The following is a 57,671-nucleotide window of genomic DNA, read 5'->3' as shown; positions in this document are numbered from 1 at the left end:
GCCGCCGATGATGACGCCGACCGCCATGTCCATCACGTTGCCGCGACTGACGAACTCCTTGAACTCCGTGAAGAACTTGCTCATGGGGCTACCTCCTGGGTCTTGACAGCTCGTCCGTGTCGAGCCATATGGTGATGGGGCCGTCGTTTACGAGCGACACCTGCATGTCCGCGCCAAAGACGCCGTGGCCCACGTGACGGACGTCTTTGGCGGCGAGCTCGAGGAAGCGGCGGTACAGGCGCTCCCCGAGCTCTGGGGGAGCGGCGTCCGTGAACGACGGCCGGTTGCCGCGCCTGCAGTCCGCATAGAGCGTGAACTGGCTCACCACGAGTACCTCGCCGTCCACCTGAGCCAGCGAGAGGTTCATCTTGCCGTCGCGGTCGTCGAACACCCTGAGGCGGAAGATCTTCTCCCACAGGCGCCGCGCGGTCTGCTCGTCGTCGCCTGGGCCGACGCCCAGAAGGACGAGAAACCCGCGGCCGCAGCTGCCCGTGACGCCTCCGTCCACGGAGACGCTGGCCGAGCTGACGCGCTGGACGCACGCCCTCACGCCTGGTCGCCTTCCTCGGGCTCCGGCATCCTGATGCCGTAGATGGCGCAGAACTTCTGGAGCAGGTAGTCGGTGTAGTAGGTGGCGTTGAACGGCTCGCCGCACGCGTTCTGGATGAGCTCGGCGGAGTCCTTGGAGCGGCCGTACTGCCAGATGCGCGTGCGCAGCCACTCGCGCACGGGGGCGAGGTTACCCTTGGAGAGCAGGCCCTCCCAGTCCATGCCCTCGGCGATCATCTGGTGGCGCAGCTGCGCGCCGATGGCGCCACCGAGCGCGTAGGTGGGGAAGTAGCCGAAGAGGCCGTCGGCCCAGTGGGAATCCTGCAGGCAGCCGTGGGTGTCGTCCGGAACGTCGACGCCGAGGTAGTCCTTGTACTTCTGGTTCCAGACCGCGGGCACGTCCTTGGCGGTGATCTGGCCCGAGAAGAGCATCTGCTCTATCTCGTAGCGCACGAGCACGTGCAGCGGGTAGGTGAGCTCGTCGGCCTCGGTGCGGACGAGGCTGCCCTCGGCCCTGTTGACCGCGAGGTAGAACTGGTTTGGCGTGACGCGGCCGAGCTGGCCGCGGAAGTGGCTCGCCATGGTCTTGAGCAGCGGCGCGGCGAACGCGCGGCTGCGGCCGACGTAGTTCTCGAAGAAGCGGGACTGCGCCTCGTGCATGCCGGCGGAGGTGCCACCCTTGAGCGATGTGTAGTTGAAGTCCGGGTTCACGCCGCATTCGTACAGCGTGTGGCCGCCCTCGTGCAGCATCGTGAACACGTTCGAGACGACGTCGTTCTCGTACACGTGCGCGGCGATGATGGCGTAGTTGGTGGTGAGGGCGTCGGAGTAGGGGTGCTCCGTCGTGGTGACGAACAGGGCGTCGCGGTCGAGCCCCTCGAGGTCGACGAGGTCGCTTGCGAGCGCCCACTGGCGACGCTCGTCGAAGCGGCCCTCGATCACGGAGCGGTCGGGCTGCCAGCCGCGGCGGCGGATCTCTGCGAACAGCGGCACGACGATGCCCTTGACCTGGCCGAAGAACTCGTCGTAGAACGCGCGGTCGCAGCCGTGCTCGAAGCTGTCGAGCCAGACGTCGTACGGGTCGGCGTCCGCGTTGCGGTAGCTGGCGATCTTGACCATGGCTTGGACGATCCTGTCGAGGTAGGGCTCGAACGACGCGAAGTCGTTCGCGGCCTTCGCCCTCTGCCAGACGCTGTCGGACTTGGCCAGGAGGCGCGTGAAGTCCATCTGGACGTCGTCTGGAACGTCGACCATCTGCGCGCGGTCGCGGCGCAGGATCTTGACCTGGGCCTTCTGGGTGTCGGTCAGGATGTCCGGCATGGAGTTGAGGCGCTCGAGCATGGCGCCGGTCTCCGGGTTGCAGACGAGCTCCTTGTCCTCCTGCTCGAGGATGGCCTGGGCCTCGCCGCGGTCGGTCACGGCCTTCGCGGGGTCGATGGACGGGCCGTAGCACGAGATGCCGATGCGCGCGTAGCGGTGTGCGTACAGGTGACGCTCGAGGTCGTTGAGGGAGGCGATGTCCTCCTTGGGGTTGCTGATGGCGGCGGGCGCCGGCTTGCGCGGCACGCCCATGGCCTCGCGTCCGTCAGCCGGCCTTGGCCGGCTGGGCGCGGCCGCGTGGGGCGCCTCCTCGCTGGCGGCAGGCTCCGGCGCCGCCTTCGCGACCTCCTGGCGGTACATCTGCTCCACGGCGTCCGCCGGCTCGACCGGCTCCGGGGCGGGTGCCGGGGCGTGCTCCGGAGCCTCTGCCGCGGGCGCGTGCCTTGCCTCGTCCAGGTTGGGGCCGCGCTCTATCGTGAGGTCGCCGTCGCCGACGGGCTCGCCCTCCACAACCGGTGCGGGATCCTCGAACCTGTCGGCCGCGTGGGCGAAGATGCTCAGGAACGAGGGCACTGCGCCGGTGGACGCGGCTTTTCTCGCCTCTGGCCTGCGCTTGGAATCATCTGAGGGCATGTTCTTCTCCTTGCCTGCCCTGCCATGGCCGGCGTGGTGGCCGGCGGTGGGCGGGGCTGCGGAATTCGTGCTACTGATGCACAAGTCTAGCGTGATTGGGAGGTTTGCGGGGGCGTGGCCACGCGCGATTTGGTGCGTTGATGCGTGCGGGGCGCCGTGCGGCGCGAGAGGTCTGCTCGCCCGTCGACCGTGTGCGCTCCCAGGCGGACACGTTGTGGGGTTCTGGGCTTTCGGGCGGCCGACTTGAACGATACTCTTAGGTATTTGGAACACGTTGTCCGTCCCGGCGCGTGCCGGGGAGAGGAGCCCTTATGAGTTGCGTGCTGGGTATCGACATTGGCGGAACGAGCATCAAGGCGGGTCTGTTTACGCCGGAGGGCAAGCTCGTGGAGGTGAAGAAGATCCCGACCGGTGCCATCGACGACGAGAAGGCGTTCGCGGAGGTGTGCGAGGGGCTGAGCTCGCTCGTGGTTGGCGCGGGGTTTCTTCCGGACGACGTGACGGCCGTGGGGCTGGACATCCCGGGACCCGTGGACGACAGCGGTCGCGTGGGCATGCTGCCGAACATCAGGCTCGACCCCGACGGGCTGAAGACCGCGATCAAGCACGAGTTTGGCAACGCCGCCCTCGCCTTCGTGAACGACGCGAACGCCGCGGCGCTGGGCGAGCTGTGGCAGGGGTCGGCGCGCGACCTTTCGAGCTTTGTGATGGTGACGCTGGGCACCGGTGTTGGCGGAGGCGTCGTGACCGGCGGAAAGCTGGTGTCTGGCGCGTTTGGCGCCGGCGGCGAGATCGGCCACATCACCGTGAACGCGGGGGAGACCCGCGTGTGCGGCTGCGGGCGCAGGGGCTGCCTGGAGCAGTACGCGTCCGCGACGGGCATCGTCTGGCTGTACCAGCAGGCATGCAAGGCAGACGGCGGCGAGCACCCGAAGCCGGAGCACGCGACGGACACGATCACGGTCTTCAACGCGTGCCGCGACGGCGACGCGTGCGCCGAGCGCGCCATCGACCAGATGTGTGACACGTTGGGCCTTGCGCTTGCGCAGATAAGCTGCGTGATCGATCCGGCGGCGTACCTGATTGGCGGCGGCGTGGCCGGCGGCTTCGACCTGTTTGCGGAGAGGCTCGCGGCCTCGTTCAGGTCGCACTGCCTTTCGACCAGCGCGAGCGCGCGTATCCTGCCGTGCAGCCTCGGCAACGAGGCCGGCATGTACGGCGTCGCGTACGCGGCGCTGCAGGAGGCCGCGAAGGGCGAGTAGCGCCAGGGCAAGGAGGCTGGGCGGGAAGCGCGGGGCCGCGTCCTTCTCGCCCGCGGCGGTGGCGGCGGACGGAAATGTCCACGAATACATGAGCAGCAAACTTTTGCTTCTTTTATGACGTTCGCCACCGTTTACGCGGATACAATTGGATTTAAGAGTGTTGGTAACCGGCTTTGCCAAAGGAGACTGTCATGGCAGATTACGTTAAGTCGTCCCACGTGTTTCTTGACAACCCTGCGAAGAACGTAGACGAGGCTCTTGAGTTCCTCTCGAAGAAGATGGTCGAGCTTGGCTACGCCGACGACGAGAAGGCAGTGCTGGACGCCTTCAAGGCTCGCGAGTCCGAGGGCACCACGGGCATGATGGACGGCTTTGCCATTCCGCATGCGACGAGCGATGCCATCAAGCAGACGGCCGTCCTGCTGGTGAAGTTTGCCGGCGACATCGAGTGGGAGTCGATGGACAAGAAGCCCATCAAGGTCGCCATTGCGATCTGCACCCCGCGTGAGGAGAAGGGCACGACGCACCTGCAGCTACTGAGCGAGGTCGCCATCATGCTGACGAAGGAGTCGTTCCGCAGCGACCTTCTGAACTGCGATGATTCTGAGAAGCTCGCCGCGATTGTCGAGGGCTGCTTTAAGTAGGGGCGTGCTGGGCGCCGGTGGCGTGCGCTGCGGGCGACCTGGGGTTGCGCGATTGTGATGCGGGGCTCGGCTTTGTTGGCCGGGCCCCGTTTGCGTGGCGGGCGCGGGCGGCGGTGGTGGCGCTGGTACGTGGCCCCGGTGCCGCAGGTGCCGTATCATATGCTGCGATGTTTGATGCCCCAACCACGCGAAAGAGGACGAAATGGCACGTCAGAACATGGCAAGTAAGAATATCAGGCTCATCCTTGCGGACATCGACCGAACGCTGCTCCCCTGGGGGCTCGACGCCGTGCCGCCCCGGACGCGCGCGGCGATGCACCATGCCATGGAGGCCGGCATCCGCGTGGGGCCGGCCACCGGACGCGGCTTCGACTGGCTGTCCCCGCTCTTCTCGGGCGACTCCGCGTGCTTTCGGACGTGCGTTGCGACGAACGGAAACCAGGTGTTCCTGGATGGCCGCAAGATTCGCGAGGCAAACTTCAGCGGCGATGCGCTCGCGAGAGTCGCGGAGGTGGCGGCCGGCTTTCCGCACGCGGGGGTCATCGCATTCGACGGTGCCACGCCCTCGCTCGTGAGCGGGCGCATCGAGGATCTCGGGGCGACGTTCCCATCGTATGCCGCGGCATGCCGCACGCGGGCGGACGGCTCGGCGCTGGGGCTCCCGGACTTTGCGGCGACAAAGGCGAACGTGTTCCTGGCCCGGGAGTCCGCGGACGGCACGCTTGCGCCCGCGGGCGAGAAGGACTCGCGTGCCATGGTCGATGCCCTGAACCAGCAGGTGGACGGCCTCGACTTCGACTATCCGCAGCCGGGCTTCACGAACGTCATGCGCGCGGGGTGGAACAAGGCCACGGGCATACTGGCGCTCGCGCGCGAGCTGGGAATCGGCGTGGACGAGGTCGTGGTTTTCGGCGACGCCGGGAACGACCTGTCAATGTTCGAGGCCATTCCCAACTCCGTGGCGGTGGCGAACGCCACGCCGGAGGCGGCCGCGGCGGCCCGCTGGCACATTGGCCCGAGCTCGAAGGAAGCCGTGGCGGACGCGATCGAGGCGCTGGCCGCGGGGGAGTGGCCGTTTTCCGAGTAGCGCCGATCGGCTTGCCGTCCCGCCACGCGCCGTCTCGCCACGCGCGCGGCCGCTGTGCCTCCACGCGCCGCGAGTTGTGAATGTCCGCGTTCTTCTCGCCCGTTGGCGCGTTGTGTGCTATCCTCAGCCACTAGGCAATGACGGAGAGGTTCGGCCGTCGCGTCGCTGGAGGACAGAGAGGGAGCTCACCGGCTGAGAGGCTCCCACGAAGGCTGACGGACGAAGTTCACTCCACCAGCCGCGACCTGAACGCCGCCGGGCAGCCGCCGGCAAGTAGGGAAGCCGTCCGCCCCACGGAACGGGGCTCAACGAGTGGGTGCTCGCGAGAGACAACGTGAACGCCAATCAAGGTGGTACCGCGGATAACTCCGTCCTTGAGCCATGTGCTCGGGACGGTTTTTGTTTAAAGGGGGATTTTCATGGCAATGTCGGACGACCTGAACGCGATTCAGGAGCGGGTGCAGGAGGCGCTTGCGGGCGCGCACAGCCTGGAGGACCTTGAGAAGATCCGCGTGGCGGCGCTGGGCAAGAAGGGCTCGCTCACCGCGATCATGCACATGATGGGCAAGGTGCCGCCCGAGGAGCGCCCCGCGATGGGCAAGCTCGCCAACACGGTGCGCGCCAACGTGGACAGCGCCATCAAGCAGGCGCGCCTTCAGATCGCGAAGCGCGCGCTGGACGAGAAGATCATGGCGGAGGCGGCCGACGTCACCCTGCCGGGACGCAGGCTGAGCCCGGGCACGGAGCACCTCATCAGCCAGATCCGCGAGGAGATCGAGGACATCTTCTGCGGCCTGGGCTACACGGTCGAGGACGGCCCGTACGTCGAGACCACCTACTACAACTTCACGGCCCTGAACGCCCCTGAGGACCACCCCAGCCGCTCGGCGAAGGACACGTTCTACGTGGTGGACAACGCGCCCGAGGGCAAGGAGAAGCACGTCCTGGGCGAGTCGGACGTCCTGCTCCGCACGCAGACCTCCGGCGTGCAGGTGCACACGATGGAGGAGAAGAAGCCGCCCATCTACATGATCTGCCCGGGCACGGTGTTCCGCCCCGACACGGCCGACGCAAACCACCTGCCGCAGTTCACGCAGGTCGAGGGTCTCGTCGTGGACGAAGGCATCACGTTTGGCGACCTGAAGGGCACGCTGGACTACTTCTGCCGCGAGATCTTCGGCAAGGACCGCGCCACGCGCTACCGCCCGCACTTCTTCCCGTTCACGGAGCCCAGCTGCGAGGTCGACGTCAGCTGCGGCGTGTGCCACGGCAAGGGCTGCCGCTTCTGCAAGAACACCGGCTGGCTCGAGATCCTGGGCTGCGGCATGGTGGACCCCAACGTGTTCCACTATTGCGGCATCGACCCCGAGAAGTACTCCGGCTTCGCCTTCGGCATCGGCGTGGAGCGCGTCGCGGCCCTGCGCTACGACCTGCCGGACCTGCGCATGCTCATGACGGGCGACATGCGCTTCCTCAGGCAGTTCTAGCTGCCGCGCACCCCGCGCACGCGGGGGCGCACCCCAGAAACAGGCGACGTGCGGGCGGCCGGGCAGGCTCCCGCAAAGAAAGGCAACAAGATGCGTGTCTCTTATGAGTGGCTCAAGACCATGGTGGACGTGCCCGAGGACCCCCAGGACCTCGTGAGGGAGTTCGTCCGCACCGGCACGGAGGTCGAGGCGGTCGAGCGCGTCGGCGCGGACATCACCCGCGTCGTCACGTCCCAGGTGCTCGAGAAGGTGCCCCACCCGGACTCCGACCACATGTACGTCTGCAAGATGGACGTGGGCAAGTACAACGTGGACGAGAAGGGCGAGCCCTGCCCGCTGCAGGTGGTGTGCGGCGCCCAGAACTTCGAGGTGGGCGACAAGACCGTCACCGCGCTCGTGGGCGCGACGCTGCCCGGCGACGTGAAGATCAAGAAGGGCAAGCTCCGTGGCGTCGACTCGTTCGGCATGAACTGCTCGAGCCGCGAGCTCGGGCTCGACGCGGACCACTCCGGCATCATGATCCTGCCGAAGGACGCGCCCGTGGGCGTCGACTTCGTGGAGTGGAAGGGCATGAGCGACACGGTGATCGACTGCGAGATCACGCCGAACCGCCCGGACTGCCTGTCCATGTGCGGCATGGCGACCGAGGTCTCGGCCATGCTCGACGAGGACACCCACATCGAGCTCCCCGCCATCAAGAACGAGTCCGCCGAGTTCGGCCGCACGGCCGACATGGTCGACGTCACGATCGACGACGCGGAGCTGTGCGGCCGCTACACCGCGCGCGTCGTGCGCAACGTGAAGATCGGCCCCAGCCCCGAGTGGCTCGCGAGGCGCGTCATCGCCGCGGGCGCGCGTCCCATCAACAACGTGGTCGACGTCACCAACTACGTCATGTTCCTCACCGGCCAGCCGCTGCACGCGTTCGACCTGGGCAAGGTCTCGACGCGTGATGGCAAGCGCCACATCGTCGTGCGTGCGGCGCATGAGGGCGAGAAGCTCGTGACCCTCGACGGCCAGGAGCGCACGCTCACGCCGGACATGGCCGTCATCACGGACGACGGCAACGCGCCCGTGGCGCTCGCCGGTGTCATGGGCGGCCTGAACTCCGACATCGACGAAGACACCGTGGACGTCCTCCTGGAGAGCGCCGTGTTCGACAAGGGCCACGTCAGCCGCACGAGCCGCAACCTCGACCTCATGAGCGAGGCGTCCATCCGCTACGAGCGCCAGGTCGACGGAGCGCGCTGCGCCCTGGTGAGCGACGTCGCGGCCGCGCTGTTCGAGCAGTGCTGCGGCGCGGACGTGTGCGAGGGCATGGTCGACGTGTACCCCGCGCCGGTCGACGCGCCCCAGATGGACCTGCGCCCCGACCGCGTGCGTGCGCTCACCGGAGCCCCCATAGAGGCCGAGTTCATGGCGAGCCGCCTGGAGCGCCTGGGCTGCACCGTCACGCGCGGCGCGGACGAGCATGCCCCCATGCACGTCGTCGCGCCCACGAACCGCCCGGACCTCACGCGCGAGATCGACCTCGTCGAGGAGGTGCTGCGCCTCTGGGGCGAGGGCGACGTCGAGCCCACGCTCCCCGCTGCCCGCAACCACGCCGGCGGGCTCACCGTCGAGCAGCAGCGCGTGCGCAAGATCGGCCAGGTCCTGCGCGCGAGCGGCCTGTGCGAGACGTCCACGTACAACTTCGCCGACCCCAGGGACCTCGAGCGCCTCGGCATGAGCGAGGAGGGTCGCGGCGTCCCCGTGAAGATCATGCGCCCGCTCGTGGCCGACCAGTCCCAGATGCGCCGCGACATCATCCCGGGCCTGCTGCGCTCCGTCGCGTACAACCTTGACCACGGCGTCCAGAACGTCCAGCTCTACGAGGTCGGGCGCGTGTTCTTCGGGCACGAGCACAAGAGCCAGCCGGACGAGCCCAGCTACGTCGCCGGCGTCATGTGCGGCGCGTGGAACGACGACCAGTGGAACAAGAAGTACGTCAAGCTCGACTTCTTCGACGCCAAGGGCGTCGTCGAGAACCTGCTGGACGCCCTGCGCATCACGAAGGTCCGCTTCAAGGCCGCGGACCCCGAGCGCTACGGCTGGCTCCAGCCCGGCCGCGCGGCCGAGGTCATCGCGCAGGGCGAGCTGCTCGGCTGGGTCGGCAACATCCACCCCTCGAGCCTCAAGAACTTCGACCTGGACGTTCCCGTCGTCGCGTTTGAGCTCTCCGTCAAGGCGCTGCTGCGTCTGGCCCAGCGCGAGCTTCCGTACAAGGAGGTCCCGACGCTGCCCGGCGTCTCCATCGACCTCGCGCTCGTCGTGGACGAGGACATGACGTGCGAGCAGGTCGTCCAGCGCATCCAGAGCGCGGGCGGCAAGCTCCTCGCGGACGTCCGCCTCTTCGACGTGTACCGTGACAAGATCCGCGTGGGCGAGGGCAAGAAGTCCATGGCCTTCTCGCTCACCTATCGCGCGGCCGACCACACCCTCACCTCCGAGGAGGTCGAGAAGGCCCACAACAAGCTCGTGACGAAGGTCATGAAGTCCACCGGCGGCGAGGTCCGCAGCTAGCGGCGCGCGTTGCGGGCGCCGTCCGCCGTCGCCGGGCGAGAAGGACGCGCCTCTATGGTCGCGCCCCGACCATGGGCCAAAGGTCTCCCGGGTGCCACCCGGGAGACCGGCCTGCCGGCGCTGGGTGCGAACTTGGTGTCTTTAGTGGCCGACGCGCCCCGTTTCGTGCACACCCGCGGCGTTTATGCCTAGAATGGACCCTATGCCAAGCTGGAACATACATATAGCCCACGTGCAGCGCCTGCTCCACGAGCAGGACGCGCGGGCGCTGGGCATTCGCGACGCGAACGCGTTCCTGTTCGGCAACCTCGTGCCGGACATCTACGTGGGCTACCTGGTGCAGCCCATCTCGCGCAAGGTGCCGTACAGGGTGACGCATTTCGCGGACCCGGCCTTCGTGCCGCAGCCGGCGTACTGGGACTTCTGGACTCGCTACGCGCGCGCCTCCGCGGATGAGCGGGGCCGCGTTTCCGACGTGGTGCTCGGCGCGTGGATGCACCTTCTGGCGGACAACGTGTACAACGCCGCGAACAACCGCTTCATAGCGGAGCACGGCATCGAGCCGGGCGAGGAGACCCGCAAGCGCAAGCAGGCGGACTTCGACCTCTTCGGCCGCACGCTCGAGCTTGACATCGCGCCGCAGGTTAGCAGGTCCGTCCTGAAGCAGGCCGCGGCGTTTCCGCAGTATCCCATAGGCGAGGAGGACGCGATCCGCGCCATAGCCGTCGCGGACGACGTGGTGGAGCAGAACAGCGAGCGCCATGTCGCGGGCACGCCGCGCTACTGCATGCTCGACGCGTCGTTCTTCTCGCGAACGTACGAATATGTATATCATCTAATGGTCAGGAATCTGAGGGCCTATGCCGAGCACGGCGCACTTGGGTGTGGCGAGCGCGGCAGCGACGGCAACGCGTAGGGGCTGTCGTTGGGCGTACGAGTCACAAAGCGGCGGGCCGCGGGCCGCCTGCGGAAGGGTTGATGCATGCCCAAGTTCGACAAGTCTGATGGCGAGCTGCTGTACGTCCAGGTATCGGACTACGTGCGCGAGAAGATCTACTCCAAGGACTGGGGGGTGGACGAGCCCATCCCGTCCGAGCACGAGCTGATGGACATGCTGCACCTGTCGCGCGGCACGGTGCAGAAGGGCATTCGCCAGCTTGTGGACGAGGGGCTGCTCGTTCAGCAGCGCGGCCGCGGCACGTTCGTGGTGCAGCCCGTCATGGCCAGGCCCAGCTCCAACCGCCTGCTGTCGTTTGGCGAGTCCATGAGCGCCCAGGGCGTGAAGTACATCACGAGGGTCGTGAAGTCCGAGGTGAGGCAGGCCGGCCCCCTCTGCGCGGAGAACCTGCAGATGGACGTGGGGGACGACTACCTGTACCTGTGCCGCGTGCGCTACGTGAGCCACCGCGCCGTCATGTTCATCGAGAGCCACCTGAACCTGAGCGTGTGCCCCGGGATCGAGGACGCGAACTTCGAGCACGAGGCGCTGTTCGCGGCCGTGGAGCGCACGAGCGGCCACGAGATCGGCCGCTCCGAGATGGTCTACACCGCCCGCACGGCCGGCAAGGTGAGGGGCGGCTACCTGGAGTGTGACGAGCACGCGCCGGTGCTGGAGCTGGACCAGCTGGTGAGGCTCGACAACGGCGTGCCGTTCGAGTGGGGCAGCGTCTGGCTGCCCGCAAACAGGTGCGTCATCAGCAACGAGACGCACCGCGCCTAGCACGGCGCACACCTTGGTCGCAAGCCCGGGCGAAACACATATCCCACGATGGGGGAGGCTGTATGAGCTGGTACGAGGAATCGGTTGTCTATCAGGTCTATCCGCTGGGACTCACGGGTGCGCCCTACCTGAACGACAGGACGAGCGAGCCCGTGCACAGGCTGCGCAAGCTCGTGGACGACGGCTGGGTGGAGCACATGCACAGGCTCGGCGCGACGTGCCTGCTTCTGAACCCCGTGTTCGAGAGCGAGTCCCACGGCTATGACACCATCGACTACACGAGGGTCGACCGTCGCCTTGGCACGAACGAAGACCTGCGCCACGTGGTGGACGCGTGTCACGAGGCGGGCATCAAGGTGCTCCTGGACGGCGTCTTCAACCACGTGGGCCGCGACTTCTGGGCGTTCGAGGACGTCCGCAGGAACCGCCAGGCAAGCCCGTACGCCGGCTGGTTCAACATCGACTGGGGCTCGAACGACGAGTTCGACGACGGCTTCAACTACGACTGCTGGGAGGGCGTCAGGCAGCTCGTGAAGCTCAACCACGGCAACTTCGAGCTGAACGACTACCTCGCGAAGGTCATCCGCGACTGGGAGTCCGAGTTCGACATCGACGGGCTGCGCCTGGACGTCGCGTACTGCCTGGACCGGGGCTTTCTCGGCTACCTGCGCCGCATCGCGAACGAGCTCACGCAGGAGCGCTCCTCTCGCCTGGGCGAGAAGGACGGGAAGTTCCTGCTGCTGGGCGAGACCATGTTCGGGGACTACAACCAGTGGATGGGCGACGACCTCTGCGACTCCGTCACGAACTACGAGGCGTACAAGGGGCTGTGGTCGTCCGCGAACTCCGCGAACATGCACGAGATCGCGTACTCGCTCGAGCGCCAGAGCGGCTCGCACCCGTGGGACCTCTACACCGGCCGTCACCTGCTGAACTTCCTCGACAACCACGACGTGCCGCGCATCGCGACGAAGCTGGACGACAGGCGGCAGCTCCGTCCGCTGTACGGGCTGCTCTTTGGCATGGCCGGCGTCCCGAACGTGTACTACGGAAGCGAATGGGGCATCGAGGGCGAGCAGCTCCCCGGTGACCACGAGCTGAGGCCCGCGCTCGACGCGCCGGAGTGGAACGAGCTGACGGACTGGGTCTCTGCCCTCGCACAGTGCCGCAAGCCCGGTCATCCCGGCGCCGAGGCGCTGGCGTGGGGCGACTACGCGCAGGTCGCCGTCCAGCCCAGGCAGCTGCTGTTCCAGCGCCAGAGCGAGCACGAGCGCCTGTTCGTGGCCATCAACATCGCGGACGAGCCGTACACGTTCCACTTCGACGCCGGCTGCGGCAGGGCGCAGGACGTGATTGACGGGTCGGACCACGACTTTGGCGGCGGCAGCGAGGTCGAGCCCTTCTCGGCGCACTTCTGGCTCTGCGAGCGGTAGCGCGCGTCCTTGGCACATGCCACGCGAACGCCGTCGGGGCGTCGGGTCTTAAGATGCCCGGCGCCCCGATCTTCGCGTTCGATGCGTGCCCGCTAGCCCAGGAGCCGCTGCTCCCACTCAGCCTCGCGAAAGCCTGCGAGCACGAAGTCCGCGCCCACAAGAAGAGGGCGCTTCACGAGCATCCCGTCCGTGGAAAGCAGCTGGTAGCACTCCTCGTCGGACCTGCCGGGCAGCTTGTCCTTCAGTCCCATCTGGCGGTACAGCATGCCGGACGTGTTGAACAGCCTCCTGATGGGGAGCCCGCTCCTTGCGTGCCAGGCGGCGAGCTCCTCGGGCGTGGGGTTCTGGCGCGCGATGTCGCGGTACTCGTAGGCTATGCCGTGCTCGTCCAGCCACTTGACGGCCCTTTTGCACGTCGAGCACTTGGGATAGCACAGTGCCGTAAGCCTCTCTGCGGGCATGTCTCCTCCTGTCTTCCTCATGCGGGCGCGCAGCCTTCGGGCGGCCGTGCCATGTGGCATCCATTCTACAATCCGCCGCACGAAAAGGGGCCGCCCCAGCGGGACGGCCCCAAGGTGCGTCTGCGAAGACGGGCTCCTACTGAATCTGGGAGACCATCGCCATGTTGGTGGACGTGATGTAGTCGCCCTGAGAGGGGGACGTCTGCGGGTCGCCGGCGGTGACGACCACCAGGTCGCCGGACTCTACGACGCCGTGCTCCTTGGCGACGGTCAGCGCGTTGTAGCACGTCGCGGACAGAGAACCCTGCTCGGTGGTCTTGTACGCGTCGACGCCCCACTGGAAGCACGTCTTGCGGATGGCGTGGTTGGACGGGGACATCGCGATGATGGGGATGCGGGGACGGAAGTTGGAGATCAGGCGAGAAGTGCGGCCACTGTGGGTCGGGCAGATGATGCACTTCGCGTTCACGCGCTCGGCGACCTCAGCAGCCGCGAGGCCGATGGAGGAGTTGACGTTGCGCATGCCGCCACGGTCGTGGTACTCGCGACGCTCGGGGAGGTACTTCTCGGTCTCCCTGCAGATGGAGGCCATCATCTTCACGGCCTCGACGGGGTACTTGCCCGCCGCGGTCTCGCCGGAGAGCATGACGCAGTCGGTGCCGTCGTAGATGGCGTTCGCGACGTCGTTGACCTCGGCGCGGGTCGGGCGCGGGTTGCGGATCATGGAGTCGAGCATCTGGGTGGCCGTGATGACGGGCTTGTAGCTCTGGGCGCACTTCTTGATGATGATCTTCTGGATGTGCGGGACCTCCTGCGCGGGAATCTCGACGCCCAGGTCGCCACGGGCGACCATGCAGCCGTCAGAGGCGGCAAGGATCTCGTCGAAGTTCTTCACGCCCAGGGCGCTCTCGATCTTGGGGAAGATGTACACGTTGCGAAGGCCGTTGTCCGCGCAGATCTTGCGGATGTCGTCGACCGCCTGGGCGTTGCGGATGAAGGAGGCGGCGATGGCGTCGATGCCGAGCTCGCAGCCGAACATGATGTCCGCGATGTCCTGCTCGGTGACGGAGGGCAGGCCGATCTCGACGTTCGGGACGTTCACGCCCTTCTTCTCGCCGATCTCGCCGCCGTTGGTGACGACGCAGTGCATGTCGTTGCCCTCGACGTGGTCGACCTCGAGGCCCACGAGGCCGTCGTCGATCAGGATGATGGAGCCCTTCTCGACCTCGTTCGGGAGGTTGAGGTAGTCAAGGGAGATGTGACTCGCGTTGCCGTGCCAGTCCTCGGTGGTGGGCTGAGCCGTGACGACGATCTTGTCGCCGGTATTGACGGTGACCTTCTGACCGCCCTCGAGCAGACCCGTGCGGACCTCGGGGCCCTTGGTGTCGAGCATAATGGCGACGGGAATGCCCAGCTCCTCGGAGATGCGGCGGACGCGATCGATGTTCTGACGGTGATATGCGTGGGATCCGTGGCTGAAGTTGAAGCGGGCCACGTTCATGCCGTTCTTGATGAGCTCGCGAAGAACCTCATCGCTTTCGGTCGCGGGTCCCATCGTGCAGACGATCTTGGTCCTCTTGGTAGACATGCTGTTCCTTTCTGACCATAAGAGAAAGGCGAGCCACAGTGCGCGGCTCGCCTGGAAACGCTTTCAAACCGCTTGGGCCTATTGTAAACCGCTGACGGCCACTGTTGATTCGTGACAACAAAGGAAATGGTAATGACCGTGATTCCTAGTCATCTAGCAGACGACGCTGCGGTCACTGAACTCCTCGCCCTTCGCGTAGCGCTCCGCGTTGTCCAGCGTGACCTGGGCAATCTGCTGCAGGGCCTCGTAGGTGAAGAACGCCTGGTGAGAGGTGAGGACGACGTTGGGGAAGGAGCAGAGGCGGGCGGTGATGGAGTGGCCGAGAATCTGGTCCTCGCGGTTCTGGTACACGTTGGCGTTCTCGCCCTCGTACACGTCGAGGCCGGCGGCGCCGATCTTGCCGGAGCGGATGCCGCGGATGAGCGCCTCGATGTCGACGAGGCCGCCGCGCGCGGTGTTGATGAGGATGACGCCGTCCTTCATCTTGGCGATGGTGTCGTCGTTCACGAGGTGATAGCTCTCCTCGTTCAGGAAGGCGTGGAGGCTGATGAGGTCGGACTGCTCGTAGATGGTTTCGTAGTCGACGTACTTGTCGATCACGCCGTCGTCGACGAGCTTCTGGTTGGGATAGAGGTCGGCTCCCAGGACGGTCATGCCGAAGCCCTTGCAGATGCGTGCGAGCGCGGCGCCGATGCGGCCGGTGCCGATGATGCCCGCGGTCTTGCCGTGCAGCGTGTGGCCGACGAGGCCGTCGAGCGAGAAGTCGTTCTCGCGGACGCGGATGTACGCCTTGTGGATGTGGCGGTCGGCGCAGAGGGCGAGCGCGATGGCGTGCTCGGCGATTGCCTCGGGGGAGTAGGCGGGGACGCGGGTGACCTTCATGCCGATGGACTTCGCGAAGTCGACGTTCACGGCGTCGAAGCCGGCGCAGCGCATGAGGACGAGGCCGACGCCGAGGCCACGGAGGATCTCTAGGGTCATAGCGGAGACATCGGCGTTGACGAAGGCGCAGACGGCGTCATAGCCCTTGGCGAGGGCTGCGGTCGTGGGCGTGAGGTTCACCTCGGTGAAATCGACCTGAACGTCGGGATAGTTGGGGAGCTCCGCCGAGAAAGACTTCTTATCGTAGCCACGCGTGCCAAAGAAAAGAACCTTCATGCCTGATCCTTTCGTCGTGGCGGCACACTGCCGCCTTGCCTAGGCTGTGCTTGCCAGCCGCCAGCCAATCGATACATCAAATTATAGCGACGGTACGGCCCGTTGGAGCTTGCCAGACCAAGTATGTGGTGGTCAGCGCCGATTTGTCTACGTTCGTGCGGTCAACCGTTGCCCGAGACGGGATGAAGGCGAGGGGTGGGCTCTGATGGGGGCGTGCCCTTGTTTCTGGGGAGTTTTTGTCCAAGACCCCGCATGTGAAGCACTTCTCGCCCGCGCGATGACCCTTGGGTAGAATGGGTTGTGTCATGTTGGGCGTCCGGCATGGCAACCTTGGTGAGCCCTTGCCCCTCCTGGGGAATTATGATCGGGCATCAATCTGCCGGACGAATCATCCAGGAGGGAAAATTGAAGGAATACCTGCAAGACTCCTCGGAAGTCCTCGAGGCCGTCGGCTCCGACGGCAAGTGCGGGCTGACCGCGGGGGAGGCGGCCGCGCGCCTCGAGCGCGACGGCCTGAACAAGCTCAAGGAGGCCGAGAAGGACCCGCTGTGGAAGCGGTTCCTCGCGCAGATGGCCGACCCCATGATCATCATGCTGATCGTGGCCGCGGTCATCTCGGCGCTCACGGGCATCGCACAGGGAGAGGCGGACTTCGCCGACGTCATCATCATCTGCTTCGTGGTCGTGGTGAACGCCGTTCTGGGCGTGGTGCAGGAGTCCAAGGCCGAGGAGGCCCTGGCGGCGCTGCAGGAGATGTCCGCCGCGCAGAGCAAGGCCGTCCGCGACGGCAAGGTCGTGGCGGTGCCGTCGTCCGAGCTCGTGGTGGGCGACGTCGTCGTGCTCGAGGCCGGCGACTCCGTGCCGGCAGACTGCCGCATCCTCGAGAGCGCCTCGATGAAGATCGAGGAGGCGGCGCTCACGGGCGAGTCCGTGCCCGCGAACAAGGTCGCCGACACCCTTGACGCTCCCGAGAGCGGGGACGTGCCCCTGGGCGACCGCAAGAACATGTGCTACATGGGGTCGACCGTGGTGTACGGCCGCGGTCGCGCCGTCGTTGTCGCAACCGGCATGGGCACGGAGATGGGCAAGATCGCCGACGCCCTGTCCCGCGCGACCGACGAGGAGACCCCGCTCCAGAAGAAGCTCGACGAGCTCTCCAAGGTGCTCTCGATCATCTGCATCGTCATCTGCGCCCTCGTGTTCGGCGTCACGTGGCTGAAGCACGGCATGGGCTTCTTCAACAACATGCCGCTCGTGCTCAACACCTTCATGGTCGCGGTGTCGCTTGCCGTCGCCGCCATCCCCGAGGGGCTCGCGGCGGTCGTGACCATCGTGCTGTCCATCGGCGTCACGAAGATGAGCCAGCACAACGCGATCATCCGCAAGCTCTCGGCCGTCGAGACCCTTGGCTGCACGCAGGTCATCTGCTCGGACAAGACGGGCACCCTCACGCAGAACAAGATGACGGTCGTCCGCCACTTCACTGAGGACCAGGACAGGCTCGTGCGCTGCATGGCGCTCTGCTCCGACGCGAAGTGGGACGAGCAGAAGGGGGAGGCCGTCGGCGAGCCGACCGAGGCCGCGCTCGTTGCCGACGCGGCGAAGCTCGGATTTTCGTCAGGCGACCTCGACGCCGCCAACCCCCGCGTCGGCGAGGCCCCGTTCGACTCCGGCCGCAAGATGATGTCCGTCGTGAACCTCGCGCCGGACGGCAACTACGTCCAGCACACCAAGGGCGGCCCGGACGTCGTGCTCGCGCGCTGCACCATGGTCCGCACCGCCGAGGGCGACGTGCCCCTCACCGACGAGCGTCGCGCGCGCATCATGGAGGCCAACAAGGCCATGGCGGACGACGCCCTGCGCGTGATGGCTGCGGCCAGGGTGAACTACGGCAAGGAGGCGCCGGAGTCCTTCTCGCCCGAGGCGCTTGAGCACGACATGACCTTCCTCGGGCTCTGCGGCATGATCGACCCGGTCAGGCCCGAGGTCGGACAGGCCGTCGCCGAGGCCCACGCCGCGGGCATGAACGTCGTGATGATCACCGGCGACCACATCGACACCGCCGTCGCGATCGCGAAGGAGCTCGGCATCGTCACCGACCGCTCGCAGGCCATCACCGGCGCCGAGCTCGACCGCATGTCCGACGAGGAGTTCTCGAGGAACATCGCCAACTACGGCGTGTACGCCCGCGTCCAGCCGGAGCACAAGACCCGCATCGTCGACACGTGGAAGAAGCTCGGCAAGGTCGTCGCCATGACCGGCGACGGCGTGAACGACGCCCCGTCCATCAAGCGCGCCGACATCGGCATCGGCATGGGCATCACCGGCACCGACGTCACCAAGAACGTGGCCGACATGGTGCTCGCGGACGACAACTTCGCGACGATCATCAACGCCTGCGAGGAGGGTCGCCGCATCTACGACAACATCAGGAAGTCCATCGCCTTCCTGCTCTCCTCCAACCTCGCCGAGGTCATCTCCGTCTTCGTGGCGTCGCTCGTCGGCTTCACTATCCTCGAGCCCACGCACCTGCTCTGGCTGAACCTCATCACGGACTGCTTCCCCGCGCTCGCGATGGCCATGGAGGAGGCCGAGCCCGACATCATGGAGCGCGAGCCCCGCAGCTCCACCGACGGCATCTTCGCCGGCGGCATGGGCCTCGACTGCCTCGTCCAGGGCGCGATGATCGGCGCGCTGACGCTCGTCTCGTACTTCGTCGGCCTCCGCTTCGAGGGCGTGCCCCTCGCCGACGTGCTCTCCGGTGCCAACAAGGGCCTCGACGGCATGACCATGGCGTTCCTGACCCTCTCGATGGTCGAGATGTTCCACTCGTTCAACATGCGCAGCCGCCGGAAGTCGGTCTTCTCGCTCCCCACGCAGAACAAGTGGCTCTGGGGTTCCTTCGCGCTCTCCCTCGTCCTGACGTTCGTGGTCATCGAGACCCCGCTCGCCCGCGCGTTCGACTTCGCCGAGATCAGCGCCGCGGAATACGGCATCGCGATGGCGCTCGCGTTCCTGATCATCCCGCTCGTGGAGGCCTACAAGGCCATCATGCGCGCCGTCGAGAAGAACAGGGCGTAGCGCCTCATGGCAAGGCGCGCTCACAAGTCCAGCAGGTCTGACAAGCGCAGAGCGGTCGCCGGCGGGGTCCACGATGCCCTGCCGGCGCTCTCTTCCCTGTCCGAGCTGCCGGCATACACGGAGCTTTCCGCAAGCGACCGCCAGAGGTCCGCCTTCGAGCGGGAGGCGGACCGGGCCGTCGCCGCGGGCGAGGCCAGGCGAGAAGAGCTCGACCTCGGCTGCGTCGCCCGCCTTGACCGCGGCTTTCCCGCGGTCATCACCCCGCGGGGCGTCTATCGCACCGAGTTCGCCGCGTCGCTCACCAAGGGGGACGACAACTCGCGCGCCGCGGTGGGCGACTGGGTCTGCGCCCGGAGGCCCGCTGGGCACGACATGGGCATCCTCTGCAAGATCCTTCCGCGCGAGAGCGACATCGCAAGGTGGAAGGGCGGCTCGCGCGGAGAGCGGCAGACGCTCGCGGCAAACGTCGACGTCGTGCTCGTGACCCAGGCGCTCGGGCCCGGCCCCATATCGACCGACAGGGTCGTTCGGTCCGCGGTCATCGCGCGCGATTGCGGCGCCGACATTGCCGTGGTCCTCACGAAGGCGGACCGCGCCGGCGCATCGATGCTCCAGACGGACGTCGCGCTCATCCAAGAGGTTCTTGGCCGGGACGTCCGCATCGTCGCGACCTCCGCGGGCGCCACGGGGCGCAGGGCCATGGCGGACCTCATGGATGCCGCCGGTCGCTGCGGGTCGGGATGGGGCGAGGACGACGTCCGGCATCTCGTGCCGGCGGGAACGGTCGCAATCGTGCTGGGGGAGTCCGGCGCCGGCAAGTCGACGCTGCTCAACGCGCTGCTGGGTCGGGAGGCGCTCGAGACCGGCGCGGTCCGCACGTCTGACGACATGGGGCGCCACACCACCGTCGCCAGGCGCATGGTCTCCCTCCCCGGGGCCGGCGTGATCATCGACGAGCCCGGACTCAGGAGCCTTCCGCTCGTGGGACACGAGCGCGGCCTCGCGAAGGTGTTCCCAGAGATCTCCGAGGCGGCGCGGACGTGCAGGTTCCGCGACTGCACGCACACCCACGAGCCTGGCTGCGGGGTCCGGTCCGCCTTCGCCGCGGGAGAGTTCTCGAAAGAACGGCTCGATGCATACGTCTCGCTCGCCGCCGAGATGCGTGCCAGCGCAAAGACGCTCGACCCGGACGTAGTGTTGTAGCCGAGGACGACATATCCGTTTCACACCACAGCCTAGCTGCGCTTTTCCTAGTGCAGCTAGGCTGAATTTATGCGCAAGAGAACTGAGAGGCCAATTTGGAGACTCGCCGCCCCGCGGCCGGCGATGGCGCAGACTCATGTCTACAAGACGTGTCCCAAAGCGTGACAGGGGATGGGGGTCGCCATGTCTCTCAGATTCAGGCTGGTATTCGCCAGCGCCTGCGCTGTCCTCGTTCTTCTCGCCTTCACCGCCTACGGCAACCATGTGCGCGCCCAGGCCGAGCAGGTCAGGAACGCGGCAATCGCCCGTTATGGCGGCGAGGTCGTGAGCCTCGTGGTGTCGAACTCGGCCCTCGAGCCCGGGCAGGTGGTGGGCGAGAAGGACGTGTCCGTGCGGGACTGGGTGGCTGACCTTGCGCCGCAGGGGGCGCTCACGAGCCTGGACGACGTCATTGGTCGCGAGGTGACCGTGCCCGTGAGCAAGAACGCCCCCGTCACGAAGCTCGCCTTCAGGGACTCTTCGGAGCTCGCGGACATTCCGTCGGGTCACGTGGCCATGAGCGTGCCCGTCAACGAGAAGCTCGGCGTGACGAAGGGCGTTCCGCAGGGGACGAGGCTGCTTGCCTACGAGGTGACGGACGAGGGGTCGAAGCCGCTGAGCGAGGACGTGACGGTGCTGTCGGCCCCAAGCTCCTCGAGCTCGATGGGCATGACGGCGCAGATCTCCCTGGCCGTGCCCGCCGACGACGTCTCCTCGCTTCTGGACGCAAGCGGGAGGGGGGACCTGAGGCTCGTGATGCCCGCGGACGACGTCAAGCGGCCGGAGGAGGTTGCGTCGGCGCCAGAGTCCCGGGCCGAGAAGCCCGAGGAGGACTCTGGGGGCGTTGGTGAGGGGAGTCCCCGAAGCCTGGCCGAAGAATCGAGGTAGGGAGGCGCATGGGATGGCGGACAGATGGCTGGGATGGACTTCGGAAGGAAGTCGGACCGACATTCGAAGGGCCTTGGCGTCACTTCGCCCGAAGGCGACGCTTGCGTTCGCATCGAGTGCGGAGGACCTCCGGGAGCGGGTGATGGACTCGGTCGGAGCTCCATGGGGAGTGATCGTCGGACTGAGCGAATCGGGCGTTTCGGACATGAACCTTGCGGCTGCGGTGGCGCATGACGGCATGGCGGGAAGCGTGGTTCTCGTTACGCGCAACGCCTCGGGGTCGCTGCGCTCGAGGGCGTCACAGGCCGGCATCGACACCGTGATCGATATGGGGGAGGTTGATGCCGCGGTCGCGGTGGCCCGCGCCAAGGGGAGCGCGGGGGGCGTTCGGGCAGACGGTGCCGCCGCGCCCGCGGCGGAAGGGGGAGGGCCGCCGCGCGACTTGGATGACGTTCCGTTTGCTCTGGACGAGCCCGATGGCCTTTCCTGGAGCGAGAAGACGATGACGCCCGCCGGCCCTGCGGAAGGAGGACGTGGGTCGATGCTCGTGTTCGTCTCTGGGAGGGGCGGTGTGGGCAAGACCACCATCGCATCGGAGTGCGCCGTCGTGGCGAGCCTGTGGGGGCTGAGCGTGGCGGTAGTCGACCTCGACCTTTCCTGCGGAAACGTGTATGCGGGATTTGGCGTGGGGGCTCCCGTCGACCTTGCGAAGCTTGCGGCCAACGGGATTCCGTCAATCGAGACCATGGGCAGGAGCTGCGTCCGGCTCGCGAACGATGCGTGCCTCTGGGGGCCGTGCGAGAGGCCGGAGATGGCGGAGCAGGTCATGCCGCACGTAGGCCGGCTGCTCGAGTACCTGGTACAGAGGTACGAGCTCGTCCTTGTGGACACGTCGACGACGTTTACCGACGCGGTCGCCGAGGCCGTGCAGAAGGCGGACCGCGTGTTCGTGGTGCACGACGGCGCGCCCGGATCAATCGGCTCCGCGGGAAGGACGAGCTCGCTCGTGGTGCGCCTTGGCGTCGCAAGGACCCGAATGGTGCGCGTGGAGAACGTCGCCAACCCGAGGGCGAAGAACGACCTCGGGCCAGGCATCGGCCAGAGGGGCCTTGAGGGCGCCCCGTTCTTCCGGGTGATCGACGGTGGGCCCGAGGTGCAGGAGGTTGCGGCCGCCGGAGGAATACGGGAGCTCGTGAGAGAGGGTGGTCCGATGGTGCAGAGCGTCAAAGTCATGCTCGCGAGGACCCTGGCCGAGCTTGGGGCCCTGCCGTCTGACGAGGACGCGCAGCTTGCCGCCCACGTCGAGACCAGGAGGCCGAGATTCAAGTTCTTCTCGCGAAGGGAGGAGGTGGTCTGATGTCTGTCCTCGAGAGGGTGAAGACGCACGAGGCCGTCGCGCTCGGCGTTGTCGGCGAGGGAACGACAAGCAGGTCAGATTATCGGAGGCTTCGGGAGGACCTGCGGCACGAGCTGGTGGGGCGGCTTGGCCTTTCGGCGATCGCCTCGATGCTCCAGTCCGTGAAGGCAAGCGAGGTAAGGGAGGAGCTTGCGGTCACCTGCCAGGCGATATTGAACGAGGCGCACTTCTCTTCGCTCCTGCAGAGCGAGCAGGACCAGGTGACGAGGGAGGTGCTGGACGACATCTGCGGCCTGGGCCCCATACAGAGCCTCCTGGACGACGACGGTGTGAGCGAGATCATGATCAACGGAACGGGCGCCCTGTTCTTCGAGCGAGATGGGCGCATCCACTCTGCGGAGTCGGTGTTCGAGTCCAAGGAGCAGATCATGATGGTGATCGACAGGATCCTTGCTCCCCTGGGACGCCGGCTCGACAGGACGAACCCTCTTGTCGATGCTCGCCTTGCCAACGGCGACCGAGTGAACGCGGTGTCGGACACCATTGCCATAAACGGCCCGGCGGTCACCATTCGAAAGTTCTCCGATCGCATCACGACGCTCGACAGGCTCGTTGAGCTTGGCTCGATCCCGAGGTGGTATGCGACGCTCCTTTCCTGGGCGGTGCACGCGAGGCAGGACATCGCCGTCGCGGGCGGGACCGGTTCGGGAAAGACGACCCTGCTTAACGCCCTGAGCACTCAGATCGGCCTGCATGAACGCATCGTGACCATAGAGGACTCCGCAGAGCTGAAGTTTGACACTCATCCCGATGTGGTGCGGCTGGAGGCGCGGTCGGCCTCCATCGAGGGGACCGGAGAGGTGACCATTCGCGACCTCGTCAAGAACGCGCTGCGGATGCGACCCGACAGAATCGTTGTGGGAGAGTGCCGCGGCGAGGAGACGATCGACATGCTGCAGGCCATGAACACCGGGCATGACGGATCGCTGACGACGCTTCATGCGGGGTCGGCGCAGGAGGCAATCCTGAGGCTCGTGCTCATGGCGAGGTTCGGCATGGACCTTCCCACCGACATCATCGAGGAGCAGATCGCCTCGGCCCTTGACCTGCTCGTGATGTCTTCGCGATTTCCGGACGGCATGCGTCGGATCACGTCGCTGAGCGAGGTGTCGAGAGGGGATGCGGGGGGAGTTGCGCTTCGAGAGTGCGTCCGCTACGACCAGGCGAGAGGGACGTGGGAACTCGTCTCGGAGCCCAGCTTCATAGGAGAGGCGGTTCGGATTGGTGCGCTTGGGTCTGAGGAGGTAGAGAGATGGAGGCGATGTATGCCGTCCTTGGCAGCCTGACGACGTTTCTTGCGGTGCTCGTGCTCCACGGGGGCCGTTTGGGGACGAGCCCCAAGAGCCTGCTGCGCCGGAAGGCGACAAGGTATGCGAGGGCCCTCCTTGGCACTCTTGGGGCTTCTCGCCTGGTCGGCGCCCTTGATTCCACGGATTCGTGGCACGCCTTGGGCGAGGAGGTCGTCGTGTCCGCGCGGAATGGCCAGGGAGGTCCAGACTCATGGGCCCTCCCGGAGGGCTTGGCAAGGACGTCGGGGCAGGGAGTGGCGGCCGTTGTCGTTGGGGACGCATTGCTTGCCGTCGTCCTCTGTCTTGTCGCCCTGTCTCCCATCGGCGTGCCCATAGCAATGGCAGTGGCGCTCGCCGGCGTGCCCGTATGGCACCAGGCGCAACTCCGACGTATCGAACGAGAGCTGACCCAGGAGATGCCGGGCGTGTTCCGAACCCTTGCCATGGCCATTGGCTCAGGCGAGACGCTTGCCCAGGCGATCGAGTACCTTGGGGCGCACGAGGGAGGTCATGCCGCGAAGCCCTTTGCAAGGGCGTCGCTCCGAATGAGGTGCGGCGAGTCTGCCGAAGAGGCGCTCGCGGAGCTATCGAAGGAGCTTGAGGCGCCGGGGGTCGGCCTGCTCACGACCGCGCTCCTCATATCCCAGAGGACGGGAAGCCCCCTCAAGTCGCTCTTCGGGCACGCGGCGAAGATGGTGGAGAGACAGGGCGATTTCGAGAGGATGCTCGAGGTCAAGACGGCGCAGGTGAGGCTCTCTGTCAGGATCGTCTGCGGACTTCCGGTAATCATGATTGCCGCGCTCTCGATTCTGTCCCCGGACTTTCGGGCCGGACTCGCGACGCTTCCCGGCATGGCGAGCGTAATGACCGCGGTCGTGATGGACGCGTTCGCGCTGATCATCATCAGGCGGCTTATGAGGGGGGTCGTGTGATGGACTTGGCGTACGTGGGTGGGTGCCTGTCGGCGTCGACGGCTGCGTTTGCGATGGCTTTTGGCCTTTTGGGGAGGCGCCCTTCTCGCGAACTCGACCGCACGGGCGGGTTGGGAGAGTGTCTCGAGCTCATCGCAAGCAGGATGGCATCGCTGCCCGCCTTCAGGGAGCTCGATCGCAGGGGTAGGGAAAGCGCGGCCAGACGAGCCTGTCTCCGGTCTCTGCCGACGTTTCTGGATGTGGTGACCCTGGGACTTTCGTCCGGGCTCTCGTTCGATGCGGCGCTCTCGCTTTACTGCGAACGCTACGAGGACGACCTTTCCTCGGCATTTGGAGAGGCCCTGCTCTCGTGGCAGATCGGGGCGGAGAGCCGGTCGTCCGCGCTCGATAGGCTTGCCGAGGAATTGGATGTGGGTGCGCTGAGGAGCTTCTCGTCGACGGTGTCCCAAGCCCTCGAGTTCGGGTCGCCCCTTGCATCCGCCCTCGAGTCCCAGGCGCAGGCAATAAGGGAGGAACAGAGGTCTCAATTGGAGGAGGAGATTGAGAAGGTCCCGGTGAAGATGCTCATTCCCCTGGGCACCCTGATCGTGCCGGCGATGCTTTTGTCAATCCTGGGACCGCTCATCGGATCGAGCCTGACAACGACATGAGGCCATGCGGTCGTACAAAGGGGCGTTTGCCCAGAGGGGAGGAACGGCACACCACTCGTATCTATCCAAATCAGAGGAGGGCAGTGAGATGGAACAGCTGAGGATGGGAATGGAAGACGTGGCCTGGGGCGTTTGGGAGACCCTGCGTGACGAAGACGGACAAGGAACAACGGAGTACGCCATTCTCGTTGGAGTCCTGGTAGTAATTGCGATTCTCTCAATCATCACCTTCAAGGGGAAGGTCCAGCAGCTCTGGGACGCGATATCGAGTGGAATAGGGGCCCTCTAGGTCATGGCTGTCAGGCGAGGGGGTTCCAGACTCGTCCCCTTGGCCCTGTTCGCGCTCTTGGTAGGCTTCATGGCGACGGCAGTGTGCTGCCGTCGCCAGGTGGAAGTCAGCGCGGGCCAGGAAGCGGACGTTGAGGCGCACGTGCGCGGACGAGGGGGAGACTCCCCCTTTGGGGGAATCTCTGGCAAAGGCGTGAGCCCGAAGGACGAGGGCGACAAAGACGGCGGCTCGTCACGGCATGTCACGCGGCGACCCCCCTCGCCTTCGAAAAAGGACGGCGTGAGGGGCTATACGTCGAAAGCAAGCTTGCAGGATACGGCCACGCGGCTCTTGGAGGAGTACGCGCGGGCAGGGAAGTGCGTGCTTGTGCGTGCGGGCTACCTCGACCTGCTTGGGAACAACTGGTCCTGCACCGTCGTCGGGGACGGATGGGTGGATACGGTCGTCGTGAGGGGGACGAGGGACTCGAGAGAGTCGGAGGTAAAGGTTGTCCGGATGGATGCGAAGGAATGGGAGGAGGGAGTTCCCAGGTGAGCCATATGGAGGTCGAGGATGATGGAGGCCATTTTGCCAAAATCAAGTGCGGTGTCTTGTCTGATGCGAAGGGGCAGTCCACCGTCGAATACGCGCTGGTACTGTTTGCCTTCCTGGCAATCGTCGTTGCGCTGTCAAGGGTTGTCGGCTATGCCGGCAGCGGAAGGCTGTATGCGACGATCGCCGGGTCAGGGTCGCATTCGCTGGAGGGTGACGTCCTCTCGGTCTTTCAGGACGTTCTTCTCTATTGAGCTTGCGAAATCAACGTCTGGCCAGGCAACGATCGAGGCGGCCGTCCTGTTACCCACCCTCATGCTCGTCATTGCGTTGCTCGTGCAGCCGGTCTGCATCATCTACACGCGTACGGCCATGAGGTCTGCCGCTGCGGAGGCGGCAAGGGCGATTGCGACTGACTATGACGGAGACCTGTCGGACTGCAGGTCGTATGTGCTCAGGCGCCTTGAGGCTGTTCCCGACGTCCCCCTCTTTCACTCTGGCGGCACGTCAGACTGGTCGATTTCGCTGAGCAGGAGCGGAAGGGGCGTAAGCGTCGAGGTCGTCGGGCATGTTCGTCCACTTCCCCTTCTCGGGGTCGCTTTGGCTGCGTTCTCCGAGAGCGACGGCAAGGGGATAGTCCTGAGGGAGTCCCTAAGGGAAGAGGTGCGCCCGAGTTGGATAAGGGGGACCTATGGAGACTGGCAGCGGTTGTGGGCGTAGAGGAGCTGATCGTGGAGCCTGCATCCTTGATGTGTTCATCGACGACGAGGGTGGCTACACCACCGTAGCCGTTGCCGTCGCGCTCCTCATGAGCATCGCTCTCACGTTTGGCGTGGCTGCGTCCCAGTGGAGCCACGCCAGGGCGGCTGACGTGCAGGAGGTGGCAGATGCGGCTGCAATGTCTGGCGAAAACTGCGTCGCGGCCTTTTCTACCATCGCACAGGTGCTGGATGCATGCGTCTTGAGCATGGGCCTCCTGGGAGCGATCGTGTACGGCGCGGGAATGATCGTGGCGGCGATTCCGGTTCTCCAGCAGGGAGCACCGAGGATTCTCGAGGCGGGCAGGCAGATTCTCGAGTGTCGGAAAAAGTTCGCCAAGTCGGCCTCGCAAGGCCTCGAGAGACTTGAGAAGGCTCTTCCCGCTCTCATCGTGGCGAATTCGGCCTCAACGGTATCGGCGAACTCGTCTGGAGGCCTGAGCTACGCCGGGATTGCGGTGCCGTACCCGCAGGAGTCGAAGTCCGACTTCAGCCATCTGCTAGACGAGGTCGACGGCAAGGAGATGGAAAAGGCGGCCGAAGATCTCAGGGAGGCGTCAGCTAGGAAGAAGGAGGCGATTGACAGGGCGAATGATGCCAAGGAGAGGGGTTGGCATGCGGACAACGTTGGTACGTGCATGAGGGAGCGAGCGCAGTCCCTCGCGAAGCTAACGGAGGGGCAGAACCCGATGTATCCAAGCCCGAGTACCTGGAAGTTCGACTTTGCGCGCAGAAGAGCCGTGAACTATTACACCGCCCGGGCAGCGTCCAACGTAATCGACCTGGGCTCTGCCGACGAACTCCAGCGCTCATGCGCGCGTGCGGTTTTCTACCGGTATGCCGCAAAGGAGCTCTCTAAGGCGCGGTGCGAGGAAGGCGAGGTCGTTGACATTCAGCTGCCCGAGCTGCCCCACACGACACGGATGGTCATGGAGACCGAGCTCTACTCGACGGCCGTCTGGCCATGTACGAGTGAGGAGGCGGGTGTGACGTTGCATTGCTCGCTCGACTGTCCCGGTGCAACCGGTCCGTTTGCCGGCAACGCCTCGCTTGCAGACATAGAGTCGGGGTCGGTTGCCTATTGCGAAACGTGCCGCATGAATGCGGCGGCCATGGGAAACGTCGCGGATGCATCGACGAACATCAACAACGGCTTCGAGCACTACTGGAGGGACGTGGTAGAGGCGTCAAGGGATTACCAGAGGGCGAAGGAAGACGAGAGGAAAGCGGAGGAGGACATGAAGAGAGCGGCGGAGAAAAGTGGGTCAGCGTTCGAGAAGGCGATGAACATGCTCGCGGTCGAACGACCGCGCCTGTGCCCGCCCGGCGCATACGGATGCATCGGTTTCGTTATGAGAGACGCAACCAAGCTTCCTCGTGGGCTGTCAAGCGCCTTTCTCAAGTCGGGGACGCTTCCGGCGGGTGTCGCGATCTCAGGCGCCGCACTGGCTCCCGATGATGACACGGATGGCCACAACGTCCTCGCAAGCGTTTTCGACGGTCTCGAAAGGTCGGACAGGACGCTCTTCTCCGGACTGCTTGATGGCATCGGAGACCTGTGGGGGTCGCTTCTGGTCGGCTATGGATCTGCATACGGAAGCGTCAGCCAGGCTGCAAACAAGTTCTTCGACGACATAGGCGGCGTGTTTGGGGAGAAGGTTGCAAGCTGGATGCGGAGGAAGGTCAAGGATGTCGTATCGAAGGCGGGATTCGAACCCTCTGACATGAGGCTCAGGAAGCCTGTGCTGACGAACAGCCAGCATATTTTGGATAAGGCAGGAGCGACGAAGACGGCGGAAGTGAGGTCTTTCATACAGTCCCTGCCTCACGATCAGCGTGGAATCATAAAGACGTGCCGTTCCAAACTGGTGTCGATGATGGGGGACGGCGGCAAGGTCACCATCGCGGAGATTCCGATTCCCGGAATGGAGGGGGCATCAATCCCCCTGACGATAGACCTCTCCACTCTCTCGGAGGCGATTCCATGAGGGGGTGCGGAGAGGCTCGTGAGTCTGGCCAGATGACTGTCGAGCTCGCGGCAATGCTGCCTGTCATCATCGTCGTAGCCCTCATCGTGTATAACCTCGCGAAGTATGCTGAGGTGTGCTCCACGTTTGACAGGGTCTCCCTCGATGCGGCGGTATCGCATGGAGTCTCGCCGTCTGGATCACAGAGCAGGGGCGCGGCCGTCTCCGAGATCGAGGGAGTGATACGGAAGGCCCTGAACTCGAGGGCATGTGACGTGACGGTCTCTGCGAGCGATGCCGCCTCCGCGGTCGAGAAGGACGGCCTGACCTTTCCCCTTACGCCCCTGCTCACCACATATAGGTGCACCCTCACGTTTCATCCTTGGCCTACGACCGTGTCCGTGGCGGGGGTCGGCTATTCCGCGCCGCTTTCGTTAAGGCACGAGAGAACCATTACCGTTGACCGTTTCAGACCTGGGGTGGTGATTTGATTGCAGCTCGTACGCATTCGGACGAGACGCTTCGACTTTGGAAGCTTCGAAGTCCTTGACTCTCTCTTTCGCAAGGCGAAGGGTCTTCTTCGCGATTCGGAGGGGCGGCAGGTCATGCTCCGGAGGTGCTCATCCATTCACACCTTCTGCATGCGCTATCCCATAGACGTCGCATTCGTCAAGAGGGACGGCGGCGTCGTCCTATCGGAAAGGATGGTCCAGCCAGGGAGGATAGTGCGCGCTCGTGGAGCGTCATTCGTCTTGGAGCGCCCCGGCAGCGACTCGCCTTGGCCTGCGGCGAACGAAACGCTCACCATGGAAGAGACCTGTGACCGAGAAGGGACGTGTCGTCGATGAAAACTCTGGGCGAAATGGAGAGTTCCGCCGGGCGCGAGACCCCGGCCGGCTTCGCGGACAAGGTGGGGAGGGCACGGACGAAGATATGTCCGAACTGCGGCGAAGAGCTGTTTGCGGATATGGACATCTGCTATGGGTGCCTCTACGACTTCTCCAGGCCGCCCGGCTCCATGTCAACGATGGGACTTGGCCAGCTGGTGGGCGAGGGGAGGGATGGTGGTGGGACCCGCGCCCAAAACGCTGGCGATAATGGCAAGAGTCACGAATGCTCGTCCGACTCAGACGCGACGGTGCCCCTGGATATTCCCTCCTCCAGCCTTCCCCACTGGAAGAGGAAGATGCTTTGGGTAAGGTCGCCCGACATGGAGGTAAAGGTTCCGATTCCCGAATCCGAGTTGACGGTCGGTCGTGACCAGTGCTGCGACGTGGTTCTCCACTCGATGGCCGTTTCACGTAGACACGTAGGGTTCAAATGCGTTTCGGAAGGGCTTAGGGTTAGGAACCTTGGAGCCAAGAACCTGGCGACGGTGGGGGGAAGAGAGGTGCAGGACTTCTGCATCCTCGGGCATGGGCAGACGGTCAACGTCTGCGGCACTCTCTTTACCTTTGTCACGCCTGATGAGTAGAGACCCGCCTGGACATGAGAAGGGGGTGGTCCACTTCTGGATCCACCCCCCAGCGGCACGCAAACGAAGCGAATGCCTAATAGGGCTGAGCTACATCGGCATCGCAGTGGTCTGGACGTAAGTACGTGTGAGGTACTTCTGGTCGAGGCTGAACAGGCCCTGAGGCGTGCTGCCAAATAGCTTGTAGTCGGTAATCATGTCCGAGGCGTTCGACTCCTCCTCGCCCTGCTCGTTCACGAACCAGTCGAGCATCTTCATGGTGCGGAAGTCATGGGCGTCGTAGGCCGCCTGGTAGCACTTGTTGATGAGGCTCGTCACATACTGCTCGTGCTCGTAGCCAGCCTCGAGGGGCTCGAGGTCGTTTGCGAACGTCTTGTCGGGCTTGTCGATTGCTTCCATCGTCGGCTTGAAGTCGTTGTCCAACAGATAGCGACGGAGGATCTTCGCGTGGTCGACCTCCTCCTGGACTTGAATCATGTACCAGTTCGCATAGCCCTTGAGCCCGCGGTCCTCGTAATAGTCCGCGAACGTAAGATAGAGATATGCGCTATAAAGCTCCTTGTTGATTTGCTCGTTGAGCACGCTCGATACGCTCTTGTCCAGTGCCATGCAAATCCACTCCTTGTCGTATGGATACCACTATCCGCTGGCCTGACATATACATTGCAGTCTATACCCATGTCTCTGGTATATTTTCGAGCAACGACGTGGGAACCAGAAAGAATGGGAGACTCGATGGTCGCTCGAATCGCGCAGTTCCGACGCGACAGACTGTCCTTGGCGGCAGTCCTCGCAGCAATGGCTCTTGCAGCCGCCTTCCTCGCAACCATGCTGGCAACGGCGGGTGTCGCACGTGCAGATGAGTATTCGATTGACAAGGTCGATATAGATGCGACCGTGAGGACCGATGGGTCGGTCGTTGTCAGCGAGGTGCGAGAGTTCAGTTTTGATGGAGACTTCCATGGGGTCTATTGGAAGATTCCGAAGGGGGAGTATGAGGGAACCTCGATCAGCTCCGAGGTGAACAAAGTCGGTGAGCTTGGATCGGGAGGGGAGTTCCAGGAATTCAAGCGCGTGCAGGAGGGCGATGCCGACTACGGGCGGGATGGCACGTACCTCGTGACGGACGAAGGCGCGTACGTGAAGGTCAAGATCTATTCCGCGCACAGTGACGACACGGCTGACTTCGCCATCACGTACACGGACCAGAACTTGGCGCGTAGGTACGAGGACACGTCCGAGCTCTATTGGAAGTTCGTGAGCGACGGCTGGGACGTGGAGAGCGAGAACGTGACCTGTACGGTTCACCTCCCCGTTCCCGATGGAGAGGCGGTTACGGCGGGCAAGACCGTCAGGGCCTGGGGACATGGTCCCCTTGACGCCTCGCTTAGTTTCAAGGGCAGCGACATCATCTACACGGTCCCGGGAGTCGGTAGCGACGAGTTCGCCGAAGCGAGGATAGTTTTCCCCGCTTCGTGGCTATCGGATGCGCCCACGTCAAACAAGAAGGTCCTGAGCACGGTCCTCAACGAGGAGCAGAAGTGGGCTGACGAGGCGAACGAACGCCGCGCTCAGGCTCGCATGGTGAGCTATGCGGCCCTTGGCATAGGAGTGCTCGTGGCGCTCCTTGCGGGAGCGGTGTCTCTTGGCAGGCTTTCCTCGTATAAGAGACGGCACACGCCCCAGTTTGACGACAAGTACTTCCGCGACGTGCCCACGGATGACCATCCCGCCGTTCTGGGTGCCCTGCTGAACGACGGCGAGCCAACGGACGACGACATGTCTGCCGCGCTCGTGCGGCTGACCGACGTCGGTGCGCTGAAGCTTGAAAAGGTCGCGATCGAGAGCAGAGGGGTGTTCGGCCGCAAGAAGTCGGAGGATGACTACGCCCTGACGAAGGTCGACAACGCGGGGGGTGTGCCGGCGAGCAAGAGCGCGGCCGCAATCGATCGATCGACCCTCAAGTTCTTCGACAAGGTGCTCTCCAAGTGCAAGGGCCGCGAGAACGGCGTCCTGTACTTCTCGGACTTCGAGAAGGTGGCGAAAGACAAGCCAGAGGCATACAACGACGCATACGAGAACTGGAAGACCGACGTCAAGGCCCAGGCCGAGCAGCGGGGGTTCTTCGTCGACAGGAACTCGAACGGACAGGGACTTGTCGTCGGTGCGATGACGCTTGACATTCTTGTGGCGGCAGCCCTGCTGTTCATGACGATAGCCGAGGTTATACCGGTGGGCTGGGGACTGGGAGTGGTTCTGCTGCTCGCGGCGTCCGCGGCACTGGGGTTCGTGGTTCTGAGGCGCATGGACAACCTGTCGGAGGAGGCGGTCGAGGTCATCGCGAAGCTGAAGGCCCTGAGGAGGTGGCTCAAGGACTTCACCCGACTGGAGGAGGCCGTCCCCCAGGACGTGATCCTTTGGAACAGGCTGCTTGTGATGGCCGTCTCGCTTGGCGTGGCGGAGGAGGTAATCGAGCAGTTGAAGGTTGCCGCGCCACAGGTTCTGGAGGACCCGGTCGTCGCTCCGGTTTACGGGTGGTACATGTATCCCCACACCGCGCTGGGAAGCCCCGCATCGCGCCTTGGATCCTCGGTCACCTCGTCTCACAAGGTCAGCTCTGCCGCGATGGCCGCGTCTTCGATGAGCTCCGGCGGGGGCGGCGGGGGCGGCTTCTCCGGCGGCGGAGGCGGCGGCTTCGGAGGGGGAGGAGGCGGAGGCGCCTTCTGACCATCGCGACCACACGCGTGGAGAGTGCTTGCTAATGCCCATCTACCTGCGGACTTCAAATTCTCTCCATCTGGTTTGAAAAAGTTCGTTGACGCGCGCGGAATCTTTGATATATTAAACAGGCTTGCAAGCGAGCAAGTAACGGCTGGGTAGCTCAGTTGGTAGAGCAGGGGACTGAAAATCCCCGTGTCAGGGGTTCGATTCCCTTCCCCGCCACCATGAAGAAAAGGCCCCGTACCTGCGGAAACGCAGTGCGGGGCTTCTTCGTAGGCATCGGCCATGGGCCGAGTTGCCATGGGGCGTGCAGCTGCCGCTTGCTACTGCTTGGCGTTCTGTCGAAATGCCCAAGTTTCTTGTCGGCATTTCCAAGCTTGCTGTCCGCGCGGGAGCTTTCCCCCTTCTAGTACCTGACCCTGAAGTCGGGCTCGCCTTCGACGGGAGGGATGTCGTCCTTCTCGTCGATCACGTACTCGATGGGGTAGCGCGCATAGGCGTGCGCGAACGCGCCGAAGAACGCGGATATCTGCTCTTGCGTGCCCTGGAGCTCCATGGTGACGGTTTGCCAGTCGGGTTCGTTGCGGACCCATCCGGTGCAGCCGACGGAGTTGGCGCAGCGCGAGGAGGTCCAGCGGAAGCCGACGCCCTGCACTTCTCCCCTGAAGACGAGGTGGAGCCTGCGGACGCTGCCGGTGGTACCCGCGTCGACGGCGTCTTGCACCGCGTTTTTGGGGGACGCGCCCCTTGCGGGGGCGTTGCTGGAGGAGCCGCGGCCGTCCGTAGTGTCGGTGTGGAGCATGTGGACCTCCATGTCTTGGCGATTTGCCCATTAGCCGTACAATATCACCATCCGAATCGATCTTAGCGAGGACAGGTTCATATGAAGGCCAAGTTCAACCTGATGACAGACTCGACGTGCGACTTCTCGATCCAGGACATCGAGAGGTCGGGGCTCACGTTCCTTCCCTTTACCTACACGGAGGCCGGAAAGCCCGACGGCGGCCTTTCTGGGCTGGACGACCTGTTCCAGTCCATGAGCGCCCACGACTTCTACGAGCGCATTCGCTGGGGCGCGACCCCCAAGACGTCCCAGCCGTCGCAGCTGGTGTACGAGGAGGCGTTCCGCAAGGCGGCGGAGCTTGACGTCCCCACCGTGCTGATGACGATCTCGAGCGGGATCTCTGGCGGTTACAACGGCGCCTGCACGGCGCTCGACCGCGTGCAGGAGGAGCTGGGCCGCGAGCTGCCCATCTACATCGTGGACACGCTGCTGGCGTCCACGTCCTTCTACCTGCTGCTTGAGGAGGGCGTGCGCCAGCGCGACCGCGGCGTCACCGCGGAGGAGTTCGTGCGCTGGGCGGAGGACGCGCGTTACCACGTGTGGACCATCTTCATGGTGGACAACCTTGACACGCTGCACCGCGGCGGCCGCATTCCCAGGTCCGTCGCGCTCGTATCGTCCGCGCTGGACGCGAAGCCGCTGCTGTCCTGGAAGCTGAACGGCGAGCTCACAATCCTGGGAGTGACGCGCGGTCGCAAGAAGGGGATGCGCAAGATGAAGGAGTACTACGAGAAGCACCGCTCGCAGCTGCAGTATCCGGCCGTGGCGGCCATCGGCAGCGCGGACTGCGAGAACGACGGCCTGCGCCTGGGCGCCATGGTGGCGGACATCGACGACTCCGCGCGCATCCTCACGTCGACCATCGGACCCACGATCGGCTGCCACGTTGGCCCCGGCATGCTCTCGTGCTGCTTCTGGGGGGAGGACCGTCGCGAGAAGCAGAACGCGATCGCCAGCAAGGTCAAGGGCGTACGCCAGGGATAGCCCACGGGGAGCTGAGTTGCGAATGGACATGAGCAGGAGGGGCTTCCTCGCGCTTGCGGGGGCGGCATCGGCCATGGGGCTTGCCGCCTGCAGGGGCGACGGGAAGTCTGACAAGCCGGAGGACGTGAAGGTCAACCTGGGCGAGTACAAGAAGCTCGAGATCGACGACTCCGCCTGGAACTACGACGAGACGAACGACTGCTACTACCAGCTGGGCCTTCCGTACTGCACGGACCCGGCGGCCGGCAGCTACGAGTCACTTGCCATTTACGTCCCGGGTGCCTACTTCAAGGGCGAGAAGAGCGGGGACACCTACCGCTGCAAGATAGCGCCGGACGCGAGGGTGGGCTCGTTCACGCCGAAGACCGCCCCGGTGGTCATGCCCATAAACTCCGCGCGCCTCTCCGCGCAGGGCTGCCCGACGGCGTACTCGTACGACGGGCTGGGAACGTACCTTAAGAAGGGCCTCGTGTACGTGTACGCGGGGTTTCGTGGGCGCTCCGGCGGCTATGTGAGCGACTCGAGCGAGCAGTACTCCGGCGGCGCGCCGTGGCCGGTGGTGGACCTGAAGGCGGCGGTGCGCTACCTGCGCTACAACGGCAAGAGCCTGCCGTGCGACGCGAAGCGCATCTTCGTGTTTGGCTACGGCGCGGGAGGGGGCGTGTCCGCGTGCCTGGGCGCCCTGGGGGACTGCGGCATCTTCACGCCGTACCTTTCCAAGATCGGCGCGGCCATGCACGACGCGGACGGCAAGTCCATATCCGACCGCGTGTTTGGCTCGGCGTCGTGGTGCCCCATCACGTCGTACGACGCGGCGGACAGCGGCTACGAGTGGATGATGGGGCAGTTCGCGAACGACGGCGCCCGCGCGGACGGCCAGTGGACGAAGGCGCTTTCCTGCGACCTCGCGACCGCGTACGGCAAGCTCGTGAACGAGCTCGGCCTTACCGGTGCGGACGACAAGGCCCTGAAGCTGGAGCCGGTGCAGGACGGCAGCTACCTTTCCGGCACGTACTACGACTACATGCTCCAGACGATCGAGGGCTCCGCGGAGAAGTTCTTCTCGACCACGAGCTTTCCGTACACGTACACGCCGGGGCATCTGGTGGACCCGGCGTTTCCCGGCGACCCCAACATAAACTCCGACAGCGCGGTCGAGATAGACGTCATGACCGGCGCGGTTGAGGACGCGTCCGGCGCGGGCGAGAAGGGCGCGGCGGACGGCGGCGCGGCCGCGGCCTCGGGCGCGTCTTCCTCGCAGGAGGGCTCCGCCGCGACCGACGGCGACGCGACCGAGACGACGGACGGCTCCGCCGCGAGCGGCGTCACCAAGGTGCAGTCCACGGTGTACAACGACGCGGAGAGCTACGTGAGCGCGCTGAACGGGGACGACCGCTGGATCACGTACAGCCCAAGCGCCGGCGGCGTGACCATCACGAGCATGTGGGACTTCGTGAAGCACTGCCGCCCCGCGCAGAAGGGCGTGTGCGCCTATGATGCGCTGGACCGCTCCACCACGTCCAACCAGCTGTTTGGCGTGGACGACGAGTCGAGCCTGCACTTTGACGAGACGGTGGCGACCCTTCTGGGCGACAACGCGGACAGGTACAAGGACCTGAAGGGCTGGAAGGACGACCTGGTGAGCGACTGGGCGCAGGACATCGTGAAGCTGGACTCGCTGAAGACGGACATGCAGAGCCGCGTGAACGCGATGAACCCGCTGTACGCCCTGAGCGGCCACTACGCCGGCTTTGGCTCGTGCGAGGTTGCGCCGCACTGGCGCATCAACACGGGGCTGTTCCAATCCGCGACGGCGCTGACCGCGGACGCGAACCTGGCGGCCGCGCTTGGCGCATACGACGGGGTGAAGGACGTGTCGTTCACGCCGGTGTGGGGCAGGGGCTTCGAGCTCGCGGAGACGTCCGGTGACGCGCAGGAGAACTTCGTGAGCTGGGTGACAGACTGCTGCAAGTAGGCGCCATACATAGAGAAACGCACTAAACTACACTACTTGTAGGGCATGTGCAAGACATATTGCCGGTTTGGTGGCATTTTTTTCGCTAATGTGCTAAGGTAAGTAGCATATTGCGCGAAAGGAGCATACCACATGTATAAGGTTGGCCAATACGTAGTTCATCCGGGACAAGGCGTCTGCAAGGTGGAGGCCATCGAGGACGATCCACAGGCCACGTACATGCTCATGCCCGTGGGCGGTCGCCATCCCATGCGCATCAGCTTCCCGGTGGCAAGCGAGGGGCGGCTTCGCCCCGTCATCGGTCGCAAGCAGGCGGAGCAGATCATAGGCGAGTACACGGAGCTCCCGCTGGAGGAGCTCTCCTCCCGCAGCAACGCGCTGGAGGAGGAGCGCTTCAAGACGGAGCTGCGCCGCGGCAGCTGCCGGGACGCCGTGCGCATCGCGAAGACGTTCCGCACCAGGATCGAGCAGGTGCGGGCCTCCAACAAGCGTCCGCCCGTCGCCTACGAGCGCATCTTCAAGCAGGCGAGCGAGCGCTCCCTGCAGGAGCTTGCCGTCGCCATGGGCGTCTCGGAGGACGACGTGGCGCAGCTGCTGAGGGCAAGCGAGGAGGACGCCCGCAACAACTAGGGCGCCCGGCACTTCTCGCCCGGCGCCTGCGCGGGGGGGGCGATGGCGCGTGCCACCGGGTCCCGCGCGGCGCGCCCACGTTTCGAAATGGGCTCAATGCCGGGGCGGCAGGTATGGCCGCCGCGTCCCTTGGATACAATGGTTGCAACTATCGCCACGCGGCCGGACGCCGGCCGTGACACACCGATTGGGGACGAATGGCAACCACGAAGGAAGACTCCAAGAACCGCGCGATCATAACCGTCCTGGGCAGCGACCGCTCGGGCATCGTCGCCGCTGTGGCGACGGCCCTGTCGCAGCACGACGCGAACATTCTGGACATATCGCAGACCATCCTGCAGGGCACGTTCACGATGACCATGCTCGTGGACCTGGGCCCGTCTGACGTCGAGTTCTCGAAGCTGCAGCAGCAGCTTGAGTCGCTGTCGAAGGAGATCGGCGTCCAGATCACCATGCAGCGCGAAGAGGTCTTCAACTTCATGTACCGCCTGTAGGCAGGGGAGAAGCGCAGCGGCCTTTGCCGGCGCCCGCCCACGACGGCACGTTCTAAGGAGACGCAATGTCCTATGCGTACGATCCGCTGGCCGAGAGGCCGCGGCACTACCTCACGCCCGAAAACACCTCCGCGTTCGAGCACATCGTCGACCGGTACCCCATGCCGTCCGTAGGGCTTGGCAGGCCGGAGGTGTCCGACCTGCTGTACGAGGGCGGCCGCAACGTGGACGTGGTGCCGGCGGAGCTGTACTCCCGCTACGACGTGAAGCGCGGCCTGCGCAACGCGGACGGCTCCGGCGTGCTGGTGGGCCTCACCACCATCTCGAACGTGCACGGCTACAACAAGACGGCCGAGGGCGTCGTCCCGGACGAGGGGCGCCTGACGTATCGCGGCTACAACGCGGCGGAGCTCATCTCTGCGGCGCAGCGCGAGGGGCGCTTTGGCTACGAGGAGGTCTCGTACCTGCTGCTGACGGGCCAGCTGCCCACGCAGGCGCAGCTGGACGACTTCCGCGCGCGCATAGGCAGCCGCCGCCAGCTGCCCGAGGGCTACCTGCGCATCTTCCCGCGCACCACGTTCAGCCCGTCCATCATGAACGTGCTGCAGCGCGCGACGCTCTTGCTGTATGCGTTCGACAACAACCCGGACGACACGAGCCCCGTGCACGAGGTGGACGTGGCGCTGTCCATGCTCGGCCGCTGGCCGCGCGTGGCCTCCATCGCGCACCAGGCGTACGTGGCGGCCCGCACGGGCGTCGTGCCCACGGTGCCGCCCGCGCGCGAGGACTTCTCGATGGCCGAGACGATTCTGGACGTGCTGCGCGGCGACGAGGGCTTCACCCGCGACGAGGCCATGATGCTCGACGTGATGCTCATGCTCCACGCGGAGCACGGCGGCGGCAACAACTCCACGTTCACGTGCAGGGTCCTGTCCTCATCCGGCACGGACGCGTACTCCGCGTACGCGGGCGCGCTCGGTTCGCTGAAGGGCCCCCGCCACGGCGGCGCGAACGCAAAGGCCGGCGAGATGGTGGACGACGCCGCGGAGCACATCGAGGACTGGTCGTCCGACGACGAGGTGGCCGACTACCTCACGCGCGTGCTTGCGGGCAAGGCGTTCGACGGCAGGGGTCTGATCTACGGCATCGGGCACGCGGTCTACACCATAAGCGACCCGCGCGCGCAGATCGTGAAGGGCTACGCCCGCGAACTCGCCCGGAAGAAGGGCACGGCAGAGGCCGAGAAGTTCGAGCTCATCGAGCGGATAGAGCGCCTTGCGCCCCAGGTCATGCGCGACGTGCGGCACATCACGAAGCCGCTGTGCGCGAACATAGACCTGTACACGGGCTTCGTCTACCACATGCTTGGCATCCCGAAGGACCTCTTCACGCCCATATTCGCCATCGCGCGCATGAGCGGCTGGGCGGCCCACCGCATGGAGGAGCTCTACGGCCCGGCGCGCATCATACGCCCTGCGTACAACTCCTACATGGATGCGCAGGCGTACGTGCCGATCGCGGAGCGCGGGTGATGCCCGCCCGCGCAGGTGCCGTCGGCAGTGGACGCGCGTCCGCGGAGGCGGCCCACGCGCCCGTCTCCATCGTGTTCGCGGACATGGACGACACGTTCCTTGCGAGGGACAAGACGGTCCCGGCCGGCAACCTTGCCCTTCTCGACCGCATGGGCGAGAAGGGCGTGCCGTTTGTGCCGTGCACCGGCCGGGTATGGTCGGCCGTGTCGGGGCAGGTGCTGGGGCACGCCGCGACGCGCTACGTGGTCGCGAGCGACGGGGCCGTGGTGATGGACGTGCGGGACGCAGGGAGCCCGCGGCGCCTGCACCTGAGCGCGCTGGGCCGCGAGCGCGCGCTTGCGCTGTACGAGCGCGTGAGGGAGCTTCCCGTGACGTTCGACGCGTTTTGGGACGGCAAGATCTACGTGTCGCGGCGGCGCTTCGAGCTCATGCGCGGGTTCGACATCCCGCCGTACGACCGCGACATGTACCTGCGCTATCGCACGCCGATGGACATGACGACCACGCAGCTTCTGGAAAGCCTTCCCAGCGTGGAGCGCCTCACGATCTTCACGGGCACCGACGACGTGCGCGCACGTGCCATCGAAGCCGTGGCGGCGGACTCCACGCTTCACTACACGTATTCCAGCGCGCGCAACCTCGAGGTGATGGACGCTAAAACGTCAAAGGGCGCGGCCGTCCGCTGGCTGTGCGATTACCTGGGCATTCCGCGAGCGCAGTCCGTGGGGTTTGGAGACTCCCCGAACGACCTCACGATGCTGACGGCCGTGGGCGACGGCGTGGCCGTGGCGAACGCGTATCCGGAGGCGAAGGCCGCCGCGACGCACGTGGCTCCGTGGACGTGCGACGAGTCCGCGGTGGCGCGCTACCTGGGGCCGCTGCTGTAGCGCGGCCCCGGACGCAGGCGCGAAAGAAGGAAGGTCCCCCGGCGGTGCCGAGGGACCTTCCTCATTGGATGCGGCTTGAGGCGTGGGGGGCTAGCTATTCTCGCCCGGCGCGTCCTCTTCCTCTTCCTCCTCCTCGTCGACCCTGAGGGGACGGAAGCTCGCGGTGTCGCCGCCGATGACGGAGGACTCGACCTCCTCGGCGTTCGCGACGGTATCGCTCTTCATCTTGTCCGCGAAGATGTCGTCGTCCTCGGGCTCCTGCATGGGGACTTCGACGCGCTTCATGGCGCCGGAGCTTGCGGGAGCGGGCGTCGCGACCGCGTTGGCCAAGGGGACGCGCGTGAGCTTGTGCTGGCGCTTCGTGCGGGCGAACAGCGGGACGTACTCGAAGATGATGGAGGAGTTCTCCAGACCGTACCAGCGCGCGGGCGAGCCGCAGACGTGGCGGATCATGTACTTGAGCTCCATCACGCGACGGTTGAATCCGGAGATCTCGGTCTCGGGCGTGAGGACCTTGCGGATGAGGCAGAAGCGGAAGTCGCCCACGTTGGAGTGCTCGCGGTAGATGGAGTAGCGATGCTCCTGCGGGGCGAGCTGGCCGGAGTTCACGAGGTCCGCGACGATCTGGTACAGGTAGGTGTTCACGCGCTGGTTCACGCGGAAGCCCAGGCGCAGCTGGACCTTGAACAGGAAGTCCGTGCCGTAGTTGTTGACGATGAACTCGTGCGTGTTGGGCTCGTCCGTGACCATGACGTTGAGGAAGTAGTATGCGCGGGCGCGCTTGGGGCGCTTGTCCAGGATGGAGTACAGGATGTCGCGGTCAAGCTTGTCCGGCGAGGAGTCGTTGGTGAGGAAGACCAGGTTGTCCGCGATGATGGGGTAGTCGTTGTCGTTGCGAAGCGAGCGGAGCTGGTCGATGTACTTGCTGACGGGCAGGTACACGGACTGGGTGTGCTCGATGGCGGTGCCGCGGCGCCACACGTACATGACGATGAAGATGAGCGTCGCCATGAGGACGGTGAAGTAGCCGCCGTGGAAGAACTTCGTGAGCGAGGAGAAGAAGAACGTGAGCTCGATCGCGCCGAAGAACAGCGCGAAGACGATGGCGAGGCCGCGCCTGTGCCACAGCCTTGAAATATAGGTGTAGAGAAGGACCGTGGTCATGAGCATGGTGACCGTGATAGCCAGGCCGTAGGCGGCCTCCATGTGGCTGGAGCTGCGGAACAGCAGCACGACGAACACGCACGCGACCCACATGATGGTGTTGACCATGGGGATGTAGATCTGGCCCTTCGTCTGCGAGGGGAAGTTGATCTTCATGTGCGGCATGAGGTTGAGGTGGATTGCCTCGCTCACGATGGAGTATGAGCCCGTGATGAGCGCCTGCGAGGCGATGATGGAGGCGAGCGCGGAGAGGACGACCTCTGCGAAGCGGAGGTTCTCGGGCACGATGTGGAAGAACGGGTTGAGGTCGGGCGTGGCCGCGAGCGCCGCGTTGCCCCTGTTCGCGAGGATCCAGGCGCCCTGGCCCAGGTAGTTGAGGATGAGGCAGAGCTTCACGAACGGCCAGGTGGCGTAGATGTTGGGCTTGCCGACGTGGCCCATGTCGGAGTAGAGGGCCTCCGCGCCGGTGGTGCACAGGAAGACGTTGCCCAGGACCATGAGGCCGGCGGCGTTGATGGAGCCGTCGAACAGGAAGCGGATGCCGCGCACCGGGTTGAACGCGCGGAAGACGTTGAGGTCGAGACCGACGTTCAGCAGGCCGGTGATGCCGAGGAACAGGAACCAGATGGTCATGATTGGTCCGAACGCCTTGCCGATGGCGGAGGTGCCGGCGCGCTGCACGGCGAACAGCACGCACAGGATGATGATGGTGATGGCCACGACGATGTTCTGGTTGGTGCCGATGATGGCGTAGAACGTGTCGATGGTACGCAGGCCCTCGATCGCGGTGGTGACGGTGACCGCCGGCGTGAGGATGCCGTCCGCGAGGAGTGCGGCGCCGCCGATCATGGCGGGGAAGATCAGCCACTTACCGCACCGACGGACGAGGGAATACAGCGCGAAGATGCCACCCTCGTTGTGGTTGTCGGCCTTCATGGCGACAAGGACGTACTTGACGGTGGTGATGAGCGTGAGCGTCCAGATGATGAGCGAGAGCGCGCCCAGGACCGTGTCCTGACCCATGGTGGTAAGACCGCCGTTGTCCGCCATGATCGCCTTGAGCGTGTACATGGGGCTGGTGCCGATGTCACCGTAGACGACTCCCAGCGCGACGAGAATCATGCCCGCGGACAGCGGGATGCCGTTGTACTTGCGCCGCTTGGTGGTTACGCCCTTTGGCGTTGCCGGCAGCTTCGTGTTAGACATAGTGCTCCTATATCGATGTGTCCTTCGCTTGCGACGACCAGCATCCACCGGGTTGTACCCACGGGGCCACTGACGATGCCATGCGGTCGGTGGGAGTGGCGCATAGCGTCACAAACGACATGCGTGCAGCAATGGTAACACTGAAGACAATCCTAAGGTCGCGGCGATCGAACGGTGAATGAACTGTCCGCTTGCATGCACTGGCGGGCGGATGTGTCTGACCTTCTCGCCCCGCGAGCGGCCGGTGGGCACGCACGCGGGGTGTTTCCTTTTTATGGTGCACAGGCGGACGTTCGTGCGCGCGAGTGCGCGCGGGATAGACTTGTCTGCGTAGACGACACCCGGCCGGCCGCACGCCGGCCACGACGAAGGGAATGCGAGCATGGTAGAGGAGAGCCAGAACGAGGCGACCCCCAGGCAGGCGAGGTCCAAGGTGGCGGAGGCGTTCATGTCCGTTCCCGCCGAGGAGGCGAGCACGTGCCCGGAGCCCGCGACGGCACGACTGACGTGGCATGGCTCCAACGAGACCGAAGGCGAGAAGATCGAGTACTCCTGCACGGCGTCTCACCTGGACGTGCGCGCCGACACGGGCAGGCTCGTGGGCAAGATGTTCAGCCTGACCTACGTGGCGCTTGACGAGGAGGGATCCGCGAGTCCTTCTCGCCCCGTGACCTTCTGCTACAACGGTGGACCCGGCTGCGCAAGCGTGCCCATCAACTTTGGCGGCATGGGCCCGCGCCGCGTGAAGACGGACGGCGTGAGCCATCTGGCGTATCCCATCGAGGTGGAGGACAACCCGTACACGCTGCTGCGCGAGTCCGACCTGGTGTTTCTGGACGCGCTGGGCACCGGGTTCTCGAGCCTGGCGGCCGACGCGGACACGAGCAAGGTGTTTGGCGTGGATGGCGACGCGGACGCGTTCTGCCGCGCCATCACGACGTGGCTTGAGGAGAACGGCCGCTGGACGAGCCCCGTCTACCTGTTTGGCGAGTCGTACGGCACGGTGCGAAACGCCGTGCTGATGCGCCTTCTGGGCGAGAGGGACGTGAAGGTCGCCGGCGTCACGATGCTTTCCGCCATATTCGACTGGGTGCAGACGCTCGAGGGCGAGGACCTGTACCACCTGGGCATGACGCCGACGTACGCCGCCACCGCCCACTACTTTGGCAAGGTGGGCGCCGGCGAGGGCGCGGACAAGTGGTTTGACCGCGCGCTGGAGTTCACGGACGACGTGCTGGCGCCCGCGCTCCTGAAGGGCGACAGGCTGGACCCGGAGAGGGAGGCGGACATCGCGTGGCGCTACGCGGAGCTCATCGGGCTTCCCGCCGAGCACATCCGCCGCAACCACCTGCGCGTGACGCTGGACGACTTCCGCCGCGGCGTTCTTGCGGACGACGGCAGGGTCTGCGGCCGGCTTGACACGCGCTTCTCGTCCGAGGCGCCGTCCTCCCTGCAGACGTCGAGTGAGTGGTTTGCCGGCGAGGACGCGGCCGACGACGCGGTGGAGTCCAGCTGGACGATGGCGTTTAGGGATTTCCTCCACCGCGAGTTGGGCTATAAGGCGCCGGCACGCTACATATCGAGCAACTACGAGCAGGTGGGCGTTAACTGGAACTGGAGCCACCGCGAGCCTGGCAAGATGGACTCGACGGGCTGCCCGAACGTGGCGACGGACATCGCTACGGCGATGCGCCGCAACCCGCGCATGAAGGTGGCAATCCTGGGCGGCCGCTACGACGCGGCGACGCCGTACTGGAACGTGATGCACGACATGAGCGCGCAGTTTTTGGGCGACGCGCTGAAGGAGCGCCTGGAGTGGCATCGCTACGGCTGCGGCCACATGGCCTACGTGGACGAGCCGACGCTACGCCAGATGAGCGCGGACATGGAGGCGTTCTACAACAAGCGATAGGGACGGGTGAGGTCCGGCCCGTGGGTGCAGGAGGGCCAGCCCCGGGAATGCGCGCGGTCGTCACGATGGCGACCGCGCCTTTTTTGCGTGCGCTACGCGCGCCTCACGATGTAGCAGTGGTGCACCTTCGCGTTGCGCGAGAAGTCCTCTGGGATGGACTCGGCCGTGACGTCCTCCAGCGTGACGCCGGCGCGCGCGAGCTTCTGCACGTCCGGCTTGAAGCCGCGCAGGTTGCAGCTGAAGATGGCCGAGCCGTTCCTGGTGAGCAGGCGCGACACGCCGATGATGAGCTCCGCGTGATCGCGCTGGACGTCCCACGAGCCGCGCATGCGCGAGGAGTTGGAGAACGTGGGCACGTCGCAGAACACGAGGTCCCAGCGGTTCTTGGTGTGGCGCTGCTCCTGCACCCACGCGATGACGTCCGCCTGCACGTACTCGTGCTCAGGCGGACGCGACGTGCTGACGAAGCCGTTGCGCTCCATGTTGCGCCGTGCCCAGTCCAAGGACGGCCGGCTCATGTCCACCGTGGTGGTGTGCTTGGCGCCGCCGTCCGCCGCGTAGCACGTGGCGGTGCCGGTGTAGGCGAACAGGTTCAGGAAGCGCTTCGACCCCTGAGTGCGCTTCATCATCTCGCGCACGAGCGAGCGGGCGTTGCGGTGGTCCAGGAAGAGCCCGCAGTCCAGGCGCATGCCAAAGTTGACCTCGAACGTGAGGCCGCCCTCGTCAACCAGGTGGGCCCCACGGGGGAGAGGAACGAATCCCTCCCTCGCGGCGGCGCCCCTGCGCCCGGCGGCACCCCTGCCGCGGGCATCGCCGTGCGTGTCACGGCGCGGGGCCGCGACCTCGTCCGCGTACTGCGAGCCGCCCTTGCCGTGGGTGCGCACGCGCACGAACACGTCCTGCGGCGCGACGCCCAGCACGAGGGGGGCTATGGCCAGCACGTCCAGCAGGCGCCTGCGCGCGAGCGTGGGGTCGACGGACCTGGGGGCGGCGTACTCGTACACCTGCAGCCAGCGGCCGCGCCCGCGCCTGCTTGGCACGAGCTCCGAGCCCTCCCACAGGTCGATGCTGACGGCGTAGTCCGGCAGGTCGGAATCGTACACGCGGTAGCAGCTGACGTCCTCGCGCTGCGCCCACTTGCGGCGGAGCCGGGCGACCTTCGCGAGGCGGCGGGCGAACTGCTCGCTTGCGCCCACGAGCACGGGCACCCTGACCTGCCTGCCGCCCGGGACCGTGACCTCGACGCACTCGCGTTCGGCCGGCAGGGCCGCGGCCGCAAAGCGGCTGATGGCCGCGTCGCTCTGGCCAACGATGACCTCGACCTTCTCGGCGGGCTCGGCGCCAAGGGCCGCGTCTATGGCGCCGTCGCGCGAGAGCGTGACCACGGTGGCCTCCGCCGGCAGCCCCTGGGCCGCGGCCGCGCACTTCGCGAGCGCGGCGGCCTGCGTGGCGACCTCGTCCGGCGAGACCCACGAGAGGTCCTCCACCGCGAGCGCGTCCGTGTGACCGGCGAGCGCCGCGGATACGTCTTCCGCCGCGCAGAACGTCAGGTCTACGTCCATACCGGCCGCCCTGAGGGCGCGCCTGGCAGAGGCCTCGGCGCCGGGGCGGGTGTCCGTGGCCACGAGGAGGGGCTTCCTGTCGCGGGCGGCCTCTGCCCGCTGGCGCGCCTGTGCGAGGACGGCGTCCCACGCGTCGGCGTCGTGGCCGCCCCAGCCCGCAAAGCCCCAACGCGTGCGCAAAAGCCCCGGGGCGCGGTCGAGCGCCTGGGAGGCCGCCTCGACCACGACGCTGCCGGCGCCGCTGAAGACACAGGCCAGCGCGGGGGAGTCGTGCCGCACGGAGCGGAACCATCCGCCGGCGGCCAGAAGCGCCGCGGCGTAGTCCGGGCGAAGCGGAGCTATGGGGGTGCGGTCCGAGCGGGCGGCCTCGTAGCCGCGCCTGAAGAGCGGGGTGCCCGTGAGGTCGATGCCGACGGTCGCGCGCTCGCGCGAGACCCTCACCACGACGGAGACGTCCGGGTGCTCGACGTCCACCATGGGGCGCGCTCCCCGGCGGGCGGCAATCCTGTCCACGATCGCGTCCTTCGCGCGTACTGCCACGAACTGCGTGTTACGGAGCTGGGCGTTCGTGCCGTGCGCCTCGACGGCGACCGTAGCACCCGCCGGCACGTGGTCCTCCCACGGAAGCTCCGCCATGCCCTGGTACAGCGAGTCGGAGTCCGCGGCGCCGATGCGGTCGAGCACGAGCACCACGCGCGAGGCGAGGCGCGACCACAGGCAGGCGCGGTACGCGTCCTCGAGCGCGGAGCCAAAGCCAACCTGGCCTCTGAGCGCGCGCACGTGCCTGGCGCCAAGGGAGGCTAGCTCGTCTGCCAGGAGGGGCTCGAAGCCCTTGGGGCACGTTGCGAAGAACTCGAGGGCGCCTGCGGCACCCTCCGGAACAATGCGTGATTCGGTCATGCGGGACACCTTTCGCCCGTGGTCGGAAGTACTAGAAATGGTATGCGTGCTCGGCGTCGCCGCGGGCGTAAAACGCGGCCACCAGCAACTCGACACACGTCTGGCGCGTTGGAGCGTCCCTCCGCGCGTGGGCCCGACCGCGCCGCGACCGCCGTCCGCCGCTGAGGGCGCGTTTGTCGCTCGTCCGGAAACGCGGCCGTGGATACGGTTATCATCTTCTTAGGAATGTGTAGGAATCGGGTGGGCACTGTGCCCTCCCGAGCGAGAAGAGCGAGGAGATCTCTCATGGATAAGGAAACCGAGTCCAGGGTTCAGCTTTGGAAGGAAAACGTCACGGAGCCAGACCTCAAGGCAGAGCTTGACGAGCTCATCTCCTCGGGCGACGAGGAAGCGCTGAACGACGCCTTCTATCGCGACCTCGCCTTCGGCACGGCTGGCCTTCGCGGCACGCTCGGTGTCGGCACGAATCGCATGAACGTCTACGTCGTCGCGCAGGCGACGCAGGGCGTGGCCGACTACTTGAACGCCCACTACGAGAACCCCTCCATCGCGCTTGCGCGCGACTCGCGCCTGAAGGGCGAGGACTTCCAGAGGGTCGCGGCGGGCGTCCTTGCCGCCAACGGCATCCACGTGTACGTCTATCCGCGCATCGAGCCGGTCCCCACGCTTTCGTTCGCCGTCCGCTACCTGCACACCTCCGCGGGCATCGTCCTCACGGCCTCGCACAACCCCGCGCAGTACAACGGCTATAAGGTCTACAACGACAACGGCGGCCAGATCGCGAACGAGGCCGCGGACGAGATCTCCGCGTCCATCGAGAAGACGCCGGTCTTTGGCGGCGCCAAGATGATGGACTTCGAGGAGGGCCTGCAGAAGGGCCTCATCGAGTGGACGCCGGAAGAGGTCCTCGATGCGTTCATCGAGGCCGTCAAGAAGGTCTCCGTCCCCGGCTTCAAGGCTCCGGAGGGCTACAAGGTCGTGTACACGCCGCTCAACGGCACCGGCATGGAGTGCGTGACCCGCATCCTGAAGGAGATCGGCGTGAACGACGTCGAGGTGGTTCCCGAGCAGAAGGACCCGGACGGCAACTTCCCGACGTGCAAGTACCCGAACCCCGAGTTCCGCGAGGCGCTGCAGCTGGCCCTCGACCTCGCCGACAAGGTGAAGCCGAACCTCGTCGTCGCCACGGACCCGGATGCGGACCGCATGGGCACGGCGATTCCCCACAACGGCGAGTACGTCCTTCTCTCCGGAAACGAGATGGGCGTCCTGCTGATGGACTGGCTCGTCAAGATGGCCGAGCAGCGCGGCGAGGACCCGAAGACGAAGGTCGCCGTCTCCACGATCGTCTCCTCCGTCATGCCCGACGCGCTTGCGCGTGACCACGGCTTCGAGATGCGCCGCGTGCTCACTGGCTTCAAGTACATCGGCGACCAGATCGACCAGCTGAAGGACGAGGGCGAGGAGGACCGCTTCCTCATGGGCTTCGAGGAGTCCTACGGCTACCTCGTCGGCACGCACGCCCGCGACAAGGACGCCATCGTCGCCGTCGAGATGTGCGTCGAGATGGCCGCGTACTACGCCGAGCGCGGCATGGACCTGTACGAGGCCATGGAGGAGCTGTACAAGAAGTATGGCTACTACCTCAACGGCACGGTGAACGCGCAGTTCCCGGGCGAGGCCGGCGCCAAGCGCATGGCCGAGATCATGACCAGCCTGCGCGAGAACCCGCTGACCGAGATCGCGGGCTACAAGGTCGTCGGCATGACCGACTTCGCGACTGGCCCCGAGATGCCGCGCGTCTCTGGCCTGCAGAAGGAGGCTCCGCAGCACCTGCCCGCCGCGAACGTGATCGAGTACCGCCTCGAGGGCGACAACAAGGTCATCTTCCGTCCGTCCGGCACCGAGCCCAAGGTCAAGGCGTACCTGTTCGCAAAGGGCGCGACGCGCGCAGACGCCGAGGCCATCCGCGCCAAGCTTGACGAGGCCTCCAAGAAGATCCTGGCGTAGCGGACCGACGGCCTATCCTGCACCACAGTGCCCCGCTCGGAATTCCGGGCGGGGCTTTTCTCGCCTGCGATGTAGCTTGGCCTAGACAACAAGACGTCGTGCGTACCGTGCGTCACGTGGACGAGAAGGGCGACGCTGCCGCCCGACAACGTCGCCCTTCTTGGAAGGCTCCCTTGCTTGGTATCCCCGGCGCTACCGGGACGACGAGTCGTCCGAGGTAGAGGCGGCGGTCACGCTCAGCAGCGTAGAGGCGTTCTTCGCGATGGTCCCCGCAGCCCACGTGTGGCCGCTCGCGGAGGTGCTGTCCGGGTCGTACATGGTGACGGACCCGTCGTCGTTCGTCTTGATCACAAGCGCCCAGTGCGCGTACGGGGTCGTGAAGTTCGCGTTCAGCTGCACGATCGCGACGCCGTTCGAAAGGACGATCGACAGGTTGTCCGCGGAAGGCGTGTACTCCTTCACGGTCAGGCCGACCTTGGCGCCCACCTTCGTGAAGAACTCCTTCTTCGTGCCGGAGGCCTCGTCGGCGTACTTGCCCTCCGTGGAGAGCTCCGCAAGTGCGTTCGGCGTCTGGTCCGTCTTTCCCGTGAGCCCCATGTACGCCATGGAGAGCGACGTCGGGCCGGAGCCCGTCACGCCCATCACGCCGTCCGCGTACTTCACGTAGCCCCAGCGGGTGTCCCAGTCGTACAGCAGCGGGTACGAGCCCTTCTCGTTGCCGTCGCCGTACTTCTTCGCCGTCGACTTCGCCTTCGGGAAGCCGGCCACGAAGTCGATGGCGTCGTCCTCGCGAAGCGCCAGCTCGCACAGGCGCGCGTCCGCATACTCGTCCGCGTGCGCTGCGATCCAGGAGAGCTTCTTGTTCTGGTCGAGCACGGGAGTGAACTGCTTCGTGAGCGACTCGGACACGCCGGCCGCGACCCTGGCGTCGTAGGAGTTGACCTCCTTCTGCGCGGACTTCGTCTGCTTGCCGGAGCTGTTGCAGCTCGTGACGCAGCTGCTGATGCCGAAGATCAGCAGGATGAGAAGGACGAGGCCTGCCAGCAGCACCGCGAGGCCCCTGTTGCTCAGGCCGAGCCGGGTGAGCAGGCCGCCGCGCCGCCGCGAGCCCCTGAAGTTGCTGCGGTCGAAGCCGATGCGCGAGTTGTTGTGCACGTTCAGGCCGGCGTCGTGGCCGCTGATGGTGCGGTAGTTCCTGTTGCTGCGGTAGGGGGTCCTGCTCTCGCGGCGCTGCGCGTCGCGCACGTGCGCGGTACCTTGGCGCCGATTGCCGGAGGGGCGGCCCTGCGAGGAGCGTGACTGTCCCGAACCAGAGCCCCTGGGGCGATCGTTGTAGCTATATGGCATGGCGAACCCTTCCAGATGCATACTTTCGTCAATCCGCATACAACACGCAGACTATGACTCATCATATTGCACATACCTTGCTTCGGATGCCCAAAAATGGGGAATGGGGGTGGCAGGGCGCGCCGGCGCCGTAGACGGTTGCCGTTCGCGGAACCACACGCGGGGTCGGCATGGCGCGCTAATCCGCATGTTAAGCTTGTATTTGCGAGATGCGTGCGATTTTATACATGATAGTTGACAGGGTTCTACTAGTATTTTAACTTGATGCAGAAGAGCGCAAAATGGGCCGTTCAAATTCAGCCTCATTTATGCGAGTTGACACTACGGAGGCCGGCACATGGTAAAGAGACGCAACAACAGGCAGGACGCCATCAGGGACATCGTCCGTGGCAAGTCCATCAGGACGCAGCGCGCCCTTGTTGACGAGCTTCAGGCCATCGGCTTCAACTGCACGCAGGCTACCGTCTCGCGTGACATCGCGGACATGGGCCTGCGTAAGCTCAGCGAGGGCATCTACGTCTTGGCGGAGGACCTCCACCTCCAGCGCATGGTTTCCGAGTTCGTGATGAGCGTCGACCGCGCCGACAACCTCGTCGTGATCAAGTCGCAGCCGGGCACGGCCCCCGGCGTGGCGGCCGCCGTCGACGCGGCGTCGCTGCCCGAGGTCAAGGGCTCCGTCGCCGGCAACGACACCGTGCTCGTGGTCTCCGGAAGCGACGAGGCCGCGATGGACCTCGTGAACCTCGTCAACAAGCTGCGCGACGCAAAGAAGTAGCGCCGCCGCACATGCCGCGTCCAACGTGTGACGCCCGGGCGGGGAGCCTGTGCTTCTCGCCCGGGCGCTTTTTGTCGCCGCTCACAACCGCACCCACCTTCGCATGCACGCCACGCGCGCCGTGCCCAAGGGAGAAGGGCCAGTCGCCGTGGTGGCGACTGGCCCTTGCGTGCAACCTGGTGCCGGTCGAGCCGGCTATGGCTGGGCCCGCGCTAGCGCGTCCCGTCGCCTGCGGCCTCGCCGCCGGCCGGAGCCTCCGTTCCGCCCGTGCCCGCGGCACCTGCGCCTGCCCCGGTCTCCTGCGTGGTCGTGCCCGTCGTGGTGCCGGTGGTGTTCGTGCCGTAGTTCTGGGTCGAGTTCGTCGTGGTCGTGTTAGTGGTGTCGGTGTAGCCGTTCGTGTTTTCGGTCTGGGTGTTCGTGTAGCTGCGGTAGCGGTTCGTCTCCTCGGACACGTACTTCGTCGCCGTGAACTTCCACGAGCTGTTTGGCTTGTACGTGGCGGTGCCGTCCGCCTTCGGGAACTCCGCCCTCGCCACGCCGGACAGCGCGGAGTTGATGAAGTCGACGTAGATGGGGACCGTCGTGTTGTACGGGTGGCCGGATGCGCCGTGCACCATGACGGTGCCCTCGGTGGTGTAGCCGCACCAGACCGCGACGGAGAGCTGTGGGGTGATGCCGCAGTACCACAGGTCGCGCGCGTTCTCGGTCGTGCCGGTCTTGCCGGCGACCGGCTGGTCGACCTTGAGGGTCTGGCTGATGACGCTCGCGGTGCCGCCCGCCTGGGTGACGCCCTTCATCACGTCGATGGCCGCGTCGGCCACGGCGGTGGAGAACACCTGCTTCGGCTTGTCCTTGTGCTTGTACACCACGTTGCCGTTGCGGTCCTCGATCTTGGTGATGGCCACGGAGTCGCGGTGGTAGCCGCCGGAGGCGATCGTGGAGTAGCCCTCCGCCATCTGGATCACGGGGATGCCGATGGTGCCGAGCGTGATGGAGTCGTACGCCGGGATGTCAACGTCGATGCCCATGTCCGTGGCCATCTGCGAGACCTTGTCCGCGCCGACCGCCTGGATCACCTGCACGAAGCCCGTGTTGGAGGACAGCGCGAACGCCTTCGCGAGGGTGATGGTGCCATAGCTCGTGTGGCCGAAGTTGTTGACCTTCCAGGTGGGGGAGGCCTGCAGCGGGGAGTTGCAGTTGATGTATATCTGCGGGTTCATGCCGGCGTTCAGGGCGGCGCACAGCGTGTACGTCTTGAAGCTCGAGCCCGGCTGGCGCTCGGCCTGCGTGGCGAGGTTGAACTTGTTGGACTCGTAGTCGCGGCCGCCGACCATGGCCTTGATGTAGCCCGTGGAGGGGTCGATCGCCACGAGCGCCGCCTGCAGCTGGTCGTTGCCGATGCTGTCGAGGTTCTTGCGGACGCTGTCCTGCGCCGCCTCCTGCACGGTGGGGTCGATGGTGGTGTAGACCTTCAGCCCGCCCTGCATGACGGTGTCCTGGTCGAAGTCCTTCAGCAGGAGCGTCTTGACGTAGTCCGTGAAGTACGGGTACTTGCCCTCGGCATCCTCCATGGTGCCCTGGTTCGTGACCAGCTCCTCCTTCTTGGCGTCCTCGCACTGCTTCTTGGTGATGTCGCCTGCGGCGTACATGCGGTTAAGAACTATGTTGCGGCGCTTCTTCGCGGCCGTCGGGTTCTTCAGGGGGTCGTACACGGACGGCGACTGCGGAAGTCCGCACAGCGTCGCCGCCTCGGCGAGGGTGAGGTCCTTCGCGTGTTTGTTGAAGTAGGTGATGGAGGCGGCCTCTATGCCGTACGCGCTGTGGCCGAAGTAGATCGTGTTGAGGTACATGTTCAGGATCTGCTTCTTCGTGAACATCTTCTCCATCTGGATGGCGATGTACGCCTCGCGCACCTTGCGCTTGAGCGTCATGTCAAACTGCTCGTCCGAGAGGACCGTGTTCCTCACCAGCTGCTGGGTGATGGTGGAGGCGCCCTCGGAGCCGCCGCCCAGCTGCACGGCGATCGCGCGCAGGATGCCCTGCGGGTCGACGCCGTGGTGCTGATAGAAGCGGACGTCCTCCGTGTCGACGATCGCCTTCAGGGCGTAGTCGGAGATCTTGCTCGAATCGACGCTGCGGCGGTTCTGGATGTAGTACTCCGCGATTACGGAGCCGTCGGACGCGTACACCGTCGTCGGCTCGGACACGAGGTACGCCTTGGCCGAGGTGTAGTCGGGCAGGTCCTGGAGCCAGTTGCTCACGACGCCGCCCAGAGACATGAAGAGCGCCAGCACAAGAAGCGCCAGAAAGCCAAAGAAACCCGCAACGCCAAAACCCACCGCATGGGTGCTCGCGTGCCTGTGAGCCCTGCGAGTGCGAATGCTCATATAACCCTCCCGGGAAATCGGTACAGACGCTTAGATTATAAGGGTGTCAACGTAGAAACTCCCATGGCGCCCAATCTAGGCGAGAAGAACAAAAAGGCAAACAGGCAGCGGGGGCGGCCCTCGAGCTCGCGATTTCCTTGCAATCGAATGAGAACGCCCCGGTTGTGGTATAAGTGCTACAACATACATTCAGCGCATGTACAATAGGAGTCTAACATGACTACGATGACAATTCGCTGCGACGAGCGTGACAAGGCTGCGGCTGCTGCCGTGGCCGAATACTACGGCCTTGACCTATCCTCTGTCACCCGCGCATTCTGGAAGCAGATGGCCAGGACAAACAGCATCCCCCTCGACTTTGGCAATAGGGAGCCTAACGCCGAGAGCCTCCGCTCAATCCGGGAGGCCGATGAGATTGAGGCGGCGGGAGGTACCGGTGAGTCCTATGGGAGCGCACGCGCGCTTCTGGACGCTGCAAGGGCGTAGACATGGCGCGTCTCAAAGCACAGTTCACCCCAACCTTCAAACGCGACCTAAAGAAGCTTGACAAAAGGCATGTCGACGATGCTCCACTTGAAGAAGTGATTGAACTCATAATTGAGAACTCCCCAGAGTCATTGGCAGAACTGAAAAGAAGGCACAGAATGCACTCTCTTGCTGGAGGATGGTCAGGAAGTAGTGAGTGCCATGTCTGCAATGCCGGAGATTGGCTTCTTATTTGGCGGACGTTTGAAGGGATTGCCTTGATGCAGCGCACGGGGAGTCATGACGAGCTGTTCCGCTAAGAAAGAGCTGCGCGCGGCGAGTGAGACTGCGCTATCCTATGCCGTATATGTCTAAGCACCGATGGCCGGCTCTTCTCGCCCGATCGTCGAGGGTGCTGCCGTCGTCTCTAGGAGGGACCAAATTGCTATCCGTTGACGAACAGCTCAAGGTAATTCTTTCCGGCACCATGCAGGTGGTGCCCCTGGACGAGCTCAAGAAGAAGCTCGAGAAGGGCACGCCCCTCAACATAAAGCTGGGCGTGGACCCCACGAGCCCGGACCTGCACCTGGGACACGCCGTGCCGCTGCGCAAGATGCGCCAGTTCCAGGACCTGGGGCACAACGTGACGCTCATCATCGGCAACGGCACCGCGCTCATCGGCGACCCGTCGGGCCGCGACAGCACCCGCCCGCCGCTGACGGAGGAGCAGGTGGAGGCTAACGCAAAGACTTACGTGGCGCAGGCGATGAAGATCCTGGACCCCTCGCGCACGAAGGTCGTGCACAACGGCGACTGGATCAAGCCGATGACCCTGGACAAGATGCTGGGCCTGATGAGCAAGTTCAACGTGGCCCGCATCCTGGAGCGCGAGGACTTCCACAACCGCTACACCAACGGCCAGTCCATCGCCCTGCACGAGTTCATCTATCCCGTGCTGCAGGCGTACGACTCCGTCATGATCGAGGCCGACCTGGAGATGGGCGGCAACGACCAGATCTTCAACCTGCTGGCCGGTCGCGACCTTATGCGCGACATGGGCATGGAGCCGCAGGTGGCGCTGACGATGCCGCTTCTGGTGGGCCTTGACGGCCAGAAGAAGATGTCGAAGAGCTACGGCAACTACGTTGGCCTGACCGACGAGGCGAACGACATGTTTGGCAAGCTCATGTCCATCAAGGACGAGCTGGTGCCCATGTACTTCCGCCTGTGCTCCACGCTGCCCGTGGCGGAGGTCGACAAGATCGACGCCGCGTACGCGGACGGATCGGCGGACCCGTACGCGCTGAAGCGCCAGCTGGCCCGCAACATCGTGGACCTGTACCACGGCGCGGGCGCCGGCGACGAGGCCCAGACCGCGTTCGACGCGACGTTCAAGAAGAACCAGATCCCGGACGACGTGGCGGAGTATCCCGTGAGCCTTGCCGTGACGAACGAGGACGGCAAGGTGTACCTGGCGAAGCTTCTGGCCGAGGTGGGCATCGCGAAGTCCGCGGGCGAGGGGCGCCGCCTGATCGACGGCGGCGGCGTGAAGATCGACGGCGAGCCCGTTGCCGCCAAGTGCTACAACGTGGACCCGGAGCTGCTGCACGCCGGCTGCGTGCTGCAATCTGGCAAGCGCCGCTGGGCGAGGCTGGTGTAGTCCCGTTGGCGTTTAGGGACACTCACGACGTACCCGAGCTTCTGGCCCCCGCCGGGGGGCCAGAGCCGTTTAGGGCCGCGCTTGCCGCGGGCGCGGACGCGATCTTCTGCGGCCTGGGAAGCGACTTCAACGCGCGCCGCGGCGCGGGGAACTTCACGTACGAGACGTTTGCGCAGGCGTGCCGCGAGGCGCACCTCTTGGGCGTGCGCGTCTACGTGACGCAGAACGTGGTGATAAAGGGCGACGAGATGCCGCGGGCCCTCGCCCTTCTCCGCAAGGCATGGCTCTTGGGCGCGGACGCGTTCATCATCCAGGACTGGGGACTGCTTGCGGAGGCGAGGCGCCTGTGGCCCCAGATCGAGTGCCACATATCGACGCAGGCGAACGTGCACGACGCGCGCGCGACGCGCTGGTGCGGCGAGCTTGGCGCGGAGCGCGTGACGCTTTCGCGAGAGCTTTCCGTGGCGGAGATCGGGCGCATCGCGCGCGAGGGCGTGGAGCTGGAGAGCTTTGGCCACGGTGCGCTGTGCTTCTGCTACTCCGGCGTGTGCATGATGAGCTCGCTTCGCGGCGGGCGCAGCGCGAACCGCGGGCTGTGCGCGCAGCCGTGCCGTCTGCCGTACGACCTGGTGGACGGCGACGGCAACGTGATTTCCGCCCCCGGGGCGGGCCGCCCGCTGTGCCCGAAGGACTTCCGCACGCTGGACGACCTGCCGCGCCTGACCGCGGCCGGGCTGGGGTCGCTCAAGGTAGAGGGCCGCATGAAGGCGCCGGACTACGTGTACTCCGTCATCAGCGCGTACCGCGCGCAGCTGGACGACCTTGCGGCCGGCCGCGAGGTGACCGAGGCGGACGAGGCCGCGCGCAGCCGCACGCTGGCACGGGCGTTCAACCGCGACTTCACGAACAGCTACCTGGACGGTCGCTCGGACAACGACATGATGAGCTACGACCGCTCGAACAACCGCGGCGAGCTGGTGGGCACCGTGGTGGCGACGCGCGACCTTGGCAGCGCGAAGGTGCGCCGCGGTGGCGGGAGTGGTGGGCGCGACCGCTTTCGCACCGTGACGATGGCGGAGGTGGACGTGCGCCTGGACGCGCCCGTGGGCGCCGGCGACCTTCTGGAGGTGCGCCCGCAGGACGACCCGTCGCAGTTTTTGACGACCCGCGCGGAGGCTGACGCCGCCGCCGGCGACGTGATCTGCTGCAAGACGGCGCGCCCCATGCCAGTGGGCTGCCCCGTGCGCGTGATCCGCTCCGAGCGCGCAATGGACGAGGCCGCGCGCGCCGCCTCGGGCGAGAAGCGCCGCCGTCTTCCCGTGCGCGTGGCCGTGACCGCGCGGGTGGGCCGGCCGTTCGCGGTGACGCTGACGTGCGCCGTGCCGCTGCCGGCCGGCGTCGCGAGCGCGACGGCGGAGGGCTTCGTGGTGGAGCCGGCGCGCACGCGGGCCGTGACGCGCGAGGACCTTGTGGAGCACGTGGGCCGCATGGGCACGAGCCCGTTTGAGCCCGTCGCGTTTGACGTTGACCTGGACGAGGGCGCGGGCATGGGCTTCTCGGCCGTGCACAAGGTGCGCGCCCAGGCATGCGACCTGCTTGAGCAGGCCATACTTGCGCCCACGAGCGACGCGGCGCGCAAGGAGGGCCTTGCGGACGTGCCGGACGCAAACGCGCTTGCAGCGGAGCTTCGCCGCGCGCGGGGGCGCGTGCGCAAGGCGCTCGTCGAGGAGGCCCCGGGCATCGCGGCCGGTGCTCCTGTCGCGCGGCCTGCCGGCGAGGTGTGCGCCCTGGTGC

General features: G+C 65.6%; 48 protein-coding genes and 1 tRNA gene (1 of these 49 running past the window's edge). 37 read left to right on the top strand and 12 right to left on the bottom strand.

Going from position 1 to position 57,671, the window contains the following annotated elements; genetic code table 11:
* The 3 genes in view from mscL to ACTQWE_RS06810 are tightly spaced (at most 4 nt apart) and all read right to left on the bottom strand, a layout consistent with a single transcriptional unit that may run on beyond the window.
* Positions 1-84, bottom strand: partial view of a large conductance mechanosensitive channel protein MscL gene (gene mscL / locus ACTQWE_RS06820; protein ID WP_441855305.1) — the 5' portion only. Its footprint begins 357 nt before the window's first position; the window shows 84 of its 441 coding nt (coding positions 1-84); the start codon lies at positions 82-84; the stop codon falls past the left edge of the window.
* 4 nt (positions 85-88) lie between these two features.
* Positions 89-550: a D-aminoacyl-tRNA deacylase gene (dtd, locus tag ACTQWE_RS06815; protein ID WP_170104311.1), complete on the bottom strand. Its 462-nt coding sequence runs from the start codon at positions 548-550 to the stop codon at positions 89-91.
* On the bottom strand, positions 547-2,502 hold the full coding sequence (locus tag ACTQWE_RS06810) for a carboxypeptidase M32 (RefSeq protein ID WP_441855307.1): 1,956 nt from the start codon (positions 2,500-2,502) through the stop codon (positions 547-549). Before ACTQWE_RS06810 ends, dtd begins: the two co-directional genes overlap by 4 nt.
* Before the next feature lie 311 nt (positions 2,503-2,813).
* Here ACTQWE_RS06810 and ACTQWE_RS06805 point away from each other — a divergent pair, with 311 nt between their 5' ends.
* From ACTQWE_RS06805 to ACTQWE_RS06770, 8 genes are all read left to right on the top strand, one after another.
* A complete protein-coding gene (locus ACTQWE_RS06805) occupies positions 2,814-3,764 on the top strand; it encodes an ROK family protein (protein ID WP_373578453.1) in 951 nt (316 codons plus the stop codon).
* Positions 3,765-3,955: 191 nt separating this feature from the next.
* Positions 3,956-4,408 carry a fructose PTS transporter subunit IIA gene (locus ACTQWE_RS06800; protein ID WP_441855309.1) on the top strand — a complete coding sequence of 151 codons (453 nt, stop codon included), beginning with the start codon at positions 3,956-3,958 and terminating at the stop codon, positions 4,406-4,408.
* 202 nt (positions 4,409-4,610) lie between these two features.
* Entirely contained in the window at positions 4,611-5,495 is an 885-nt protein-coding gene (locus ACTQWE_RS06795; RefSeq protein WP_441855311.1) for an HAD family hydrolase, read from the top strand.
* Between the two features lie 419 nt (positions 5,496-5,914).
* Positions 5,915-6,982, top strand: a complete 1,068-nt coding sequence (gene pheS / locus ACTQWE_RS06790; protein WP_170104314.1) for a phenylalanine--tRNA ligase subunit alpha — start codon at positions 5,915-5,917, stop codon at positions 6,980-6,982.
* A 90-nt stretch (positions 6,983-7,072) separates the two neighbouring features.
* A complete protein-coding gene (gene pheT, locus ACTQWE_RS06785) occupies positions 7,073-9,544 on the top strand; it encodes a phenylalanine--tRNA ligase subunit beta (RefSeq protein ID WP_170104315.1) in 2,472 nt (823 codons plus the stop codon).
* Between the two features lie 202 nt (positions 9,545-9,746).
* Complete coding sequence (locus ACTQWE_RS06780) at positions 9,747-10,460, top strand: hypothetical protein (RefSeq protein WP_441855313.1); 714 nt, start codon at positions 9,747-9,749, stop codon at positions 10,458-10,460.
* A gap of 66 nt (positions 10,461-10,526) precedes the next feature.
* A complete protein-coding gene (locus ACTQWE_RS06775; RefSeq protein WP_170104317.1) occupies positions 10,527-11,264 on the top strand; it encodes a GntR family transcriptional regulator in 738 nt (245 codons plus the stop codon).
* Positions 11,265-11,326: 62 nt separating this feature from the next.
* A complete protein-coding gene (locus tag ACTQWE_RS06770; RefSeq protein WP_441855315.1) occupies positions 11,327-12,697 on the top strand; it encodes an alpha-amylase family glycosyl hydrolase in 1,371 nt (456 codons plus the stop codon).
* Positions 12,698-12,789: 92 nt separating this feature from the next.
* Here the strand turns inward: ACTQWE_RS06770 and ACTQWE_RS06765 are convergent, their stop codons facing one another.
* The 3 genes from ACTQWE_RS06765 to ACTQWE_RS06755 all read right to left on the bottom strand — a co-directional run bounded on the left by ACTQWE_RS06765 (position 12,790) and on the right by ACTQWE_RS06755 (position 15,904).
* Entirely contained in the window at positions 12,790-13,158 is a 369-nt protein-coding gene (locus ACTQWE_RS06765; protein WP_441921441.1) for an arsenate reductase family protein, read from the bottom strand.
* A 136-nt stretch (positions 13,159-13,294) separates the two neighbouring features.
* Entirely contained in the window at positions 13,295-14,746 is a 1,452-nt protein-coding gene (gene pyk, locus ACTQWE_RS06760) for a pyruvate kinase (protein WP_441855317.1), read from the bottom strand.
* Positions 14,747-14,899: 153 nt separating this feature from the next.
* Positions 14,900-15,904 (bottom strand): 2-hydroxyacid dehydrogenase, encoded by a 1,005-nt coding sequence (locus ACTQWE_RS06755; protein ID WP_170104321.1) that lies wholly within the window; start codon positions 15,902-15,904, stop codon positions 14,900-14,902.
* Between the two features lie 405 nt (positions 15,905-16,309).
* Between ACTQWE_RS06755 and ACTQWE_RS06750 the strand changes: the two genes are divergently transcribed.
* The 14 genes from ACTQWE_RS06750 to ACTQWE_RS06685 all read left to right on the top strand — a co-directional run bounded on the left by ACTQWE_RS06750 (position 16,310) and on the right by ACTQWE_RS06685 (position 30,422).
* On the top strand, positions 16,310-18,985 hold the full coding sequence (locus ACTQWE_RS06750) for a cation-translocating P-type ATPase (protein ID WP_441855319.1): 2,676 nt from the start codon (positions 16,310-16,312) through the stop codon (positions 18,983-18,985).
* 6 nt (positions 18,986-18,991) lie between these two features.
* Positions 18,992-20,188, top strand: a complete 1,197-nt coding sequence (gene rsgA, locus ACTQWE_RS06745; RefSeq protein ID WP_441855321.1) for a ribosome small subunit-dependent GTPase A — start codon at positions 18,992-18,994, stop codon at positions 20,186-20,188.
* A 183-nt stretch (positions 20,189-20,371) separates the two neighbouring features.
* Positions 20,372-21,115, top strand: coding sequence for an SAF domain-containing protein (locus ACTQWE_RS06740; protein ID WP_441855323.1), 744 nt, complete (start codon positions 20,372-20,374; stop codon positions 21,113-21,115).
* 142 nt (positions 21,116-21,257) lie between these two features.
* Complete coding sequence (locus ACTQWE_RS06735) at positions 21,258-22,472, top strand: AAA family ATPase (RefSeq protein WP_441921439.1); 1,215 nt, start codon at positions 21,258-21,260, stop codon at positions 22,470-22,472.
* Entirely contained in the window at positions 22,472-23,818 is a 1,347-nt protein-coding gene (locus tag ACTQWE_RS06730; protein WP_441855325.1) for a CpaF family protein, read from the top strand. Before ACTQWE_RS06735 ends, ACTQWE_RS06730 begins: the two co-directional genes overlap by 1 nt.
* Before the next feature lie 428 nt (positions 23,819-24,246).
* A complete protein-coding gene (locus ACTQWE_RS06725) occupies positions 24,247-24,753 on the top strand; it encodes a type II secretion system F family protein (RefSeq protein ID WP_441921437.1) in 507 nt (168 codons plus the stop codon).
* Positions 24,753-25,403 carry a type II secretion system F family protein gene (locus ACTQWE_RS06720; RefSeq protein ID WP_441855329.1) on the top strand — a complete coding sequence of 217 codons (651 nt, stop codon included), beginning with the start codon at positions 24,753-24,755 and terminating at the stop codon, positions 25,401-25,403. The genes ACTQWE_RS06725 and ACTQWE_RS06720 overlap by 1 nt, the downstream gene beginning before the upstream one ends.
* A 103-nt stretch (positions 25,404-25,506) precedes the next feature.
* On the top strand, positions 25,507-25,692 hold the full coding sequence (locus ACTQWE_RS06715; protein WP_090864095.1) for a Flp family type IVb pilin: 186 nt from the start codon (positions 25,507-25,509) through the stop codon (positions 25,690-25,692).
* A 279-nt stretch (positions 25,693-25,971) separates the two neighbouring features.
* The gene (locus tag ACTQWE_RS06710; protein WP_206109846.1) at positions 25,972-26,226 is read left to right on the top strand and encodes a hypothetical protein; all 255 of its coding nucleotides are present in this window, start codon (positions 25,972-25,974) and stop codon (positions 26,224-26,226) included.
* A gap of 5 nt (positions 26,227-26,231) precedes the next feature.
* Positions 26,232-26,477, top strand: coding sequence for a hypothetical protein (locus ACTQWE_RS06705; RefSeq protein WP_170104329.1), 246 nt, complete (start codon positions 26,232-26,234; stop codon positions 26,475-26,477).
* Positions 26,377-26,943, top strand: coding sequence for a TadE/TadG family type IV pilus assembly protein (locus tag ACTQWE_RS06700; protein ID WP_441921435.1), 567 nt, complete (start codon positions 26,377-26,379; stop codon positions 26,941-26,943). Before ACTQWE_RS06705 ends, ACTQWE_RS06700 begins: the two co-directional genes overlap by 101 nt.
* The gene (locus ACTQWE_RS06695) at positions 26,915-28,969 is read left to right on the top strand and encodes a hypothetical protein (RefSeq protein WP_441855330.1); all 2,055 of its coding nucleotides are present in this window, start codon (positions 26,915-26,917) and stop codon (positions 28,967-28,969) included. The genes ACTQWE_RS06700 and ACTQWE_RS06695 overlap by 29 nt, the downstream gene beginning before the upstream one ends.
* Complete coding sequence (locus ACTQWE_RS06690) at positions 28,966-29,439, top strand: hypothetical protein (protein WP_170104332.1); 474 nt, start codon at positions 28,966-28,968, stop codon at positions 29,437-29,439. The genes ACTQWE_RS06695 and ACTQWE_RS06690 overlap by 4 nt, the downstream gene beginning before the upstream one ends.
* A 353-nt stretch (positions 29,440-29,792) precedes the next feature.
* Entirely contained in the window at positions 29,793-30,422 is a 630-nt protein-coding gene (locus ACTQWE_RS06685; protein ID WP_441855334.1) for an FHA domain-containing protein, read from the top strand.
* Between the two features lie 90 nt (positions 30,423-30,512).
* Here the strand turns inward: ACTQWE_RS06685 and ACTQWE_RS06680 are convergent, their stop codons facing one another.
* Entirely contained in the window at positions 30,513-31,031 is a 519-nt protein-coding gene (locus ACTQWE_RS06680) for a ferritin (RefSeq protein WP_170104335.1), read from the bottom strand.
* Between the two features lie 114 nt (positions 31,032-31,145).
* Between ACTQWE_RS06680 and ACTQWE_RS06675 the strand changes: the two genes are divergently transcribed.
* Positions 31,146-33,149, top strand: a complete 2,004-nt coding sequence (locus ACTQWE_RS06675) for a DUF2207 domain-containing protein (protein WP_441921433.1) — start codon at positions 31,146-31,148, stop codon at positions 33,147-33,149.
* Positions 33,150-33,292: 143 nt separating this feature from the next.
* A tRNA-Phe gene (locus tag ACTQWE_RS06670) sits at positions 33,293-33,368 on the top strand.
* Positions 33,369-33,549: 181 nt separating this feature from the next.
* Here ACTQWE_RS06670 and ACTQWE_RS06665 read toward each other — a convergent pair.
* Entirely contained in the window at positions 33,550-33,945 is a 396-nt protein-coding gene (locus ACTQWE_RS06665; protein WP_170104337.1) for an acylphosphatase, read from the bottom strand.
* A gap of 81 nt (positions 33,946-34,026) precedes the next feature.
* On the opposite strand from ACTQWE_RS06665, the gene ACTQWE_RS06660 reads away from it, so the two are divergent.
* From ACTQWE_RS06660 to ACTQWE_RS06635, 6 genes are all read left to right on the top strand, one after another.
* Positions 34,027-34,971, top strand: a complete 945-nt coding sequence (locus ACTQWE_RS06660; RefSeq protein WP_441921431.1) for a DegV family protein — start codon at positions 34,027-34,029, stop codon at positions 34,969-34,971.
* Between the two features lie 22 nt (positions 34,972-34,993).
* Positions 34,994-36,946, top strand: coding sequence for a subtype A tannase (locus ACTQWE_RS06655; protein ID WP_441855340.1), 1,953 nt, complete (start codon positions 34,994-34,996; stop codon positions 36,944-36,946).
* A gap of 132 nt (positions 36,947-37,078) precedes the next feature.
* Positions 37,079-37,576, top strand: coding sequence for a CarD family transcriptional regulator (locus tag ACTQWE_RS06650; protein WP_170104340.1), 498 nt, complete (start codon positions 37,079-37,081; stop codon positions 37,574-37,576).
* Between the two features lie 197 nt (positions 37,577-37,773).
* Positions 37,774-38,070 (top strand): ACT domain-containing protein, encoded by a 297-nt coding sequence (locus ACTQWE_RS06645; RefSeq protein ID WP_170104341.1) that lies wholly within the window; start codon positions 37,774-37,776, stop codon positions 38,068-38,070.
* A 65-nt stretch (positions 38,071-38,135) separates the two neighbouring features.
* Positions 38,136-39,602: a citrate synthase gene (locus ACTQWE_RS06640; protein ID WP_441855343.1), complete on the top strand. Its 1,467-nt coding sequence runs from the start codon at positions 38,136-38,138 to the stop codon at positions 39,600-39,602.
* Positions 39,602-40,489 (top strand): HAD family hydrolase, encoded by an 888-nt coding sequence (locus ACTQWE_RS06635; RefSeq protein ID WP_441855345.1) that lies wholly within the window; start codon positions 39,602-39,604, stop codon positions 40,487-40,489. Before ACTQWE_RS06640 ends, ACTQWE_RS06635 begins: the two co-directional genes overlap by 1 nt.
* A 90-nt stretch (positions 40,490-40,579) precedes the next feature.
* On the opposite strand, the gene ACTQWE_RS06630 is transcribed toward ACTQWE_RS06635, so the two are convergent.
* Positions 40,580-42,859 carry a KUP/HAK/KT family potassium transporter gene (locus ACTQWE_RS06630; protein WP_441855347.1) on the bottom strand — a complete coding sequence of 760 codons (2,280 nt, stop codon included), beginning with the start codon at positions 42,857-42,859 and terminating at the stop codon, positions 40,580-40,582.
* A 382-nt stretch (positions 42,860-43,241) separates the two neighbouring features.
* Here ACTQWE_RS06630 and ACTQWE_RS06625 point away from each other — a divergent pair, with 382 nt between their 5' ends.
* Complete coding sequence (locus ACTQWE_RS06625) at positions 43,242-44,771, top strand: S10 family peptidase (protein ID WP_441855349.1); 1,530 nt, start codon at positions 43,242-43,244, stop codon at positions 44,769-44,771.
* 92 nt (positions 44,772-44,863) lie between these two features.
* Here the strand turns inward: ACTQWE_RS06625 and rlmKL are convergent, their stop codons facing one another.
* Positions 44,864-47,233, bottom strand: coding sequence for a bifunctional 23S rRNA (guanine(2069)-N(7))-methyltransferase RlmK/23S rRNA (guanine(2445)-N(2))-methyltransferase RlmL (rlmKL, locus tag ACTQWE_RS06620; RefSeq protein ID WP_441855351.1), 2,370 nt, complete (start codon positions 47,231-47,233; stop codon positions 44,864-44,866).
* A 285-nt stretch (positions 47,234-47,518) separates the two neighbouring features.
* Here rlmKL and ACTQWE_RS06615 point away from each other — a divergent pair, with 285 nt between their 5' ends.
* Positions 47,519-49,243, top strand: a complete 1,725-nt coding sequence (locus tag ACTQWE_RS06615; RefSeq protein ID WP_441855353.1) for a phospho-sugar mutase — start codon at positions 47,519-47,521, stop codon at positions 49,241-49,243.
* Between the two features lie 192 nt (positions 49,244-49,435).
* On the opposite strand, the gene ACTQWE_RS06610 is transcribed toward ACTQWE_RS06615, so the two are convergent.
* On the bottom strand, positions 49,436-50,590 hold the full coding sequence (locus tag ACTQWE_RS06610; RefSeq protein WP_441855355.1) for a hypothetical protein: 1,155 nt from the start codon (positions 50,588-50,590) through the stop codon (positions 49,436-49,438).
* 337 nt (positions 50,591-50,927) lie between these two features.
* On the opposite strand from ACTQWE_RS06610, the gene ACTQWE_RS06605 reads away from it, so the two are divergent.
* Positions 50,928-51,365 carry an arginine repressor gene (locus ACTQWE_RS06605; RefSeq protein WP_090861378.1) on the top strand — a complete coding sequence of 146 codons (438 nt, stop codon included), beginning with the start codon at positions 50,928-50,930 and terminating at the stop codon, positions 51,363-51,365.
* A gap of 212 nt (positions 51,366-51,577) precedes the next feature.
* On the opposite strand, the gene ACTQWE_RS06600 is transcribed toward ACTQWE_RS06605, so the two are convergent.
* Positions 51,578-53,752 (bottom strand): transglycosylase domain-containing protein, encoded by a 2,175-nt coding sequence (locus tag ACTQWE_RS06600; protein ID WP_441855357.1) that lies wholly within the window; start codon positions 53,750-53,752, stop codon positions 51,578-51,580.
* A gap of 216 nt (positions 53,753-53,968) precedes the next feature.
* Here ACTQWE_RS06600 and ACTQWE_RS06595 point away from each other — a divergent pair, with 216 nt between their 5' ends.
* The 4 genes from ACTQWE_RS06595 to ACTQWE_RS06580 form a co-directional block, all read left to right on the top strand.
* Positions 53,969-54,238 (top strand): type II toxin-antitoxin system RelB/DinJ family antitoxin, encoded by a 270-nt coding sequence (locus tag ACTQWE_RS06595; RefSeq protein WP_090861380.1) that lies wholly within the window; start codon positions 53,969-53,971, stop codon positions 54,236-54,238.
* Between the two features lie 2 nt (positions 54,239-54,240).
* On the top strand, positions 54,241-54,537 hold the full coding sequence (locus ACTQWE_RS06590) for a type II toxin-antitoxin system RelE/ParE family toxin (protein WP_090861381.1): 297 nt from the start codon (positions 54,241-54,243) through the stop codon (positions 54,535-54,537).
* A 122-nt stretch (positions 54,538-54,659) separates the two neighbouring features.
* The gene (gene tyrS, locus ACTQWE_RS06585) at positions 54,660-55,877 is read left to right on the top strand and encodes a tyrosine--tRNA ligase (RefSeq protein ID WP_441855359.1); all 1,218 of its coding nucleotides are present in this window, start codon (positions 54,660-54,662) and stop codon (positions 55,875-55,877) included.
* Positions 55,878-55,882: 5 nt separating this feature from the next.
* Positions 55,883-57,671, top strand: a 1,789-nt coding sequence (locus ACTQWE_RS06580; RefSeq protein ID WP_441921429.1) for a peptidase U32 family protein, incomplete at its 3' end; no start/stop codon positions are given.

It is taken from the genome of Parafannyhessea sp. LCP19S3_B1, from assembly GCF_052121955.1.
Lineage (GTDB): Bacteria > Actinomycetota > Coriobacteriia > Coriobacteriales > Atopobiaceae > Parafannyhessea.
Note: the sequence above shows the minus strand (reverse complement) of the source record. Positions and strands in the feature narration are given on the sequence as shown.

Excerpts from the sequence above, each read along its gene's own strand:
- ACTQWE_RS06700 (WP_441921435.1), top strand. The coding sequence starts at position 26,377 with ATGCCGGCAGCGGAAGGCTGTATGCGACGATCGCCGGGTCAGGGTCGC.
- ACTQWE_RS06690 (WP_170104332.1), top strand. The coding sequence starts at position 28,966 with ATGAGGGGGTGCGGAGAGGCTCGTGAGTCTGGCCAGATGACTGTCGAG.
- ACTQWE_RS06645 (WP_170104341.1), top strand. The coding sequence starts at position 37,774 with ATGGCAACCACGAAGGAAGACTCCAAGAACCGCGCGATCATAACCGTC.
- ACTQWE_RS06680 (WP_170104335.1), bottom strand. The coding sequence starts at position 31,031 with ATGGCACTGGACAAGAGCGTATCGAGCGTGCTCAACGAGCAAATCAAC.
- ACTQWE_RS06675 (WP_441921433.1), top strand. The coding sequence starts at position 31,146 with ATGGGAGACTCGATGGTCGCTCGAATCGCGCAGTTCCGACGCGACAGA.
- pyk (WP_441855317.1), bottom strand. The coding sequence starts at position 14,746 with ATGTCTACCAAGAGGACCAAGATCGTCTGCACGATGGGACCCGCGACC.
- ACTQWE_RS06755 (WP_170104321.1), bottom strand. The coding sequence starts at position 15,904 with ATGAAGGTTCTTTTCTTTGGCACGCGTGGCTACGATAAGAAGTCTTTC.
- ACTQWE_RS06780 (WP_441855313.1), top strand. The coding sequence starts at position 9,747 with ATGCCAAGCTGGAACATACATATAGCCCACGTGCAGCGCCTGCTCCAC.
- rsgA (WP_441855321.1), top strand. The coding sequence starts at position 18,992 with ATGGCAAGGCGCGCTCACAAGTCCAGCAGGTCTGACAAGCGCAGAGCG.
- ACTQWE_RS06715 (WP_090864095.1), top strand. The coding sequence starts at position 25,507 with ATGGGAATGGAAGACGTGGCCTGGGGCGTTTGGGAGACCCTGCGTGAC.
- ACTQWE_RS06590 (WP_090861381.1), top strand. The coding sequence starts at position 54,241 with ATGGCGCGTCTCAAAGCACAGTTCACCCCAACCTTCAAACGCGACCTA.
- pheS (WP_170104314.1), top strand. The coding sequence starts at position 5,915 with ATGGCAATGTCGGACGACCTGAACGCGATTCAGGAGCGGGTGCAGGAG.
- ACTQWE_RS06775 (WP_170104317.1), top strand. The coding sequence starts at position 10,527 with ATGCCCAAGTTCGACAAGTCTGATGGCGAGCTGCTGTACGTCCAGGTA.
- ACTQWE_RS06615 (WP_441855353.1), top strand. The coding sequence starts at position 47,519 with ATGGATAAGGAAACCGAGTCCAGGGTTCAGCTTTGGAAGGAAAACGTC.
- ACTQWE_RS06625 (WP_441855349.1), top strand. The coding sequence starts at position 43,242 with ATGGTAGAGGAGAGCCAGAACGAGGCGACCCCCAGGCAGGCGAGGTCC.
- ACTQWE_RS06770 (WP_441855315.1), top strand. The coding sequence starts at position 11,327 with ATGAGCTGGTACGAGGAATCGGTTGTCTATCAGGTCTATCCGCTGGGA.
- ACTQWE_RS06610 (WP_441855355.1), bottom strand. The coding sequence starts at position 50,590 with ATGCCATATAGCTACAACGATCGCCCCAGGGGCTCTGGTTCGGGACAG.
- ACTQWE_RS06805 (WP_373578453.1), top strand. The coding sequence starts at position 2,814 with ATGAGTTGCGTGCTGGGTATCGACATTGGCGGAACGAGCATCAAGGCG.
- ACTQWE_RS06605 (WP_090861378.1), top strand. The coding sequence starts at position 50,928 with ATGGTAAAGAGACGCAACAACAGGCAGGACGCCATCAGGGACATCGTC.
- ACTQWE_RS06650 (WP_170104340.1), top strand. The coding sequence starts at position 37,079 with ATGTATAAGGTTGGCCAATACGTAGTTCATCCGGGACAAGGCGTCTGC.
- ACTQWE_RS06810 (WP_441855307.1), bottom strand. The coding sequence starts at position 2,502 with ATGCCCTCAGATGATTCCAAGCGCAGGCCAGAGGCGAGAAAAGCCGCG.
- ACTQWE_RS06640 (WP_441855343.1), top strand. The coding sequence starts at position 38,136 with ATGTCCTATGCGTACGATCCGCTGGCCGAGAGGCCGCGGCACTACCTC.
- pheT (WP_170104315.1), top strand. The coding sequence starts at position 7,073 with ATGCGTGTCTCTTATGAGTGGCTCAAGACCATGGTGGACGTGCCCGAG.
- ACTQWE_RS06695 (WP_441855330.1), top strand. The coding sequence starts at position 26,915 with ATGGAGACTGGCAGCGGTTGTGGGCGTAGAGGAGCTGATCGTGGAGCC.
- ACTQWE_RS06630 (WP_441855347.1), bottom strand. The coding sequence starts at position 42,859 with ATGTCTAACACGAAGCTGCCGGCAACGCCAAAGGGCGTAACCACCAAG.
- ACTQWE_RS06740 (WP_441855323.1), top strand. The coding sequence starts at position 20,372 with ATGTCTCTCAGATTCAGGCTGGTATTCGCCAGCGCCTGCGCTGTCCTC.
- ACTQWE_RS06665 (WP_170104337.1), bottom strand. The coding sequence starts at position 33,945 with ATGCTCCACACCGACACTACGGACGGCCGCGGCTCCTCCAGCAACGCC.
- rlmKL (WP_441855351.1), bottom strand. The coding sequence starts at position 47,233 with ATGACCGAATCACGCATTGTTCCGGAGGGTGCCGCAGGCGCCCTCGAG.
- ACTQWE_RS06685 (WP_441855334.1), top strand. The coding sequence starts at position 29,793 with ATGAAAACTCTGGGCGAAATGGAGAGTTCCGCCGGGCGCGAGACCCCG.
- ACTQWE_RS06705 (WP_170104329.1), top strand. The coding sequence starts at position 26,232 with ATGGAGGTCGAGGATGATGGAGGCCATTTTGCCAAAATCAAGTGCGGT.
- ACTQWE_RS06800 (WP_441855309.1), top strand. The coding sequence starts at position 3,956 with ATGGCAGATTACGTTAAGTCGTCCCACGTGTTTCTTGACAACCCTGCG.
- ACTQWE_RS06595 (WP_090861380.1), top strand. The coding sequence starts at position 53,969 with ATGACTACGATGACAATTCGCTGCGACGAGCGTGACAAGGCTGCGGCT.
- ACTQWE_RS06600 (WP_441855357.1), bottom strand. The coding sequence starts at position 53,752 with ATGAGCATTCGCACTCGCAGGGCTCACAGGCACGCGAGCACCCATGCG.
- ACTQWE_RS06660 (WP_441921431.1), top strand. The coding sequence starts at position 34,027 with ATGAAGGCCAAGTTCAACCTGATGACAGACTCGACGTGCGACTTCTCG.
- ACTQWE_RS06795 (WP_441855311.1), top strand. The coding sequence starts at position 4,611 with ATGGCACGTCAGAACATGGCAAGTAAGAATATCAGGCTCATCCTTGCG.
- ACTQWE_RS06655 (WP_441855340.1), top strand. The coding sequence starts at position 34,994 with ATGGACATGAGCAGGAGGGGCTTCCTCGCGCTTGCGGGGGCGGCATCG.
- ACTQWE_RS06720 (WP_441855329.1), top strand. The coding sequence starts at position 24,753 with ATGGACTTGGCGTACGTGGGTGGGTGCCTGTCGGCGTCGACGGCTGCG.
- ACTQWE_RS06730 (WP_441855325.1), top strand. The coding sequence starts at position 22,472 with ATGTCTGTCCTCGAGAGGGTGAAGACGCACGAGGCCGTCGCGCTCGGC.
- ACTQWE_RS06765 (WP_441921441.1), bottom strand. The coding sequence starts at position 13,158 with ATGCCCGCAGAGAGGCTTACGGCACTGTGCTATCCCAAGTGCTCGACG.
- ACTQWE_RS06735 (WP_441921439.1), top strand. The coding sequence starts at position 21,258 with ATGGACTCGGTCGGAGCTCCATGGGGAGTGATCGTCGGACTGAGCGAA.
- ACTQWE_RS06635 (WP_441855345.1), top strand. The coding sequence starts at position 39,602 with ATGCCCGCCCGCGCAGGTGCCGTCGGCAGTGGACGCGCGTCCGCGGAG.